The sequence below is a fragment of the Fodinicola acaciae genome (assembly GCF_010993745.1).
In the GTDB taxonomy this organism is placed as follows: Bacteria; Actinomycetota; Actinomycetes; order Mycobacteriales; family HKI-0501; genus Fodinicola; species Fodinicola acaciae.
On sequence record NZ_WOTN01000002.1, the window covers coordinates 1 to 57336 of the forward strand.

Annotated in this window: 53 protein-coding genes (1 of these 53 only partly in view); 30 read left to right on the forward strand and 23 right to left on the reverse strand. The window is 68.8% G+C overall.

The annotated features are described in order from the left end of the window. Positions 1-291: 291 nt before the first annotated feature. The 4 genes from GNX95_RS15210 to GNX95_RS15225 form a co-directional block, all read right to left on the reverse strand. A complete protein-coding gene (locus GNX95_RS15210) occupies positions 292-717 on the reverse strand; it encodes a hypothetical protein (RefSeq protein ID WP_163508085.1) in 426 nt (141 codons plus the stop codon). A 4-nt stretch (positions 718-721) separates the two neighbouring features. Next, the gene (locus GNX95_RS15215) at positions 722-1291 is read right to left on the reverse strand and encodes a hypothetical protein (protein WP_163508086.1); all 570 of its coding nucleotides are present in this window, start codon (positions 1289-1291) and stop codon (positions 722-724) included. 2008 nt (positions 1292-3299) lie between these two features. Further along, the gene (locus tag GNX95_RS15220) at positions 3300-3848 is read right to left on the reverse strand and encodes a sigma-70 family RNA polymerase sigma factor (protein WP_163508087.1); all 549 of its coding nucleotides are present in this window, start codon (positions 3846-3848) and stop codon (positions 3300-3302) included. A 480-nt stretch (positions 3849-4328) separates the two neighbouring features. Further along, positions 4329-5978: a recombinase family protein gene (locus tag GNX95_RS15225; protein ID WP_163508088.1), complete on the reverse strand. Its 1650-nt coding sequence runs from the start codon at positions 5976-5978 to the stop codon at positions 4329-4331. Positions 5979-6009: 31 nt separating this feature from the next. Between GNX95_RS15225 and GNX95_RS15230 the strand changes: the two genes are divergently transcribed. From GNX95_RS15230 to GNX95_RS15240, 3 genes are all read left to right on the forward strand, one after another. Next, positions 6010-6150 (forward strand): DUF4244 domain-containing protein, encoded by a 141-nt coding sequence (locus tag GNX95_RS15230; protein ID WP_163508089.1) that lies wholly within the window; start codon positions 6010-6012, stop codon positions 6148-6150. A gap of 62 nt (positions 6151-6212) precedes the next feature. Beyond that, a complete protein-coding gene (locus tag GNX95_RS15235; RefSeq protein WP_281356953.1) occupies positions 6213-6524 on the forward strand; it encodes a TadE family type IV pilus minor pilin in 312 nt (103 codons plus the stop codon). Between the two features lie 47 nt (positions 6525-6571). Beyond that, entirely contained in the window at positions 6572-6934 is a 363-nt protein-coding gene (locus GNX95_RS15240) for an Rv3654c family TadE-like protein (RefSeq protein ID WP_246281650.1), read from the forward strand. 56 nt (positions 6935-6990) lie between these two features. Here GNX95_RS15240 and GNX95_RS15245 read toward each other — a convergent pair whose 3' ends face one another. After that, positions 6991-9306, reverse strand: coding sequence for a DEAD/DEAH box helicase (locus GNX95_RS15245; RefSeq protein WP_222853680.1), 2316 nt, complete (start codon positions 9304-9306; stop codon positions 6991-6993). 308 nt (positions 9307-9614) lie between these two features. Here GNX95_RS15245 and GNX95_RS15250 point away from each other — a divergent pair, with 308 nt between their 5' ends. The 7 genes from GNX95_RS15250 (at position 9615) to GNX95_RS15280 (ending at position 18702) form a co-directional block, all read left to right on the forward strand. Next, a complete protein-coding gene (locus GNX95_RS15250; RefSeq protein WP_163508092.1) occupies positions 9615-9953 on the forward strand; it encodes an anti-sigma factor antagonist in 339 nt (112 codons plus the stop codon). Between the two features lie 3 nt (positions 9954-9956). Further along, positions 9957-10421 carry an ATP-binding protein gene (locus GNX95_RS15255; protein ID WP_163508093.1) on the forward strand — a complete coding sequence of 155 codons (465 nt, stop codon included), beginning with the start codon at positions 9957-9959 and terminating at the stop codon, positions 10419-10421. A gap of 314 nt (positions 10422-10735) precedes the next feature. Then, positions 10736-12799 carry a molybdopterin oxidoreductase family protein gene (locus tag GNX95_RS15260; protein WP_163508094.1) on the forward strand — a complete coding sequence of 688 codons (2064 nt, stop codon included), beginning with the start codon at positions 10736-10738 and terminating at the stop codon, positions 12797-12799. Next, a complete protein-coding gene (locus tag GNX95_RS15265) occupies positions 12796-14190 on the forward strand; it encodes an FAD-dependent oxidoreductase (protein ID WP_222853681.1) in 1395 nt (464 codons plus the stop codon). The genes GNX95_RS15260 and GNX95_RS15265 overlap by 4 nt, the downstream gene beginning before the upstream one ends. Before the next feature lie 187 nt (positions 14191-14377). Then, positions 14378-15583: a pyroglutamyl-peptidase I gene (locus GNX95_RS15270; protein ID WP_163508095.1), complete on the forward strand. Its 1206-nt coding sequence runs from the start codon at positions 14378-14380 to the stop codon at positions 15581-15583. A 217-nt stretch (positions 15584-15800) separates the two neighbouring features. After that, the gene (locus tag GNX95_RS15275; protein WP_163508096.1) at positions 15801-18161 is read left to right on the forward strand and encodes a sodium-translocating pyrophosphatase; all 2361 of its coding nucleotides are present in this window, start codon (positions 15801-15803) and stop codon (positions 18159-18161) included. Between the two features lie 124 nt (positions 18162-18285). Next, complete coding sequence (locus GNX95_RS15280; protein ID WP_163508097.1) at positions 18286-18702, forward strand: hypothetical protein; 417 nt, start codon at positions 18286-18288, stop codon at positions 18700-18702. Here the strand turns inward: GNX95_RS15280 and GNX95_RS15285 are convergent. The 3 genes from GNX95_RS15285 to GNX95_RS15295 all read right to left on the reverse strand — a co-directional run bounded on the left by GNX95_RS15285 (position 18696) and on the right by GNX95_RS15295 (position 22090). Beyond that, positions 18696-19667: an acetylxylan esterase gene (locus GNX95_RS15285; protein WP_163508098.1), complete on the reverse strand. Its 972-nt coding sequence runs from the start codon at positions 19665-19667 to the stop codon at positions 18696-18698. The two genes, GNX95_RS15280 and GNX95_RS15285, sit on opposite strands and share 7 nt — an antisense overlap. An 89-nt stretch (positions 19668-19756) precedes the next feature. Then, on the reverse strand, positions 19757-20290 hold the full coding sequence (locus GNX95_RS15290) for a peptidase inhibitor family I36 protein (RefSeq protein ID WP_163508099.1): 534 nt from the start codon (positions 20288-20290) through the stop codon (positions 19757-19759). Positions 20291-20386: 96 nt separating this feature from the next. Beyond that, entirely contained in the window at positions 20387-22090 is a 1704-nt protein-coding gene (locus GNX95_RS15295) for a PHA/PHB synthase family protein (protein WP_163508100.1), read from the reverse strand. 137 nt (positions 22091-22227) lie between these two features. Between GNX95_RS15295 and GNX95_RS15300 the strand changes: the two genes are divergently transcribed. The 4 genes from GNX95_RS15300 to GNX95_RS15315 all read left to right on the forward strand — a co-directional run bounded on the left by GNX95_RS15300 (position 22228) and on the right by GNX95_RS15315 (position 30221). Continuing rightward, positions 22228-23028 carry an eCIS core domain-containing protein gene (locus GNX95_RS15300; RefSeq protein ID WP_163508101.1) on the forward strand — a complete coding sequence of 267 codons (801 nt, stop codon included), beginning with the start codon at positions 22228-22230 and terminating at the stop codon, positions 23026-23028. A 365-nt stretch (positions 23029-23393) separates the two neighbouring features. Beyond that, entirely contained in the window at positions 23394-26216 is a 2823-nt protein-coding gene (gene topA, locus GNX95_RS15305; RefSeq protein ID WP_163508102.1) for a type I DNA topoisomerase, read from the forward strand. 520 nt (positions 26217-26736) lie between these two features. After that, complete coding sequence (gene tmk, locus GNX95_RS15310; protein WP_222853682.1) at positions 26737-29022, forward strand: dTMP kinase; 2286 nt, start codon at positions 26737-26739, stop codon at positions 29020-29022. Then, complete coding sequence (locus tag GNX95_RS15315; RefSeq protein ID WP_163508103.1) at positions 29019-30221, forward strand: DNA polymerase III subunit delta'; 1203 nt, start codon at positions 29019-29021, stop codon at positions 30219-30221. Before tmk ends, GNX95_RS15315 begins: the two co-directional genes overlap by 4 nt. A 563-nt stretch (positions 30222-30784) precedes the next feature. On the opposite strand, the gene GNX95_RS15320 is transcribed toward GNX95_RS15315, so the two are convergent. Then, positions 30785-32197 (reverse strand): hypothetical protein, encoded by a 1413-nt coding sequence (locus GNX95_RS15320; protein ID WP_163508104.1) that lies wholly within the window; start codon positions 32195-32197, stop codon positions 30785-30787. A 127-nt stretch (positions 32198-32324) separates the two neighbouring features. On the opposite strand from GNX95_RS15320, the gene GNX95_RS15325 reads away from it, so the two are divergent. Continuing rightward, the gene (locus GNX95_RS15325; RefSeq protein ID WP_222853683.1) at positions 32325-33149 is read left to right on the forward strand and encodes a PSP1 domain-containing protein; all 825 of its coding nucleotides are present in this window, start codon (positions 32325-32327) and stop codon (positions 33147-33149) included. Here GNX95_RS15325 and GNX95_RS15330 read toward each other — a convergent pair. From GNX95_RS15330 to GNX95_RS15345, 4 genes are all read right to left on the reverse strand, one after another. Further along, entirely contained in the window at positions 33146-33586 is a 441-nt protein-coding gene (locus GNX95_RS15330; RefSeq protein WP_163508106.1) for a VOC family protein, read from the reverse strand. The two genes, GNX95_RS15325 and GNX95_RS15330, sit on opposite strands and share 4 nt — an antisense overlap. A gap of 54 nt (positions 33587-33640) precedes the next feature. Beyond that, the gene (locus GNX95_RS15335) at positions 33641-34084 is read right to left on the reverse strand and encodes a DUF1737 domain-containing protein (RefSeq protein ID WP_246281651.1); all 444 of its coding nucleotides are present in this window, start codon (positions 34082-34084) and stop codon (positions 33641-33643) included. A 77-nt stretch (positions 34085-34161) separates the two neighbouring features. Beyond that, positions 34162-34821 carry a response regulator gene (locus tag GNX95_RS15340; RefSeq protein WP_163508108.1) on the reverse strand — a complete coding sequence of 220 codons (660 nt, stop codon included), beginning with the start codon at positions 34819-34821 and terminating at the stop codon, positions 34162-34164. Next, positions 34818-35960 (reverse strand): sensor histidine kinase, encoded by a 1143-nt coding sequence (locus tag GNX95_RS15345; RefSeq protein WP_163508109.1) that lies wholly within the window; start codon positions 35958-35960, stop codon positions 34818-34820. The genes GNX95_RS15340 and GNX95_RS15345 overlap by 4 nt, the downstream gene beginning before the upstream one ends. A gap of 136 nt (positions 35961-36096) precedes the next feature. On the opposite strand from GNX95_RS15345, the gene GNX95_RS15350 reads away from it, so the two are divergent. From GNX95_RS15350 to GNX95_RS15360, 3 genes are read left to right on the forward strand one after another with little or no spacing between them, the layout of a single operon-like run. Next, a complete protein-coding gene (locus GNX95_RS15350) occupies positions 36097-36768 on the forward strand; it encodes a YqeB family protein (RefSeq protein ID WP_163508110.1) in 672 nt (223 codons plus the stop codon). Positions 36769-36825: 57 nt separating this feature from the next. Further along, positions 36826-37770 (forward strand): ATP-binding cassette domain-containing protein, encoded by a 945-nt coding sequence (locus GNX95_RS15355; protein ID WP_163508111.1) that lies wholly within the window; start codon positions 36826-36828, stop codon positions 37768-37770. After that, the gene (locus GNX95_RS15360) at positions 37767-38516 is read left to right on the forward strand and encodes an ABC transporter permease (protein ID WP_163508112.1); all 750 of its coding nucleotides are present in this window, start codon (positions 37767-37769) and stop codon (positions 38514-38516) included. The genes GNX95_RS15355 and GNX95_RS15360 overlap by 4 nt, the downstream gene beginning before the upstream one ends. On the opposite strand, the gene GNX95_RS15365 is transcribed toward GNX95_RS15360, so the two are convergent. After that, a complete protein-coding gene (locus GNX95_RS15365) occupies positions 38500-41652 on the reverse strand; it encodes an ATP-binding protein (protein ID WP_222853684.1) in 3153 nt (1050 codons plus the stop codon). The genes GNX95_RS15360 and GNX95_RS15365 overlap by 17 nt on opposite strands. 132 nt (positions 41653-41784) lie before the next feature. Here GNX95_RS15365 and GNX95_RS15370 point away from each other — a divergent pair, with 132 nt between their 5' ends. Then, on the forward strand, positions 41785-42960 hold the full coding sequence (locus GNX95_RS15370) for a cytochrome P450 (protein ID WP_425483898.1): 1176 nt from the start codon (positions 41785-41787) through the stop codon (positions 42958-42960). A gap of 4 nt (positions 42961-42964) precedes the next feature. On the opposite strand, the gene GNX95_RS15375 is transcribed toward GNX95_RS15370, so the two are convergent. Together GNX95_RS15375 and GNX95_RS15380 are read right to left on the reverse strand one after the other, a co-directional pair. Beyond that, positions 42965-43303, reverse strand: coding sequence for a hypothetical protein (locus GNX95_RS15375; protein ID WP_163508114.1), 339 nt, complete (start codon positions 43301-43303; stop codon positions 42965-42967). Between the two features lie 29 nt (positions 43304-43332). Beyond that, entirely contained in the window at positions 43333-43980 is a 648-nt protein-coding gene (locus GNX95_RS15380) for a class I SAM-dependent methyltransferase (protein ID WP_163508115.1), read from the reverse strand. Positions 43981-44016: 36 nt separating this feature from the next. Between GNX95_RS15380 and GNX95_RS15385 the strand changes: the two genes are divergently transcribed. After that, positions 44017-44448 carry a MerR family transcriptional regulator gene (locus GNX95_RS15385; RefSeq protein ID WP_163508116.1) on the forward strand — a complete coding sequence of 144 codons (432 nt, stop codon included), beginning with the start codon at positions 44017-44019 and terminating at the stop codon, positions 44446-44448. A 1-nt stretch (position 44449) separates the two neighbouring features. Here the strand turns inward: GNX95_RS15385 and GNX95_RS15390 are convergent, their stop codons facing one another. Then, complete coding sequence (locus tag GNX95_RS15390) at positions 44450-45079, reverse strand: LysE family translocator (protein WP_163508117.1); 630 nt, start codon at positions 45077-45079, stop codon at positions 44450-44452. A gap of 103 nt (positions 45080-45182) precedes the next feature. Here GNX95_RS15390 and GNX95_RS15395 point away from each other — a divergent pair, with 103 nt between their 5' ends. Further along, positions 45183-46043 carry a LysR family transcriptional regulator gene (locus tag GNX95_RS15395; protein ID WP_163508118.1) on the forward strand — a complete coding sequence of 287 codons (861 nt, stop codon included), beginning with the start codon at positions 45183-45185 and terminating at the stop codon, positions 46041-46043. On the opposite strand, the gene GNX95_RS15400 is transcribed toward GNX95_RS15395, so the two are convergent. Further along, a complete protein-coding gene (locus tag GNX95_RS15400; RefSeq protein WP_163508119.1) occupies positions 46027-48003 on the reverse strand; it encodes an alpha/beta hydrolase in 1977 nt (658 codons plus the stop codon). The genes GNX95_RS15395 and GNX95_RS15400 overlap by 17 nt on opposite strands. 59 nt (positions 48004-48062) lie before the next feature. Between GNX95_RS15400 and GNX95_RS15405 the strand changes: the two genes are divergently transcribed. The 4 genes from GNX95_RS15405 to GNX95_RS15420 all read left to right on the forward strand — a co-directional run bounded on the left by GNX95_RS15405 (position 48063) and on the right by GNX95_RS15420 (position 50197). Next, positions 48063-48356: a PadR family transcriptional regulator gene (locus GNX95_RS15405; protein WP_222853685.1), complete on the forward strand. Its 294-nt coding sequence runs from the start codon at positions 48063-48065 to the stop codon at positions 48354-48356. Then, positions 48353-49072: a hypothetical protein gene (locus tag GNX95_RS15410; RefSeq protein WP_163508121.1), complete on the forward strand. Its 720-nt coding sequence runs from the start codon at positions 48353-48355 to the stop codon at positions 49070-49072. Before GNX95_RS15405 ends, GNX95_RS15410 begins: the two co-directional genes overlap by 4 nt. A gap of 82 nt (positions 49073-49154) precedes the next feature. Beyond that, positions 49155-49775, forward strand: coding sequence for a pentapeptide repeat-containing protein (locus GNX95_RS15415; RefSeq protein WP_163508122.1), 621 nt, complete (start codon positions 49155-49157; stop codon positions 49773-49775). Positions 49776-49813: 38 nt separating this feature from the next. Further along, positions 49814-50197 (forward strand): VOC family protein, encoded by a 384-nt coding sequence (locus GNX95_RS15420; RefSeq protein ID WP_222853686.1) that lies wholly within the window; start codon positions 49814-49816, stop codon positions 50195-50197. 9 nt (positions 50198-50206) lie between these two features. On the opposite strand, the gene GNX95_RS15425 is transcribed toward GNX95_RS15420, so the two are convergent. Together GNX95_RS15425 and GNX95_RS15430 are read right to left on the reverse strand one after the other, a co-directional pair. Continuing rightward, positions 50207-51001: an arginase family protein gene (locus tag GNX95_RS15425; protein ID WP_163508123.1), complete on the reverse strand. Its 795-nt coding sequence runs from the start codon at positions 50999-51001 to the stop codon at positions 50207-50209. Continuing rightward, positions 50994-51701 carry a GntR family transcriptional regulator gene (locus tag GNX95_RS15430; protein ID WP_163508124.1) on the reverse strand — a complete coding sequence of 236 codons (708 nt, stop codon included), beginning with the start codon at positions 51699-51701 and terminating at the stop codon, positions 50994-50996. The genes GNX95_RS15425 and GNX95_RS15430 overlap by 8 nt, the downstream gene beginning before the upstream one ends. A 129-nt stretch (positions 51702-51830) precedes the next feature. Between GNX95_RS15430 and GNX95_RS15435 the strand changes: the two genes are divergently transcribed. From GNX95_RS15435 to GNX95_RS15450, 4 genes are all read left to right on the forward strand, one after another. Next, positions 51831-52382, forward strand: coding sequence for an RNA polymerase sigma factor (locus GNX95_RS15435; protein ID WP_163508125.1), 552 nt, complete (start codon positions 51831-51833; stop codon positions 52380-52382). Further along, on the forward strand, positions 52375-53172 hold the full coding sequence (locus tag GNX95_RS15440; protein ID WP_163508126.1) for a hypothetical protein: 798 nt from the start codon (positions 52375-52377) through the stop codon (positions 53170-53172). Before GNX95_RS15435 ends, GNX95_RS15440 begins: the two co-directional genes overlap by 8 nt. Before the next feature lie 28 nt (positions 53173-53200). Continuing rightward, positions 53201-53668 (forward strand): hypothetical protein, encoded by a 468-nt coding sequence (locus GNX95_RS15445; protein WP_163508127.1) that lies wholly within the window; start codon positions 53201-53203, stop codon positions 53666-53668. A gap of 115 nt (positions 53669-53783) precedes the next feature. Next, positions 53784-54701 (forward strand): CPBP family intramembrane glutamic endopeptidase, encoded by a 918-nt coding sequence (locus tag GNX95_RS15450; protein WP_222853687.1) that lies wholly within the window; start codon positions 53784-53786, stop codon positions 54699-54701. Here GNX95_RS15450 and GNX95_RS15455 read toward each other — a convergent pair. From GNX95_RS15455 to GNX95_RS15465, 3 genes are read right to left on the reverse strand one after another with little or no spacing between them, the layout of a single operon-like run. Then, positions 54668-55876, reverse strand: a complete 1209-nt coding sequence (locus GNX95_RS15455; protein WP_163508129.1) for an alpha/beta hydrolase family protein — start codon at positions 55874-55876, stop codon at positions 54668-54670. The two genes, GNX95_RS15450 and GNX95_RS15455, sit on opposite strands and share 34 nt — an antisense overlap. Continuing rightward, the gene (locus tag GNX95_RS15460) at positions 55873-56667 is read right to left on the reverse strand and encodes a Rossmann-fold NAD(P)-binding domain-containing protein (RefSeq protein ID WP_163508130.1); all 795 of its coding nucleotides are present in this window, start codon (positions 56665-56667) and stop codon (positions 55873-55875) included. Before GNX95_RS15460 ends, GNX95_RS15455 begins: the two co-directional genes overlap by 4 nt. Then, positions 56660-57076 (reverse strand): nuclear transport factor 2 family protein, encoded by a 417-nt coding sequence (locus GNX95_RS15465; RefSeq protein WP_163508131.1) that lies wholly within the window; start codon positions 57074-57076, stop codon positions 56660-56662. The genes GNX95_RS15460 and GNX95_RS15465 overlap by 8 nt, the downstream gene beginning before the upstream one ends. A gap of 91 nt (positions 57077-57167) precedes the next feature. Here GNX95_RS15465 and GNX95_RS15470 point away from each other — a divergent pair, with 91 nt between their 5' ends. Then, positions 57168-57336 carry the start of a TetR/AcrR family transcriptional regulator gene (locus tag GNX95_RS15470; RefSeq protein WP_163508132.1) on the forward strand. Its footprint extends 428 nt past the window's final position, so 169 of the gene's 597 nt are visible here — the first part of the coding sequence; the start codon lies at positions 57168-57170; its stop codon lies beyond the right edge, outside the window.

Below are 57336 nucleotides of genomic sequence, written 5' to 3' on the forward strand. Positions count from 1 at the left end.
CCCCGCCCCAGGGGAAAAAAAGGGGGGGGGGGGGGGGGGGGGGGGGGGGGTATCTCGTTGCGGGTTTGGTCATCGTGTCACTCGCTGGCAGTAATCTTGGACCCGCTGGAAAGTACCTCGCGCATGCCCTACCTGGACTGTATTATGATCTTGCCTGACCGGCTGGTCAAGAATATTGACGCATGACAACCAGGCATAATGGTTCTTGTGCTGAAAGCGATTGTGCTTTCAATTGCTGTGCCAGTGAGATAGGTAGAACGGCGCAACAGGGCTAAGGCTCGGACCGTTCTCTTACTGATCGCCCACCAGGGCCGTCTGGATTGCGCTGGTTATGCCGGACAGGTCGCCATCCTGCGTTGCCTGTACCTCGTACGCCGCTTGCTGTGCGGCCGCCCGCGGATCGATGCCAAGCGCATCGGCCACCGCCGTCAGCATGCGTGCTTCCTTGAACAGTCGGGACTCGGCTGCTTCGTCGCCGGCATCCTGCGCTGCGAAGTAGCGCTCATCGGCGGCATCGGCAGCCGCCTGGATCGATTGCCGCAACGTCTCGTCGCCGGTCTGGCCGGTCCGCAGCGTGGCCAACGCCTGATCGAGCCCCTCAACCCGCACTGGTACCTGCGACAGGCCGTACTCGACAACCGCCAGCGCCACCCGTCGCTGCGTAGCGGCGTCAGCCTGGTTAATGCGCGCCGACAGATCCGGCAGAACGGTGGTCAAGCCGTCAACCACGACGGGGTCCCCCTTGGTTTGGTCGGTGATTCGGTTGGGTGCCTGGTGGCGGCGACAGACCTGACCGTTGGGTTGGTGTCGCCGGCGTACCGGGCAGCGGATTCTTGAATGGTGTGGTCGGGTTGATGTCTCGGTCGATCATGGTATCCCGGCACGGATCACACATCGGCCGGCCCGCGCCGACCGACTCGACCGTCATACCAACCGCTTCGCCGTAGTCGGCGATCCGCACCTCGGCGTGTTCTTTGCCGCGCTGCTGGGCCGGCGTCTCGTCGTCCTTGAGCTCGGCCAACACTTCCTTGCGGATATAGCCGTTCGGCTCGGACGAGCTGATGACCTTGTGTCGGTTGCCGTGCTCGTCGACGACGACACCAGCGCCCATGGTGATCCGGCCGCGGCGATCTTCCGGCAATGCCGCTTGCAGCTCGGCCGACCGATACTCTGACCACTCGGCGGCCAGCTCGGCTTCTGTCGCCTCGTTCCACATGGCCCGCGGTTTGAACGGTGTCTCGGTCGCCCACTTCTCGTAGTGTTCGGGCTTCGCGGCCGGACCGATCGCCAAGCGCTGAGCCCAGCTCGGTGGCTGCTTCGCTGGCGTGGCAGCCGGCGCCTGGCGCTTAGCGCGTGCCAGCTGCTCCTTCGAGCGCGCCAGCATCGCGGCCAGCCGCTGCTCGTCCCCGTTCATGGTCAGTCATCTTGCCTGTGGATAACCGCTGACGGCAACCGTCCGACTACGGCAAGATGGATCGCGGCGTCGAGGTCACGTCGCAGCCGAGCCGGCCATGCCTGCGGGGAAATGGGGCTGAGGTACTGCCACGAAGGCCAACGCCATCCTGATGGTTCGCGGCAATGGCGCCGTCATCACAGGCTTGATGTTAGAAAGCGTTGGAATTTCTGTGCGAAGAAAGATGCCGCGATTAACATCCTACGGCCGTGTCGCGTGTTTGAGCTCGCACTGTGGAATGTCAAGCATTCGTTGAAAAAGCATAGATAATATGCGGGCCGCGCACTCGACAGTCCGACGCGCCCAGTATGCTGGTGGAACGGAAACGGGTCGACAGCTGTCACTGCCGACCCGAATGCCGTACGTTCCAAGAACATGCATGCAAGCTCTGGAACCCGCAACTGAACCATACAGAGTTTGCACGGCTTGCACAATATGGAGCCGGCCTGCGTGTTCTCCTTCGTTCCCCACGTCGTAAGGAGAAACATTCGTGAACACCCTCGCTCTGCCGGGCCAGACTTCAACGGAAGTGCTGGTGATTCTGGTCGTCATCGTCTGCCTGTTGGGCTGGCGTCGGCTGAGTATTGAGTGCACTCGGCGGCGGTTGCGTATCAGCTGCAGCCGGCGGTAACGCAGACAAAGGCTGACCCCGGTCGCAGCACGCGACCGGGGTCGGAAACAGAAGAGTGACGCCAGCAGGATAGGCGTCACGAATGTGGAATGGCGACCTAAGCTGAAGTCTACGGAGACGAAGACCGTCGCTGTGAGCCATACGGGCGTTGTCGCGGCGGTCCAACTGATATGCGACCACGTCGATTGACGCCAATCGGAAATGAGGCATCCCGACCATCAGTGCGTCGTGAGTATGGCGTGAAAGCCGTTAGACCGCCTAGTGGTGCAATCCGAACCGGTGATGACGGCAACGGCGACGTACTTCGCAGAATATTGGGCCCCGACGTCATTCGTCGTCGTTCAAACACGCTGTCAGCGTGCCGTGCGGGATCTAATCGACGGACACCGTCCTTGACTACCTCAAGTTCTTGCTTGAGCAAAGCGCTTGATTGTCGCAACGCGACTATTTCGCTCGCAAGCTCGCAGTTCATGGCCGTCATTACGTCGGCACGCTCCTCGGCAATGGCCGCATCGAACCGTGATTCGGCAAAACGCGCCTCGAAACCGTGCCATAGCCACTGGCGTAGCTGCCGTGTCGAGAGCGCAGGCCACCAGCGGCGGCGCTGTGACAGGGGCACAGAACGAGATCGTGCCGGCCGCTGCGCCAACCAACGCTCCAACTTTAGTCGAATCATAATGCTGACAGCCAGGCCAGCGCCTATTCCAACACCGTAGGTAAGAATCCAACCAAGCTGCGAGGTTGGATGACTCGATAGGATGACGATCGGCAAGACAGCAGCGAGAATATGTAGGGCACTCGCCACCTGTCGTATTCGCCGTTGCAACGGTCCGGGTGGCTGGAGTAGGTGCCGAAGTCCTAAGGCGGGCAACGCCGGGAAGGACGCTTCTTTATCCTCGTCACGGACGTACAGCCGTCGCCGCGCTTCGTCGTCGCCCGTTAGGCGGGTCAACTCGCTCGTCGTTTCGCCGGCCAGAATAGATCGCGTGACGTCGTCTTGGTCGCTTCGGCCGCTGGCGTGTGCCACGGTAGCCGCTTGGAGCGCCGCCTCCTGCTTCAGGCGTAGTAACCCTTGCTGAATCTCGCCTTCCGAGTGCAAAGACGTGAGAAACTGGTCGTCCAGCGCTTGCATCCAGTCTTCAATCTCGTCGTCACCATCTTCATCGTCGACATCGTCGGGCATCTGCTCACCCCAGCGCCCATGTCCGCTCATTGTCACCCTCCGGTTTCCCCCAACTGAACTGGACTTGCTTCCTGCGACCGGAGGAGGTCGCAGGCCCCCTTCTTTATCGTTTTCCTGGCATAGCGAACGTTCGAGCGGATCGTCACGGCCGGCTTGTTGATTACTCCAGAAATGACCTTGTAAGGAAACTTTTCCAGCCTCCAGACGTACGCCTGACGCTGAGCAAACGGCAACGCGCGAATTGTCCGCACATGGTGGTGCACCTTGGCATCAAACAACTCCAGCTCTGCATCCGACAGCTGCGACGAGATCTCCCACTCGTGCAGGTCTTCGAGCGTGCAGCCGACGCGGCTCGTTAGGAATTCGCGTTGAGTGACACTGAAGGCCGTCAATTTGTGATTGAACTCGTTCCAACCGATGTGGACCGCCCGCAAACCCTTCTCTGCCGCAGCGACAGCCTCAGGCTTGATGCCGCCGAGATAGATCACAAACCGAACAAGGCGCGGCATGCACGCCAGGTAGAAGTCGTCGAATTCAACGCAGGCCTCATCCAGTGGCCCCCGGTTCTGGCTCGCGACCATTTCACTTCTTTCTAGGTTTCGTCTGCCATGGCAGCCTGGGTGGGCGGTTACATACCCAGACGATCCAATCCAGAGCCCGACCGTCGTTCCTGTTCGGTATCCCCCCGCGTATCCGACTGTCGACGGCCGCCCTCTGAATGGATCAGCCCGATGGTCCGAATGCAAGCGAAGGACGCGTGCATCTTCACACCGAACGAGGCGGACTCTAGCTGTTAGGCAGTTCCTGACGAAAAGCGAGGTCGTAGGTGCAAAGCGTGCAATGGGGTGTGTGGCGCTTCCTGGTGTCTGCAACGTTGCATGGTTAGGCATCGCAATCGTTCGGCCACCGATTCTTAAATTTGCCAGAGCGGCAGGCGTGAGTCGCAACGCGACTGTCGATCCTAATTACCGTTAAGTAGTAGCGCGGCGATGCCGTATTACCGGAAAACGACCGCTCGTCTTGTTAAGCGGCGTCGAGTCGCGTGGCAGCACCTGGCGCGCCTATCGGAGCCAGACGATCTCGACCAAGCTTGGGTCGAAGCGCCAGCCGTCGCTGTCCGGCCAAAGCTGGGCGCCGGGTCGACCGGGATGGATGATCACCTTGTCGACGACGAGCTTGATAACGCTCGCTCGCCATTCCAGGCTGGCCGAGGACCAGACGGTCGGCAGACCACCATCGAACGGGATGGCGAGACGACGTACCTCGTCGGCAAGGAGGCGTTGCTCGTCAGCTTCGGCGACGATGATCTGGTCCTTGATCGACCGCAACATGACCTGGTAGTCAGCCTTGTCGTGCTCGCCGGCGGCATACTCAGCTGCCAACTCCTGCCGGCGTAGGCGCAGATGTGCGAGGTGCCGTACCACGTCAGCCATCTCCTCATCGCTGCCGGGCGGTGCCAAGGCTTCGGCGATGTGTGGAGAACTGAAGCGTTGCAATACCTGCTCGGTCACATAGGCTTCGACGGCATCGGCGATGCGAAACACTGAGCAACAGCCAATGCGGCTGCCGTCGCCATCCCATTTCTTGCAGGCGTAGCGACGCTCGTATCGCTTCTGGCCAGCTTTGTTTGTGTGCGTCTTTCCTTGTCCGTACATTTGGCCACCACACGGCTGGCCGACCCGCTCGGTATCCCGCCAGGTACCACCACAGTAGACCGTGCCGCTGAGCAGGTAGGTCCGGCGCCGGATGTGGCCACTGTTCGACCAGTACTTGTCGCGACCGTTGAACACCGCGACCATGGCGCGGTGCTCGGCGACCGTAAATATGCCTGGCCATTTGGCGCGGTGGCGCTCGTTGTAGTGAATCCGCGTACCGCCAGATGGGTCATTGCGAAGGCATGGGCAGTCTGCGGGATGACCGGTGCGATCGAAGATTATGTAGCTTTCGTTCAGCAGCGTACGTTTGAACTTGCCGACATCCCAGCGGCCGTCGCAGATTGACTCTTTGCCGCGGTATTTGGTTTTCTGGCCGGCCAGTGTTGTCTGGAGGCCGCGCTCGTTCCAATCTCTGACGATGGTGAATTGGCTGTCGCCGGCCAGTGTGCGGCGCTTGCCCTCCTGTAAGATGGCGACTTCCGCATCAACCTGCTGGTATGGATCGCGTACCTCTTTGCCGGTGGCTGGATCGTTGCCAATGACCTTGCCGTAGCCGTAGGTGCGACGGCCGCCCTTGGCCTTTCCTTCCCGCGCATCTTCCAGTTTCTTGCGTTTGACACGCTCCTGGATGTCTTCAGCCTCACCGGTGTCATTGACGGCGAGGCTGCGATACATGCGCCGTCCGGCTGCGGTCGTCAGGTCGCAGAATGGAGAAGCAACGTAGTGCGGGCTAATGCCGCTAATTCGAGCTTGGGTAATGACGCGCTCGGCTACTGTGTTATCGCGAGTAATGCGGCCGGTGGTGTAGGCCAGTGGAACTTCAAACTTTCCGGCTGCCCAGTCAGCCATAAAGTCTTCAAATTCGCGACGATCGGCATTGGCAATGGTGCTCGCGCTGACGTCGTTTTCGATGTAGACCTTGTAGATCTTGGTTCCGAGTCGGTTGGAAAGGTGGCGACAATCATCTTCTTGACGGCCAACGCCAAAAGCGCGGCCCTCGCGGTCGTCACTGATCCGAACCAGAATTCCCGCTAGTTTGTCCTGAACATCCCACATTACTGTACGTATCCTTACGTAACCTATTGTAATGGATGCACAGGAATTTGACGAGTACGCGGTCGGCACCATCGCGGCGGTGGCGTTCGCCGGGATCCTGCTGAAGGTGGTGACCAGTCCAGGCGTGCAGTCGGCTCTGCAGGCGATCATCAGCAAGGCCCTGCACACCTGAGAGCCGCCGTCCGGAGGGCCTGCCGATGGTGGTCGCGCGATCGTGGCCACGCCACCGCGGAGCTGGCTGTCGGTCTGCCGGTGCTGGTCGTGCTGCTCGCCGCCGCGTTGCTGGCGGTGTCGGCGGTGACGACCCAGCTCCGGTGCTTCGACGCGGCACGTGAGGCGGCTCGCGCGGCCGCCCGTGGCGAGCGCAACCCCGCCGCGTACGGCCGGCGGCTCGCTCCGAGCGGCGCGACCGTGCGGTTGACCTCGTCCGGAGACCTCATCAGAGTGGAGGTGACCGCACGCGTCCGACCACTCGGCCAGCTGCCGGGTCCGGTCGTCGTCGGATCCGCGAGCGCAGCGCGTGAGCCCGGTGTGGCGGCGCCATGAGCACCCGTCGCGGAGGTGAGAGTGCGGTCCGGTCTTCACCTCCTTCGGTGACCCGCTCGTCACCTCCGCGGCGGGGCGAGGAAGGCGGCGCGTCGGTGTGGCTGCTCGCGGTCGGGCTGGTGCTCGTCCTGCTGGCCGCCGGCATGGCGACCGCCGGAGCGGCCAGCGTCACCCGACACCGCGCTGAGGCGGCCGCCGACTTCGCCGCACTGGCAGGGGCGGCGCAGGTCCTCAGCGGCGCGGCCGCCGCGTGCGCTCGCGCCACCACGGTCGCGACGGCCAACGGGGCGAAGCTGACCGTCTGCCGGCTGGACTACTACGACGTGATCGTCACCGTACGCGTCGCCATGCCTGGCCCCTTCGCGCGCTTTGGCGCCGCCACCGCGACCTCACGCGCCGGCCCGGCCTGACCACCACGAGATCGACGTTTTAGCGCTATCTGCCGTGCAGGTGACCGCCCAAAACGTCACCCTCGCGGTGGGTCGAGGTGGGTGAGCAGGAGGCCGAGGACGGCGATCGCGCCGACCTTGTCCAGCGGCTCGTTGCCGTTGCCGCACTTCGGCGACTGTACGCACGACGGGCAGCCGACATCGCAGCCGCACGCCATGATCGCCTCGCGGGTCGCCAGCAACCACTGCGCCGCCGCGGTGTAGCCACGCTCGGCGAAACCGACGCCACCGGCATAGCCGTCGTAGACGAAGACGGTCGGCAGCCCCGTGTCCGGATGCGCGGCGGTCGACAGGCCGCCGATGTCCCACCGGTCGCAGCTGGCCACCAGCGGCAGCAGGCCGATCGCGGCGTGCTCGGCGGCATGCAGCGTGCCGGGGATGTCGCGGTCGCGCAGACCGAGGTCGGCCAGCGCCGCCGGGTCGACCGTGTAATAGACCGCGACGGTGCGCAGCTGCCGCTCCGGCAGGTCGAGGGGCGCCTCCCCGATCACCTCGCCGCCAGGCAGCCGGCGGCGCAGATACGACACGACCTGGCTGGTTACGTCCACTACCGCGAGCCCGAGCGTGACCGGCCCCAGCGACCGGGACACCAGTTCCTCGACGATCGCCACGTCGGTGACCTCACGCGCCTGGGTTGTCCACTCCGGATCCTCGGCGTGCACCAGCGCGGTCGCCGTCTCCAGGTCGAGCTCGTCGACGACGTACACCTCGCCGCGGTGGATGTAGACCGCGCCGTTGTGCACGGTGCTGTGCGAGGCGCCGGCGTCGACGGTGCCGAGCAGCCGGCCGGTGCCGTTTTCGACCACCACGACCGGCTCGCCGCCGGTGCCGCGGATGTCGGCGTCCGGACGCTGGCGCGAGGTCCAGTACCAGCCGGTGGGCCGGGTCCGCAGCGCGCCGGCCTTCACCAACGCGTCGAGCACGTGGCGTGCCGGCTCGCCGCCGAACAGCTCCACGTCGGCCTCGGTGAGCGGCAACTCGGCCGCGGCGCAACACAGCTGGGGACCCAGCACATACGGATTGGTGGGGTCGAGCACGGTCGCCTCGACCGGCCGGCCGAAGATCGCCTCCGGATGGTGGACGAGATACGTGTCGAGCGGGTCGTCGCGTGCGACCAGGACCGCGAGCGCGTCGCGGCCGGCCCGGCCGGCTCGGCCGGCCTGCTGCCACAGCGAGGCGAGCCGGCCCGGATAGCCGGCGAGCACGACCGCGTCGAGCCCGGTCACGTCGACGCCGAGCTCCAGGGCGTTGGTCGCGGCGACGCCAAGCAGCTCGCCGGACCGCAACCCCTTCTCGATCGCTCGCCGCTCGTCGGACAGGTAGCCGGCGCGATAGGCGGCGACCGTGCGCGCCAGCTCCGGCGCGACCTCGGCGAGCGACCGCTGCGCCGACATGGCGACGAGCTCGGCCGATCGCCGTGAGCGTACGAATGCCAGCGTCCGCGAGCCGGCGACCACCAGGTCGGTGAGCAGGTCGGCGACCTCGGCGGTCGCCTGCCGGCGCACCGGCGCGCCGTTTTCGCCGTCCTTGGCGCCGAGCGGCGGCTCCCACAACGCGAACGTGGTCGACCCGCGCGGCGACGCGTCGTCGGTCACGGCGACGGCGGGCACGCCGGTCAGCCGCTGCGCGGACACCGCCGGCTCGGAGACGGTGGCCGAGGCCAGGATGAACACCGGCTCACTGCCATAACGCGCGCACACGCGGCGCAGCCGGCGCAGCACGGCGGCCACGTGTGAGCCGAAGACGCCACGATACGAGTGGCACTCGTCCACGACGACGTAGGTCAGCCGGCGCAGGAACGACGACCAGCGGCTGTGCATCGGCAGCATGTTGCGATGCACCATGTCCGGGTTGCTGAACACGAACCGCGAATGCTGCCGCACCCAGTCGCGCTCGTCGTTGGGCGTGTCGCCGTCGAAGTTGGCGGCTCGTACGCCAGGCAGGTCGAGCGCGGTGACGGTCCGCAGCTGGTCGACGGCCAGCGCCTTGGTCGGCGTCAGGTAGAGCGCGGTCGCGCGGTTGTCGGCCAGCAGCTTCGTCAGCACCGGCAGCTGGTAGGCCAGCGACTTCCCGGACGCGGTGCCGGTGGAGATCACCACCGACTCGCCGTCCCAGGCACTCTGCGCGGCGGCGATCTGGTGCTGCCACGGCCGGTCGACGCCGGCGCATACGAACGCGTCGACCAGCTGGCCGGGAGCCCAGGCCGGCCAGTCGACCTGGCGGCCCTCGCGCGGCGCCAGCTGCTCGACGTGGGTCACCGGATCCGTCGCGTGCCGGCGGCCCCGCAGTCCGGCCAGCAGGGTGGCCGGGTCGAGCGATCGGATGACGGTCACGACGACGAGACTGCCACGTGCGTCTGACGTTTCCGCGCCGCGACCACCCAGTGGAAGAGGCGCGGTTTGCGGGCCATGATCGGCAAATTCCGGCAATGTGCGGGTTTACCAGTGCGATCGCCGGAAATCAGGCATGATCAACTTTGTCGGAGGCCACGGCGATGCCGTCTGTTACGCGATACGCATCGCCCCGGAGGGCCCCGCCATGGTTGGATTCTGCCGTTCGGTCGGTACGCGTCGGCGGGGCGGCGGAGCCGGTACGGCACAATTCGGTACCGGACGCAGGTGCCTGGCGGGGAGGTTGCGAGGTGGAGTTGAAGCTAGCCACCCGGACGGAGGGTGCGCGCACCATCGTCGAGGTCGGCGGGGAGATCGACGTCTACACGGCCCCGCGGCTGCGGGAGAAGCTGATCGAGCTGGTCGGCGCCGGCAACACGCACATCGTGGTGGACATGGAGCGGGTCGAGTTCCTCGACTCGACCGGTCTCGGTGTGCTGGCCGGCGCGCTCAAGCGGGTCAGTGCGCAGAACGGCTCGTTGCGACTGGTGTGTACGCAGGACCGGATCCTGAAGATCTTCCGGATCACCGGCCTGGAAAAGGTGTTTCCGATCTTCGCCACGGTGACCGAAGCGGTGGCCGCCGACTAGCCGATGGCAACTGTTCGCCTGGAGATCTCACCGACCCCTGCGCACGTACGGACCGCTCGGCTCGTCGCCGTGGCGGTCGCTCGGCGCAGCGGGCTGGAGGAGCCGGTCCTGGACGAGATCCGGCTGGCCGTCGGTGAGGCGTGTTCGCGGGCGGTCGGCCTGCACCAGCAACACGGCAACACCGACCCCGTCGTACTCGACCTGCAGGACGCGCCGGCCTTCACGGTCGTGGTGACCGACAGCGCCGGCACCGAGCTGCGCCCGGACGACCTCGGTTTGGCCGAAGGCGCGGCGGCTCCTGACCCGGTGCGGATCGCGCGCGACGAGGCCAACGGCGCCGAGCTCTCCGAGGAGGCGATCGCCGCCGGCGTCGGACTCGCGCTGATCGCCGGCCTGGTCGACGACCTGCAGGTCGAGGCCAACCACGACGGCCCCGGCACCAGCGTACGGATGACCTGGCCGCTCTGAAACACCTGCTACGGCGCGAAACTGTCACACCCACCCCGTTGAATTGCCCCCACCCAAACGGGCGGGGGGTGGGTTGAGAGGTTTTTACACGACGTTGCAACTTTTTCCGCGCGAACCCACCCCCCGCCCGATCTGGGTGGGGGCCCAGATTGGCAGGTGGGTACGACAGTTTCGGCCTGTAGCGGGTAAATGGGGCGGCTCGCGGTGTGACAGCGGCCGTGTGAGGCGGAATTCTCACCGTTGAAACCGGCCGTTACACGCCGGCAAGAATCCGCTGCTGGAATCGGAGCCTCCGACCGGCGCAGGAGGTGCCGATGCCCGCGCACACCGGCACGCACTGTCCCTACTGCGCGCTTCAGTGCGCCATCACCGTCGACACGTCCGGCGCCGAGCCCGTGGTCGAGCCGCGCGAGTTTCCGACCAACCGCGGCGGCCTGTGCCGGAAAGGCTGGACCTCGGCGGCGCTGCTGAGCAGCCGGGCCGACCGCTTGACGCAGCCTCTGATGCGCGACGGCGGCCAGCTGAGGCCGGTCAGCTGGGAGACCGCGCTCGGCCGGGTCGCGGATGAGCTGACGAGCCTGCGACACGTGTACGGTCCGGACGCCGTCGCGGTCTTCGGCGGCGGCGGCCTCACCAACGAGAAGGCGTACGCGCTCGGCAAGTTCGCGCGCGTCGCGCTCGGCACCTCGCAGATCGACTACAACGGCCGCTTCTGCATGTCCTCTGCCGCCGCGGCTGGCACGCGCGCGTTCGGCCTGGACAGAGGCCTGCCGTTCCCGGTCACCGACCTGGACGACGCCGAGGTGGTGCTGCTGGCCGGCGCGAACGTGGCCGAGACGATGCCGCCGTTCGTCGGCCATCTCCGCCGCGCCGTCCAGATCGTCGTCGATCCACGCCGTACGGCCACCGCCGAGCAGGCGATCGCGACCGGCGGCCTGCATCTGCCGGCGGCACCTGGCACCGACCTCGTCCTCGCGCTCGCCATGTTCCACGCGGCCGTCACCGACGGCTGGCTGGACAAGTCCTATGTGGACAGTCGGACCACCGGTTTCGATGAGACCTGGCGGCTGGCGTCGACCTGGTGGCCGGAGCGAGCCGAGCGTGTCACCGGCGTGGCCGCCGCCGACATCCGTACGGCCGTCTCGCTCCTTGCCTCCGCGGAGCGCGCGTATGTGCTCACCGCGCGCGGTGTGGAGCAACACGCGCACGGCACGGACACCGCACAGGCGTGGATCAACCTGGCGCTCGCGCTCGGACTGCCGGGCCGTCCCGGCTCCGGCTACGGCACGATCACCGGACAGGGAAACGGTCAGGGCGGCCGCGAACACGGCCAGAAAGCCGACCAGCTCCCCGGCGGCCGCAAGCTGGACGACCCGGCGGCTCGCGCGCACGTCGCCGGCGTCTGGGGTGTCGATCCGGACAGCCTGCCGCGACCCGGCCGTTCGGCGTACGAACTGCTGGACGCGCTCGGCGAGCCGGATGGTCCGCGGGCATTGCTCGTCTTCGGGTCGAACATCGCGGTCAGTGCGCCAAATCTCAACAATATCCGGGAAAAGCTGAGCAGGCTGTCGTTTCTGGCGGTCGCGGACGTGGTGTTGTCGGAGACAGCGGCGATGGCTGATGTCGTGTTTCCGGTCGCGCAGTTCGCCGAAGAAGAAGGCACGCTGACAAACCTCGAAGGCCGCGTTCTACGCCGAAAACAAGCGATGAAACCACCGCCTGGCGTACGTACGGATCTGCAGCTGCTGGCCAGCCTGGCGAGCCATCTCGGTCAGCCGAAGCACCGTTTCCCCACCGATCCGCGTACGGTCTTCGAGGAACTGCGCGCGGCATCGGCCGGCGGTTTGGCGGATTATTCCGGCATCACCTACGAGCGGCTGGAAAACGAGGCGCTGCACTGGCCGTGTCCGGCGACCGACCATCCCGGTACGCCGCGGCCTTTCCTGGACCGTTTCGCACATCCGGACGGACTGGCCAGGTTCGTCACGGTGGAATCGGCTGCTCCGGCCGAAAATCTCGACGCCGCGTATCCGCTGTACGCGACGACGGGCCGCCTGCTCGAGCACTACCAGTCCGGTGCGCAGACGCGACGCGTCGGCGAGCTGATGGAAGTCACCAACGAGCAGCGCGTCGACATACATCCCGACACGGCGGAGCGCGCCGGCCTCACCGACGGCGGTTACGCCGACGTCGTGTCGCGGCGCGGTCGTACGCGCGCACGCGTGCGGTGTGTGTCGTCGATGCGGCTTGACACGGTCTTCCTGCCGTTTCACTTCGCGGCCGAGCAGTCCGCGAACCTCGTGACCAACGCGGCGCTCGACCCGGTGAGCCGGATGCCGGAGTTCAAGGTGGCCGCCGTCCGGTTGGAGCCGGTGTGAGACATGTGCTGATCGCCGGCTACGGCATGGTCGGAGCGCGGCTGGCCGAGGAGATCCGGCGGCGCGACCCGCGCGGCAGGCAGGTGCGGCTGACGGTCGTCGGCGACGAGCCGGCGTACAACCGGATCCTGCTCCCCAGTGTCGTCGCCGGTCAGCTGGACGAGGAGCAGCTGCTGACGCACGACCGGGGATGGGCCTTCCGGCACCGGACAGACCTGCGGCTCGGTCTACGTGTGGACACCGTCGATCCGCTGGCGCGCAAGGCCTGGCTCAGCGACGGCCAGGTGCTCGCGTACGACGACCTGGTGATCGCCACCGGCAGCACCGCAAGAAAGCTGCCGGGGCTCGACGGCGGTTTCCGTACGCTGGCCGACTGCCGGCGGCTGCGCGACCGCGACGGCTCGGTGGCGGTGCTCGGTGGCGGCGTGCTGGGCGTCGAGGTCGCCGTGGCGCTCGCCGAGCGAGGTCAGGATGTGACGCTCGTCCATCCCGGCGACGTCCTTATGGATCGCCAACTCGACGCCACCGCCGGCGCCATCGTCGCGGACGTCGTCAGCCGGCTTGGTGTGGGCGTACGGCTGGGCCAGCGCGCCAACGGATGGACGGATCGTGGCCTGCGGCTGGAGGACGGCGAGGTCGTCGCCGCCGACTCGTTGGTGGTCACCGCCGGAGCGATCGCGGAGACGGGGTTGGCGCGGTCGGTCGGGGCGGACGTGGACGCCGGCGTGTTGGTCGACGACCGGCTGGCGACATCGGTGCCCGGGGTTCACGCGATCGGCGACTGTGCGCAGCACACCGGAGCGGTCAGCGGCTTCGTCCAGCCCGGCTGGGAACAGGCCGAGGTGCTCGCCGACCTGCTGACCGGCGCCGATCTCGGAGCGCGCTATCTGGGTACGCCGGCCGTCGCGCGGCTGAAGGCGCGTGGCCTGGACCTGGTGTCGGTCGGCTCGCTGGACGGCGACGAGGAGCTGGCCTTCAGCGACCCGCGCCGTGGCCGCTACGCGCGGGTCGCGCTGGATGGCGACCGAGTGGCCGGCGCGGTCGTGCTCGGCCTGCCGGATGCCGGCGCGGCTGTGACGCAGCATTTCGTACGCGGCATCCCGGCGCCGTCGGACCGCCTTGGCCTGCTGCTCGGGCGCGCGCTGCCCCCGGAGAGCGCGGCGCACGGCGGCCCGTCGCGGCTGCCGGCCGAGGCGGAGATCTGCCGCTGCAACCGGGTCACCAAGCGGCAGCTCGTACACGCCTGGCAGGCCGGCTCGCGGTCGGTGCGACAACTCGCCGGCGCCACCCGCGCCACCACCGGCTGCGGCACGTGTACGGACGCCGTGGACGGCATCTGCTCGTGGCTGGCCGCCGCCGACTCGCCGGATGGCGCCGAGCTCGCCGGCTGACCTCGACCAAGATCAACTTTTCTACTTATACAAGTTTCCACACGGACCCACCCCCCACCCGTTGTTGGGTGGGGGCCATATTTACCAGTAGGTACGACAGTTTCACGCCGTAGCAGGTATTGCGGCGGCCCAATCGGGACAACCGGGGCTCTGGTGGCGGATCGGTCGTGCTGGCGATACTGGCACGATGCGGATCCGGATCGCGGTCCTCAGTGCCGCGCTGTTCGTCAGTGTCGCGGCGGCGCCGGTGCACGCGGCGGCCGTCGGTGCGGGCCCAGGCACGGTGGAAGAGCAGCGGCTCGACAAAGCCGTGCCGCAGGAGATCCTGAAGCTCAGCGGCTTCGACACGGCGACGAGTGCGTTCGCGCGAGCGCTCCACGCGAGTCGCTCGTACGCGCAGGCGGCGGCCGTCACCGAGCTGCACGGCCGGCTGCTCTGGCGACGTGCGGTCGACCGCGCTCACGGCCACGGTCCGGCCGGTGCGATCAGCCGCGACGACGACCGGCCGCTCTACTGGGCCCGGCTCGCGATGAGCCGCGAGCTGCGCGGCTGGCCGGACGCCGGCCAGCGCGCCAAGCTCATCGAGCGGCTGGAGACCGCCTCGCGAGGCCAAGACGACATCCGGTTTCCCGGTCACACCAAGCGCATCCTGATCACCGGCTTCGACCCGTTCACGCTTGACAGGGACATCCGGATCAGCAATCCGTCCGGCGCCATCGCGCTCGCGCTGGACGGCACGCTGGTGCGCACCTCGCACGGCCTCGCGCGCGTCGAGGCGGCCGTCTTCCCGGTGCGCTGGCAGGACTTCGCCGACGGCGAGGTGGAGCGTACGTTGCGCGCGCAGCTGCCGAAGGTGGACATGTTCACCACGATCAGCCAGGGCCGCGTCGGCCGGATCGACGTGGAGCGTACGAACGGCGCCTGGCGCGGCGGCTTCCCCGACAACGACAACGCCTCGAGCGCCGGGACCATCCCGGTCACCGACCCGGCGACCCAGCCGCAGTGGACCGTGACGACCTTGCCGTACGCGCGGATCGTGGCGGCGAAGACCGGCCGCTTCCCGGTCTACGACCACACCGAGGTGACCGAGATCCCGGCCGGTGGCACGACGCCGGTCGTACGGCCCGACGGCCCCACTCCCGGATCGACCGCGCGCGCCGGCGGTGGCGGCGACTACCTGTCCAACGAGATCGCCTATCGGGTGACCCTGCTCCGCGAGCGCCTCGGCCTGCACGACCGGCTGCCAGGCGGTCACGTACACACGCCGGTGCTGCAGTTCGGCGCCGGCAACACCGACCCGGCGACCGGCCAGGTCACCGATCCGCAGTTCGTCCAGAACCGGTTGGACATCATCGCGCAGGTCAGGGCGATCCTGATCGTCGCGGCAAGCTGAATCGATTCGCCGCGACCCATTGACAAGTCCGCAGGTCGTGGCCGTAGTTCTACGGAGTGACGAACACCCCCGGCACTGACCCCAGGTGCTTGCGAGTGGGACGTTTCGCCTAGACTCCGCGAGTCTGCGTGCCTTCACCAAAGAGGGTGGCGCTTTCTCGCGTCTGCTCCGGCGGCGGCCGGTCGGCGCGTCCAGGAATGTTCGTACAGGAGGACGCATGCCCGGGAATGAGACCTACCTCGCCGAAGCGGCGAAGGTGGACCTCACCGGCCCCAACGTGACCTACGTGGTCATCGTGGCCGTCATCGCACTGATAGCGCTCGCCGCTTCGTTCGCACTGGTGCGAGTGGTGCTCGCCGCACCGCAGGGGACACCGAAGATGCAGACGATCGCTGCCGGTGTCCAGGAAGGAGCCTCGGCGTTCCTCAACCGCCAGTTCAGGACGCTCGCCATCTTCGGCGTGCTCGCGCTGGTGCTGCTGTCGCTGTTGCCGGCCGACACCGTCGGCATCCGGATCGGCCGTTCGGTCTTCTTCCTGGTCGGCGCGGTGTTCTCCGGCATCATCGCGTACGCCGGCATGGGGATGGCCACTCGCGCCAACCTGCGGGTCGCGGCGGCCGCGCGGGACGGCGCCAAGGGCTCCGCGACCGCGATGGGGATCGCCTTCAAGACCGGCGGCGTGGTCGGCTTCATGACCGTCGGCCTCGGCCTGCTGGGCGCCAGCCTGGTGGTCTTCATCTTCCAGGGTGAGGCCCCGAAGGTGCTGGAGGGCTTCGGCTTCGGCGCCGCCCTGCTGGCCATGTTCATCCGTGTCGGTGGCGGCATCTTCACCAAGGCCGCGGACGTCGGCGCCGACCTGGTCGGCAAGGTCGAGCAGGGGATCCCGGAGGACGACCCGCGTAACGCCGCGACCATCGCCGACAACGTCGGCGACAACGTCGGCGACTGCGCCGGCATGGCCGCCGACCTGTTCGAGTCGTACGCGGTCACCCTGGTCGCCGCGCTGATCCTCGGTGGCGCCGCGTTCGGCTCCGCGGGCCTGGTCTTCCCGCTGATCGTGCCGGGCATCGGTGTCATCACCGCCATCCTCGGCGTGCTGATCACCCGGCTGCGGCCGAGCGACAAGAGCGGCATGACCGCGATCAACCGCGCGTTCTTCATCTCGGCCGCGGTCTCCGCGGTGCTCTGCGCGATCGCCGTCTTCCTCTACCTGCCGAGCAAGGTCTCCGCGCTGCCCGGCATCGCGGCCGAGGTGGCCAGCCAGTCCGGCAACCTCAACCCGCAGGTCATCGCGCTCGGCGCGGTGCTGATCGGCATCGTGCTGGCGGTCGTCATCCAGCAGCTCACCGGCTATTTCACCGAGGTCGGCGGCAAGCCGGTCACCGAGGTCGGCAAGACCTCGCTGACCGGTCCGGCCACCGTGGTGCTGTCCGGCTTCACGCTGGGCCTGGAGTCGGCCGTCTACACCGCCGTCATCATCGGCATCGCGGTCTTCGGGGCGTTCATCCTCGGCGGCGGCTCGATCATCCTCGGCCTGTTCGCCATCTCGCTGGCCGGCTGCGGCCTGCTGACCACCGTCGGCGTCATCGTCGCGATGGACACCTTCGGCCCGATCTCGGACAACGCGCAGGGCATCGCCGAGATGTCCGGTGACATCGACGAGGCCGGCGCGCGCGTGCTGACCGACCTGGACGCGGTCGGCAACACCACCAAGGCCATCACCAAGGGCATCGCGATCGCGACCGCCGTGCTGGCCGCCACGGCGCTGTTCGGCGCCTTCAGCGACGAGGTCAAGGCGGCCGTGCCGGCCGGGGCACTCAACGGCCTGGACGAGGCCGCCAAGTACGCGTACGAAGGCGTGCTGAACGTCGCCAACCCGGCCAACCTGATCGGCCTGATCATCGGTGCCGCGGTGGTGTTCCTGTTCTCCGGCCTGGCGATCAACGCGGTCACCCGCGCGGCCGGCGCCATCGTGTTCGAGGTGCGGCGGCAGTTCAAGGAGATCCCCGGCATCATGGAGGGGACGACCCGGCCGGAGTACGGCAAGGTGGTCGACATCTGCACCAAGGACTCGCTGCGTGAGCTGGCCACTCCCGGCCTGCTCGCGGTGATGGCGCCGATCGCGGTCGGCTTCGGCCTCGGCGTCGGCGCTCTCGGCGCGTATCTGGCCGGCGCCATCGCCACCGGCGTGCTGATGGCGATCCTGCTGGCCAACTCCGGCGGTGCCTGGGACAACGCGAAGAAGATGGTCGAGGACGGCGAGTTCGGCGGCAAGGGGACCGACGCGCATGCCGCGACCGTCATCGGCGACACCGTCGGCGACCCGTTCAAGGACACCGCGGGCCCGTCGATCAACCCGCTGATCAAGGTGATGAACCTGGTCTCGCTGCTGATCGCGCCGGCGATCGTGTACTTCTCGCTCGGTGCCGGCGACAACCCGGCGGTGCGCTACAGCATCGCCGCGGTGGCGGTGATCGTCATCATCGCGGCCGTGTGGGTCAGCAAGCGGCGCGCCACCTCGGTCGGCGGCGACACGCCGTCCAACTCCGAGAAGGCGACCGCTGGCAACGCGGCCTAGGTTGGTCTCGATGCGGGGCCGGCGACCTTCGTGGTTGCTGGCCCCGCTTCTTTGTCTGGCGCTTGCCGCCTGCGGCAGCGGAAAAGTGCCGCCGGAACAGTGGGCCGCCAGGGTGTGCCTTGCGGTGAAACCGTGGTCGACGTCGATCAACTCGGCGGTCACCGCGGCACAGCAGAAGATCACCTCCGGGTCGAGTCCGGTGCAGATCAAGGCCGACCTGCTGACGCTCTACGGCGGAGCCCGCGACGCGTCGACGAAGGCGCTCGGCCAGGTGCAGGCGGCCGGCATTCCGGACGCCGACAACGGTGAGGACGTCGCGAAACAGTTCACCGCGGCGCTGACGACCGCACGTAACGCTTTCGCGCACGCCGCGACGCGTACGGCCGCACTGTCCACATCGGACAAGGGCGCGTTCTATTCAGCGGTCGTCACGATCGGCCAGCAGCTGACCCAGGAAAACAGCCAGAACTCGGCCGGGTTCTCCAACGTTTCCTCGACACAGCTGCAAAAAGCGTTCGACACCGTGCCGGAATGTCAGTGACCGGCTAGATCCCGCGCGGCGAGCCAGTCGATCTGCTCGAGGATCTGGTGGTCGCCGCCGCCTTCGTGCTCGTTCCATTCCCAGACGCGGATGTCCCGCTCGCCGGCATAATGGTTGTACGCCGCGAAAACCGTCGACGGCGGACAGACCGGATCGCGCAGCGCGACCGAGAAAAGTGCCGGCGGCAGGGATTTCCGGGCGAGGACGGCACCGTCGAAATAGGACAGTGCGGTGAAGGCGTCCTCGGCCAGCAGGCGATGTGTCTTGCACCAGCGTACGAGCTCCGGATAGGGGCCTTCGACGGCGAGATCCACGGCACGCCGGAAATGGCACAGGAACGGCACGTCCGACAATACGGCGTCGACACCGTCGGCGAGTGCCCCGGCGGCCAGCGCCAGTCCGCCGCCCTGGCTGCCGCCAAAGGTGATGACCTTGTCGACGACCGGATGCGTCTTCGCCGCCTCGACCGCGCGTACGGCATCGGCGTAGACGCGGCGATAGTAGTAGTTGTCGCGATCCGGCAGGCCGAGCGTGAGAAATCCCGGCACGTGCGGCGTGGCGACCGGCTCGTCCGGCGTGATGCCGACCGACCAGGAGCTGCCTTGGCCGCGCGTGTCCATGACGAAATGCGCATAGCCAAATGAGGCCCAGGTGAGCGCCTGATGCGGCAACCCGCGGCCGCCGCCATAGCCGACGTACTGCACGATGCACGGCAGCTTTTCGTTGTGATGCTTGGGAAGTATGAACCAGCCGGCGACACGCTGGCCGCCGTAGCCGGCGAACCGCACGTCGTACACCTCGACCGTCCGCAACGCCGTCTCGACCTTCTCGAAGGTCGCGTCGAGCGGATGTCGCCGGGTCTGCTCCAGCGTGTCCGACCAGAACTCGGTCAGGTCACTGGGGACGTGCAGGTCAGGTCGGTAGTCGCGCAGCTCGTCGAGCGGACGGTCGATCGCAGCGGTCATGTCGATCACTCTGCCATTGGCCGCCGCGCTTGCTCACGGCAGAGCCGGCCGGCCCGAGCGACGATGGTCGGGCCGGCCGGCGAACGGTGTCAGCAGGCTGTTGAGGTGCTGTAGATCAGCAGCGAGCTCAGCTTGTCGTTGTCCGCCGCGCCGACGACGGCGACCTTCGCGCCGGCACCCATGCAGCGGGACGTGCCGCCTTTGTTGTCGTCGTAGTACCAGCGCGCGTCCAGGCCGCGGCGGTTGTACCAGGAGGACATCTGGTCGTTGAAGCCGTACGTGTACATGTTGCGATAGCCGATGGTGTTGAACTGCAGCATCCGCTTGTTGTGGTCGTACGGTCCGGTGTTGTAGTTGTCCGTCTCGTAAAGGCAGACATAGCCGGGATCGCAGGCGGACAGGCCGTAGACCGCCGGCGAGAGGATCACCGAGCCGTTGTCCCAGACGACCCGCTGGCCGTCGACCTTCCAGCCGGGAGCGAGCGTCGCTGGATTGATGCCGTGTGCGGCGAGGAATGACTCGCCGGCCGGGGCGGCGGCAGCCGCCGGTGTGGCCGTCGTGCTCAGCGCCGCGGTCAGCGCGAGCGCTCCGGCCAGCGCGGCCGCGAGGTGTCGCATCCGCATGGTTCCTCCCTCGAATTCACCGGCGCCTCCGCGGCGCCGGCCCGCAGACACGATGGCCGGCGGCGCTATGCGGTGACTAACCTCGCGCTAACCGGCTCAGCGCTGCCAGGCGTAGCGGCCCGGTGCGTCGGCGAGTACGCGGTGGTTGTGGTTGCCGACGGTCGGTGGCCGGCGGAGTTTTCCGGAGCGTGCGCTCAGCCAGTTTGTCCAGTCAGGCCACCAACTGCCGGGTGTCTCCTGCGCGCCGGCAAACCACTGGTCCGGCGGTGTCGCGTACGGCCCGTCGCCGGACAGGAAGCTGTCGCAGGCGAGCAGGCTGCGTACGCGGCCACCGGAGGCGAGGACGAAGCGGGTCGGTCCAGGCAGCAGGCGCAGGCTGGCATAAGCCGACCGCCACGGTGCCAGCTGGTCCGCCTGACCGGCGACGACGTACGCGGCGGCGCGGATCGACGACGGCGTGACCGCGCGGCCGGCCAGCGCCAGCGTGCCGTCGGCAAACCTGTTGTTCAGATAGAAAGTCCGCAGATACGAGGCCAGTGCGGCGGCCGGCACGCGTACGGTGTCGCCGTTCCAGGTCATCACGTCCGAGGCCGGCGGTTCGCGGCCGAGCATCCAGTCGTTGACCAGGAAACGCCACCGCAGCGGGTCGGCGCGTACGGCGTCGAAGAAGGCCGCGATGGTGGCGCCCGGCACGAGCGCGCGCTCGGGCAGCCGGTCCAGCCGCTCCAGCGCCTCCTCGACCGCCAGGCCGACCGGCCCGGGCTCGGAAAAGTCCAGCAACGACCCCAAAAGCGTCAGCGACGAGACACCGGAGTCGGCGGCGACCGCGGCCAGAGTGCCACCCATGCCAAAGCCGGTCACGTTGACCAGCGGCGAGCCGGTGATGTCACGTATCGCCGCCAACGCCGGCCGGATGCTCTCGGTGAGATAGTCGTCGAGCGTGATCGAACCGATCGACTCGTCCGGATTTCGATAGCTGATCGCGAAACTCGTGTGTCCACTGTGGACGGTCCAGTCGACCAGGCTGCGGCCGGGCGCCAGGTCGAGAAGGTAGTACTTGTTGATCCACGGCGGCACGAAGAGCATCGGCGTCGCGTACGTTTTCGGGGTCCGCGGCTCGTACTGGATGAGCTCGCACAGCCGGTCGCGGAAGACCACGCCGCCCTTGGTCGTCGCCAGGTCCTGGCCGAGGGTGTACGCGCCGTGGTTGACCTGCAGCGGCCGGCCGGCGTTGGACACCAGGTCGCGGACCAGGTTGCGGCCACCGCGTACGACGCTGGCGCCGCCGGTGTCGAAGGCCTCCTTCACCGCGGTCGGGTTGCTGGCGGGAAAATTCGACGGCGCGATCGCGTGTGCGATCTGCTCGACCGCCAGCGTCGCCTTGGCGCGGCTGTCGTCGTCGAGCTCGGCTTCCAGCACGAGCTGGCGCAGGTGCCGCACGAACGCGGCATGTTGTTGAGCCCAGTGGAAATACCAGGCGTTGTGCAGCCAGGCCGGATCGGTGAACCGCGGATCGGTGCGGTCGAACTCGATCTCGTCGTCGATTTCCAACCCGGCGCCACGCAATGCCGCGATCAGCGTCAGCCGTACGCTGTCGGCCGCGGTTTCGGTGGCGATCCGGTTGAACAGCCCGGGATCGCGGCCGAGCGCGCGAGCCAGCTCGGCCAGCCCTTCGCGCAGGCCGGCCGGGTCGATCCGGCTGGACAGCTCGCTGGCGGCCACCGCGTCGGCGGCGAGCACCGGCAGCGACACCACCGTGCGTACGGCGACGTCGACCACGCTGCGCAGGCTGAATGCCACGATCGGCACTCTAACGAATGATCCTTGTTGCCCTATCGGGCAACATGCGCTGCCCTCGCCATGACTGCACGGACCCTTGTCGCTGTGCCGGCCGGCCGGCACCATCGAAACGAGGACTCTATCCGCAGGGAGCGGCGATGCGCGGGCACGGCACCGAGAACGACCTGGAACAGACCTTCCGGCCCAAAGGCGACCGGATCGAGCGCGACGAACCGGCTGGGGAACTGGCTGAGAGCCCGGCACTGATGGGGAAGGCCGCGGCGGCCGGACGCACCGACGTCCTCGGCGCCGCCGGCATGCTCGGCCTGCAGCGCGCGGTCGGCAACGCGGCCGCCGGCACGCTGATGGAGGAGGAGCGCTCCCCCGTACACGACGTGGTGAACTCCGGCGGCGGCTCGGCGCTGGACGACGACACGCGCGCCGACATGGAGTCGCGGATTGGCGCCGACTTCGGCGACGTGCGCGTGCACACCGACAGCGCGGCGCACGAGTCCGCGCAGTCGGTCAACGCGCACGCGTACACGGTCGGCAACAACATCGTCTTCCAGCGCGACAAGTACGACCCGAGCTCGGACGCCGGCAAGCACATGCTGGCGCACGAGCTGACCCACGTCGTGCAGCAGCGCAGCGGGCCGGTGGACGGCACCGACGCCGGCGGCGGCATCCAGGTCAGCGACCCGTCGGACCGGTTCGAGCGCGACGCGGTGGCCAACGCCGACCGCGTCATGTCGGCGCCGGCACCGGTGCAGACGGCCGCGGCCGGTGGCGCAGGCGCCGCCGTGCAGCGGTGCGGCGACGGCTCGGATCACGACCACGGCGCCGAGGTGCAGACGTACGTCCAGCGCGACGAGGCTCCGGCGGAGGAGACCGAGGAGGACCCCACCGCGCAGACTTTCGTCCAGCGCGAGGGCGAGGAGGAAGAGGAAGCCGCCGAGTAGCTCGTTCCGGATGGCCGCAGGGCCTCCCTACGTGCGCCACGCGCACGCGGGGAGGCCCTGCGGCAATTTTGCCGGGGTGATCTGAGCGCGACCGCGTCGGTTCGTACAGTGGTCCTACGCGGGGAAGAAATTTTTCCGGCCGCCGGGCCTTCCGGCGCCGGCTCGTACGCGCGGCGAATCCGCCGGTCAACGGGCCTGTCGCCGGCCTCGGTGTGGGCCTGGCCACGTGGCCGAGGAACAAGCCGGCCGCGCGGTTACGTTTGCTTTTTGGGTACGTGGGGGTTCACACTCCCCGCCGAACGCATCATGCGTTCACAGACGGTGAGACGACGTTGCAAGTGACGACGCAAGTAATAAGGAGAGCCGTGCCAGCCGACAGGACGAGCCCGCCGCGCAAGACCGCTGCCCGCGGTCGTGGCAGGACCGGCGGGACCCGCCTGGTCATCGTCGAGTCGCCGGCGAAGGCCAAGACGATCGCCGGCTATCTGGGCTCCGACTACATCGTCGAAGCCAGCATCGGTCACATCCGTGACCTGCCGCGCAACGCCGCCGACGTACCGGCGAAGTACAAGGGTGAGGCGTGGGCCCGGCTCGGCGTGGACGTGGACAACGGCTTCGAGCCGCTGTACGTGGTCAGCCCCGACCGCAAGCAACAGGTGGCCAAGCTGCGCGACGCGCTGAAGAGCGCCTCCGAGGTCTATCTGGCAACGGATGAGGACCGCGAGGGTGAGGCGATCGCCTGGCATCTCGCGGAGACCCTGAAGCCGAACGTGCCGGTGCGCCGGATGGTGTTCCACGAGATCACCCGGTCGGCCATCGAGCAGGCCGCGGCCAACCCGCGCGAGCTGGACATCAACCTGGTCGACGCGCAGGAGACCCGGCGGATCCTGGACCGGCTGTACGGCTATGAGGTCTCGCCGGTGCTGTGGAAGAAGGTCATGCCGAAGCTCTCGGCCGGCCGCGTGCAGTCCGTCGCGACCCGGATCGTGGTCGAGCGCGAGAAGGCCCGGATGGCCTTCAAGGCCGCGTCGTACGCCGACGTCGAGGGCACCTTCACCGTCACCGAGCCCGCCAAAGCCGACGATCCAAGATCCTTCAACGCGACCCTGATCGCCCTGGACGGTGACCGGATCGCGACCGGGAAGGACTTCGACCCGGCCACCGGGAAGGTCGCCTCCGGCGTCATCCACCTCGACGAGTCCGGCGCCGCCGGGCTCGCGGCACGTCTGGACGGCGTGCCGTTCGCGGTCAGCCGGGTCGAGGAGAAGCCGTACCGCCGCCGGCCGTACGCGCCGTTCATGACCTCCACGCTGCAGCAGGAGGCCGGCCGCAAGCTGCGCTGGTCGGCCGCGCAGGTGATGCGGGTCGCGCAGCGGCTCTACGAGAACGGCTACATCACCTACATGCGTACCGACTCGACCAACCTGTCGGAGACCGCGATCAACGCGGCCCGCCAGCAGGTGCGCGAGCTCTACGGCGACCGGTACGTACCGGCCGAGCCGCGCCGCTATGCGAAGAAGGTCAAGAACGCGCAGGAGGCGCACGAGGCGATCCGGCCGTCCGGCGACGCCTTCCAGACGCCCGGCGCGCTGGCCGGCCGGCTGGAGCGCGACGAGTTCCTGCTTTACGAGCTGATCTGGAAGCGGACGATCGCCAGCCAGATGACCGACGCGGTCGGCCGCAGCGTGTCCGTACGGCTGTCCGGCACGTCCACCTCCGGCGAGGTCGCCGACTTCTCCGCCTCCGGCAAGACGATCACCGACCCCGGCTTTCTCCGCGCGTACGTCGAGTCGCTGGACGAAGGCGCCGGCGACGAGTCCGACGACGCCGAGCGGCGGCTGCCGACGCTGGCCAAGGGTGACCGGCTGGACGCCAGCAACCTGGCCGCGCGCGGTCACACCACGCAACCGCCGGCCCGCTACACCGAGGCCAGCCTGGTGAAGGCGATGGAGGAGCTGGGCATCGGCCGGCCGTCCACGTACGCGTCGATCATGCAGACGATCCAGGACCGCGGCTATGTGTGGAAGAAGGGGTCGGCGCTGATCCCGTCCTTCGTCGCGTTCGCGGTGAACCAGCTGCTGGAGCAGCACTTCGCGCGGTTGGTCGACTATGGCTTCACCGCCTCGGTCGAGGAGGACCTGGACCGGATCGCCGCCGGTGACCGGCAGCGTGTCGACTGGCTGACCAGGTTTTACTTCGGTGCGGCCGACGGTGTCGAAGGCGGCATCGCGCGCGCCGGTGGCCTGCGCAAGATGGTCGCGGAGAACCTCGGCGACATCGACGCGCGCGGCGTCAACTCGATCCCGCTGTTCAAGGACGACCAGGACCGCGACGTGGTCGTACGGGTCGGTCGTTACGGACCGTACATCCAGGCCGGCGGTGACGACGGCGACCGCGTGTCGCTGCCGGAGGACATCATCCCGGACGAGCTGACCCCGGAGCGGGTCGCCGAGCTGCTGTCCGCGCCGAGTGACGGCCGGACGTTGGGGACCGATCCGGACACCGGTCACGAGCTGATCGTGAAGGCCGGCCGCTATGGACCGTACGTGACCGAGGTGCTGCCGGAAGGCGACGAGTCCAAGCCGCGCACCGGCAGCCTGTTCGCCACCATGTCGCCGGACTCGGTGACCCTCGATGACGCGCTGAAGCTGCTGTCGCTGCCGCGGATGCTCGGCTTCACCGAAGGCGGCGAGGAGGTCACCGCGCAGAACGGCCGCTATGGCCCGTACATCAAGGCCGGCAAGGAGTCGCGTTCGCTCGGCTCGGAGCCGGAGCTGTTCACCATCGACCTTCCTGGCGCCTTGGCGCTGCTGGCGCAGCCGAAGACCCGCGGCCGCGCGGCCGCGAAGCCGCCGCTGCGTGAGCTCGGCGAGGACCCGGTCAGCGGCAAGCCGATGGTGATCAAGGAGGGCCGCTTTGGCCCGTACGTGACCGACGGCGAGACCAACGCGAGCCTGCGCAAGGGTGACGACATCGCCACCATCTCCGACGAACGTGCCGCCGAACTACTCGCCGACCGCCGCGCCCGCGGCCCGGTGAAGAAGACCGCCCGCAAGACCGCCGCCAAGAAGGCCCCGGCCAAGACCGCGGCGGCCAAGAGCACGGCGAAGAAAACCGTCACCAAGGCCGCGAAGAAAGCCCCAGCCAAGAAGACCGCCGCCAAGAAGGCGACTCGGCCCAAGAACTAAGCATCCCTTCCCACCCAGCCACCCACCCCCAAACTGTCACACCCCCCTGCCAATCTGGGCCCCCACCCAGATCGGGTGGGGGGTGGGTTCGCGTTGGAAACTTACCTAAGTTAAAAGTTGATCTTGGCCTACGCCTCAATAGGCTCGCTGGTTACTTTGATCACTTCAGTCACAACTGTCACATGACGCCATGCACGTAAGGCTCCCTTGCTTGCACTGGATGCACGCAAGGGGGCCTTGCGTGCGTTCGCTAGATCGACAAAAGCCGCATTTAGCGCTCCAATGCGCTGCAGCGCGAAGACTATGCGGCGACCAAGATCAACTTCGAACTTGGCTAACGAAACCTCTCAACCCACCCCCCACCCGATTTGGGTGGGGGTCAACATAAGCGCAGGGGTACGACAGTTTTGGGGTGTAGCGGGTAAATCGAAGCGTGCAAAGGGAATATTTCATCCCATAACCATCGATTCATGGTACGCATACGGGCGCCAGGGGTAGGTGATGCGCCGATAATCGGTGAGTGGCCGCCGGAGCGTCGGAGGTGGCCGCTACGCTCGGAGCGGCGGATGCCGACCGGAACCGCCGCATTCCGTGTAGGTCCCCGACGATCAGGGAGGCCGCCATCAGCAGCCCCGAGACCAACCAGGGCCACTCGACCAGGCAGGACGCCGCCGCACTGGTCGCGGCGTTAAGGATCCGGCCGGCGCGCCGGCTGTGGCTCGCCATCGGGCTGTCCAGCCTCGGTGACTGGCTGGGCCTGCTCGCCATCAGCCTGTTCGTCTTCGGCCACCTGACCGGCACGCTCGCACAGGGCGCCGGGTTCGCCGGAGTGCTGGTGATGAAGCTGCTGCCGGCGCTGGTCCTGCTGCCGGTGGCCGGCGCGCTCGCCGGCAAGCTCGACCGGCGGATCACGCTGGCGGCCTGCGATCTGGCCAGGTTCGTGCTGTTGGTCAGCATCCCGCTGGTCGGCCTGGCCGGTCCCGGACCGGCCGTCGGCTGGGCCGTGGTGGCCACCTTCCTGATCGAGACGCTGCGGCTGATCCGGGCCGCCGCACAGGAGGCCGCGCTGGCCGACCTGGCGCCGGGCGAGGCGTCCGGTCAGCTCGTCCAGGTCATCGGGTACGGCGTCGCGCCGGTGCTGGCCGGCCTGCTGCTCGGGGCAGTCGAGCGGGGCGTACGCGGCCTGGTCCACGAGCGCACCGCCGGCCTGCTCGTCCAGCCGGTCGACATCGCGCTCTACCTGACCGCCGCGCTCTTCCTGTCGGTCGCGATCGTCAGCTACCTGTCGCCGGAGACCGCCGGCCGCGGCGCGACGCCAAACCGCCGCGGCTGGGCCGGCTCGCTGGTGGACGGCTGGCAGTTCCTGCACCACAACGCGTCGCTGCGCGGACTCGTGCTCGGCGTGTGTGGCGCGCTGGCCGCCGGCGCCGTGGTGCTCGGCGTCAGCGTCTTGTACGTCGCCAGCCTGAGCGCCGGCAACGCCGCATACGCGCTGGAGTTCGCCGCGCTGTTCCTCGGCCTGGGGCTCGGCGTCGGCACCGGCGCGCGGCTGATCGGCAAGCTGTCCCGGCGGCGCTGGTTCGGCATGAGCCTGGTGTTCGCCGCCGCCATGGTCGCGCTGCTCGGCCTGGCGCCACATCTGTCGATCGCGGTCATCCTGACCGTCGCGGCCGGCTACGGCTCCGGCATGGCGCTGCTGTCCGGCCTCACGCTGCTGGCCAGCGAGACCCGCGACTGGGTACGCGCTCGCGTGTTCGCCTTCACCCAGGCCGCCGGCCGACTGGTCCTGCTGGTGGTCGTGCTGCTCAGCGCGCTGCTGGCCGGCCTCGGCGGCACGCACGTGCTCAACGTCGGCGTCCTCCAGCCGACCATCAGCGGCGCCCGTGTGCTGCTGCTGGTCGCCGGCATCGCCGGTGTGATCGCCGGCGTGATCGCGTTCCGCCGGATGGACGACCGCCGCGGCGTACCGGTCTTCGCCGACCTGCTCAGCTCGATGGGGGGCCGACCGCTCGGCGTACCCGACGCGCCGATCACCAGCGGCCTGTTCGTCTCCTTCGAAGGCGGCGAGGGTGCCGGCAAGTCCACCCAGGCGGTCAAGCTGGCCGCCTGGCTGCGGATGTCCGGCCGGCAGTGCGTGGTGACCCGCGAGCCAGGCGCCACTCCGGCCGGTGCGCGGATGCGCGGCATCCTGCTCGACCCGCGCGGCGACAAGCTGTCCAGCCGCGCCGAGGCGCTGCTGTACGCCGCCGACCGCGCCGAGCACGTGTCGACGGTGATCCGGCCGGCGCTGGCGCAGGGTGCGGTCGTCATCACCGACCGATACGTCGACTCCTCGCTGGCCTATCAGGGCACCGGCCGGGAGCTGCCGGTCGAGGAGATCCGGTGGCTGTCCGGCTGGGCCACCGGCGAGCTGCGGCCGCATCTGACCGTGCTGCTCGACGTCGATCCGCGGCTCGGTCTGGAGCGCGCTCGCGCGCGCGGGGCCATCGACCGGCTGGAAGGCGAAGAGCTGGTCTTCCACGACCGCGTACGGGACAGCTTCCGCGCGCTCGCCGCCGCCGACCCCGAGCGCTACCTGATCGTCGACGCCAGCGCGAGCGAGGAGGACATCGCCGCGCAGATTCGCGTACGGGTCGCGCAGCTGATGCCGGACGCGCCGGACCCGATGGTCGCGCAGCCGTGGGACGTGGAGGCGACCCGCACACTGGACCCCGACCTCGACTCGATGCTCGCGGTCGCCGAGACGCAGGACCTGCGCAGTCTGCAGACCGGCGTGGATGACGCCACCCAGCGGCTGGACCGATGACCACGGCAGTCCAGGAAGACGTCTTCAGCTCGCTCGTCGGTCAGCCGGATGCCAGCGCCACGCTGCGCCGCGCGACCGTGGCCGCCGCCAGGCTGGTCTCCGGCGAGCCGGTGCCGCCTGGCGAGATGACGCACGCCTGGCTGTTCACTGGCCCGCCGGGGTCGGGCCGGTCGGTGGCCGCGAAGGCCTTCGCGGCGGCGTTGCAGTGCGAGCGCGGCTTCGGCTGCGGCGAGTGTGGCGGCTGCCGGACGACCCTGCACGGCACACACGCCGACGTGCGTACGGTCGAGCCGGAAGGCCTGTCGATCGGCGTGACCGAGGTGCGCAGCCTGGTCGTACAGGCCGCCGGAGCCCCCAACGGGGGCCGCTGGCAGGTCGTCCTGATCGCCGACGCCGACCGGCTCACCGAGTCGGCCTCCAACGCGCTGCTGAAGGCCGTCGAGGAGCCGCCGGACCGCACGGTCTTCCTGCTCTGCGCACCGTCCGCGCATCCGGACGACGTGGCGATCACCATCCGCTCCCGGTGCCGGCTGGTGCCGCTGCGTACGCCGTCGGCCGAGTCGGTCGCCGAGGTCCTGCTGCGCTCCGGCGTCGACTCCGCCACCGCCGCCTGGGCCGCCGCCGCATCGCAAGGCCACGTCGGCCGCGCGCGCTGGCTTGCGCGCGACAGCAACGCGCGCGACCGCCGCAAAGAGGTGCTGGACGTGCCGCGGTCGCTGACCAACCTCGGGGCCTGCTTCACCGCCGCCGAGAAGTTCATCGCCGCCGCCGAGGCCGAGGCCGACGCGTCGCTGGAAGGCGTCGCCGACAAGGAGACCGCCGATCTCAAGCAGGCGCTCGGCGCAGGTGGTACGGGCAAGGGCGCGGCGACCGCGGCTCGTGGCAGCGCCGGCGCGCTGAAGGAGCTGGAGCGCCGGCAGAAGTCGCGCGCCACCAGGTCACGCCGCGACACCTTGGACCGTGCGCTGGTCGATCTGGCCGCCTTCTATCGGGACGTGCTGATCAGCCGGCTCGGCGCCGAGGTGCCGCGCGTACACCCCGACATCGCCGACCTGACCACGCGGGCGGCAGCCGCCTGGACACCGGAGTCGGTGCTGCGCCGGCTCAACGCCGTGCTGGCCTGCCGCGAGGCGATCGAGCTCAACGTCAAGCCCCGCATCGCCGTCGAGGACATGATGATCGCCCTCTGGCAGGGCTGACCTTCTGGTCACCTGGCCACCATGCGTGCGTCCAGCTTGAGTTTCCATCCGGTGGTTGGAGGCCAGGTGCGCTGTTGAGGCGGCGTGGGTCGCTAGATCGATTGCTTGATGTGAACTGGTTAGGTTGTCGGTGGTTTCTGGTTGGTGCGGTTTGGTGGGTGGTTGAGTTTTTCTGTTTGGTGCGTTGGGTGGGTGGTGGCGCCTTCGCGGCGGGCGACCTCAAGGGGAGGGCGCGGGGTTTGGTTGGTGGTGGGGTTGGGGTGCCGCGGTGCGGTTGGGTTTGTGGGTGGACATCGGTGTGGCTAGGGAGCCCTTCGTGTGGCGGGTGCGGCTTGCGGTGGCGAAATGTCAGGTTTGATGTCTTGTTAGGCAAGTATTGCAGCCGTGGAGCGCCTCAACTGAGTCGTCGGCCACAGTCGTCACCTTGGTAACAGTGTCGATGCGAGCAAGGCGTCCTTGCGTGCGCTGGACGCACGCAAGGACGCCTTGCCACCATCACCCAAACCGGCAAGGCCGGCATTTAGCGTTACAGCGCAGCGGCGGCGAGATAGGCCCCGACCGAATCAGCGGCGGGCGGCGATCACCATGGCGAAGCGGCCGAGCAGCAGCAGGCCGCCGGCGGCGAGCAGGATGACGGTCAGCTGTACGCCGGTGACCGGCAGCGTGCCACCGGAGGACGGGTTGGAGATCGGCTGCGCCGGCGGCTTGGCGGCGGTGTGGCAGATCACGCCGCCCTTGGGGGCCTCGGCGTGCGCGTACAGGTCGCCGAGCGACAGCGACACCAGCGGCGTCACGCCGTCCAGCGACAGCAGGTCGAGGCGCAGCATGCTCAGCCGCGCGCTGGCCACCTTGGTGCTCTCGACCCGGTCGGACAGCTCGCCGATGGTGATCTTGGCCAGGTAGGCATTGCTGATGTCCGGCAACGGGTTGGTCTGGTCGGACGGTGTGATGTCGCTACGCAGCTTGCCGGCCGGCTGCAGCAGGCCCGGCAGGCCGACGCCCTTCAGGCCCGGCAGGCCAGCCAGGCCGGCCATACCGATCTCGATGGTCTGGCCGGGCGCCGACACCGTCTGCGACTTGCCGTCCGGTCCGGTGACGGTCAGGCCCGGCGCCGAGTACGTGACGCTGGAGCTGTCGGCGCCGGACGCGGTCGCGGTCAGCTTGGCCGGCGAGGTCAGCCGCAGGCTGGTCTGCGCCGGCGTACCAGCGAAGAGCACCAGGTCGGCCAGGCCGAGGGTGGACTGCGAGGTGACGCCGAGGCCCTTCTGGCCGGCCACCTTCACCAGGCCGCCGCGCGAGTCGGTGTATGCCACGGCCGGCGCGTCGGCGGCGGTGAAGCTCTTGTTGCCGACGGCGTCGGACAGCACCGGGACGCCGTTGCCCAGCGGCAGCTTGGCACCCGGCAGCAGCTGCGAGAGCGGGTTGCCGACCGGCACGGGCAGCGAGCCGCCGCTCAGCGACAGGACCTTGAGGTTGAGCAGGTTGGTCTGCGCGGCGCCGATGATCGCCGCCGAGCCGGGACAGCCGGCCCACCTGGCCTGCGCGGCCAGCTTGCCGACCTGGCCGGACAGCAGCGGGTTGTCCGGGATGGTGACGATGTCGGAGGTGGCCGGCTTGGCGTTGTCCGGCGGCGCCAGCTGGCTGACCGCGTTTTTCGGGATCTGGTCGGCCGGCCCGCCGACCAGGAAGGCGGACTGCGCGTTGACCTTGTAGACCGCGTCGGAACGGATCGTGGTGGCCGATCGGTCGAAGGCGAACGCGGTCGACGGCAGGCCGTTGAAGGACGGGCTGCCCGGCACCGCCACGGTCAGCGACCCCATCGCCGCGGTGCTGTCGGACCGGAACAGCTCGCTCGGCAGCGGGTTCTGGCCGCTCGGCGGGTTGGCCGCGGCCGGAGCCGCCGTCACAGGCACGGTGAGCAATCCCACTGCCGCGGCGGTGACCAGAGCGGCCAGCCGAGAACGTTTGTGCTGCACAAGTGCCTCCTGCGGCGTTGCAAGCCCCCCTGGGCCACCGAGCCGACCAGCGATCCGTATCTACCCAACGACGAATCGTCATCTTAGTGACGGGGGTTACGCTTCAGTAGTGGGGATGCTTTGTGCAGTGACATTCAACCGGTATGGCCGGCTTTATTACTTTCAGCCTGGGAAATTCTCACCGGCGGTGGGTGACCAGGTGCTCGTACCGACCGATGACGGCACCGAGGTCGCGCAGTGTGTCTGGGCTCCGCAGTGGGTCTCGGAGGACACCGACGGTTTCCCGGAGATCGCCGGCGTGGCCGGTCCGGAGGACCTGAGTCGCGACCACGACCAGCGGCGGCTGAAAGCGCGTGCCCGGGTGGCCGCCAAGCGGCTGATCCGCGAGCACGAGCTGCCGATGAAGGTGGTCGGTGTCGACCACGCGCCGGACGACAACCGCACGACGATCTACTTCACCGCGGCGCACCGGGTCGACTTCCGTGCTCTCGTACGGGACCTCGGCGCCACCCTGAAGGCGCGGGTCGAGCTGCGGCAGCTGTCGGCGCGTGACTCGGCGCGGCTGCAGGGTGGCATCGGCTCGTGCGGGCGTGACCTGTGCTGTTCGACGTTCCTGGTGGACTTCGAGCCGGTCAGCATCCGGATGGCCAAGGACCAGGACCTGCCGCTCAACCCGATGCGGATCTCCGGCGCGTGCGGGCGGCTGATGTGCTGCCTGAAGTACGAGCACCCGCTCTACGCCGACTTCAAGTCCAAGGCACCTGCGGTCGGCGAGACGGTCGAGACCGAGCAGGGTCGTGGCCGGGTGGTCGGCCACGACGTGCCGCGCGAGTCGGTGGTCGTGCGCATGGAGGCCGACGGTTCGCGCTGTGCCTGCCCGCTGGCCAGCGTCTGCGGCTCTCGCCAGGCGTACGAGTCCTCGCCCGCCGCGCAGGGACCGGTCGGTGGCTAGCTGACCCGCTCGGCCAGCTCGACGATGATGCCGGCCGGTCCACGCAGATAGCACAGCCAGAAGCTGTTCTCGTAGTTCACCAGCTCGCCGACCAGCTCGGCGCCGTGCTTCCTGAGCCGGTCGATCACGTCCTGGATGTCCTGCACCTCGAACAGCACGTGGCGCAGGCCGGACACGTTCGCCGGCGCCGCCGCGTCTCCGTCGGGCGCCGCCGGCGCGTGGTATTTGATCAGCTCGAGCGCCGCGTGGCCGTCCGGCGTACGGACCATCGCGACGTCCGACCGCACTCCGTCGAGGCCGACGATACGGTCGACCGCGCTGCTGTCCGCCAGCGACGACTCGCCTTCCAGCTTGAGGCCGAGCTCGGTGAAGAACGCGACAGCGGCAGGCAGGTCGTCGACGACGATGCCGAGGTGTTCGAAACGAGGGAAACTCATGGCCCCAGCCTGCCTGGCGGGCAGGTGAAGGTCGTCACCAGAACTGATGATTTCCTAGGATTCGGCGGCATGCCGCGGTGGTGCCATCGGCTCGGGCTCGTCGTCCGGCTGGTCGATCGGCGGCAGCGGAGGCCGGCGGGGTTGCGGCCGCCGGCGTGTCCCGGCCGGCTCGGTCGAGTCGTCGATGACCGGCAGCTCGGCCGTCGGATACGTGTCGTCCTTGACCTGCGGCTCCGGTGCGGCCGGCGGCGCCTTGTCGAAGGACGGTGGGTCCGACGGGTCGGCGATCGGCGCCGCGCTGGACGCCGACGGCCGGAAGGACGCGGCCGCGTACGGTGGCAGGACCACCGCCTGGGCGACGATCGTCCGCGTGCCGTCGTGCGTGATCGACGGACTGCCGTGCAGCTCGTAGCCCTCGTCCAGGGCCATCGACACCCGGCGGCAGAACTCGGCGTCGTCCGGGCCGGTGAGCACCCGGTAGCGCAGTCGTTCCGACACAGTCGCCATGGTCCGCCTCTCGCCGCGGTCAGTCTCTCCAGCGTATGAGGTCAGCCGCGATCGTGCGCAGCAGGCTCCTACACGAGATCGGCGTCGTGTACGAGCAGCGCGATCTGTACGCGGTTGTTGAGATCCAGCTTGGTGAGGATCCGCGAGACGTGTGCTTTCACCGTGGGGACGCTGAGATAGAGCGCGGCGCCGATCTCGGCGTTGGATTTTCCTTCGCCGACAGCGACCGCGATCTGCCGCTCGCGCTCGCTGAGTGCGTCGAGTCGCCGCAGCGCTCGGTCGCGGCGGGTGTCGGTGTCGGAGGCGGCGACACGCGACATCAGCCGGCGGGTCACCGCCGGCGAGAGCACCGGCATGCCGCTGGCGACCCGGCGGATCGCCTCGACGATGTCGGCCGGCGGAGTGTCCTTCAGTACGAAGCCGGAGGCGCCGGCCCGCAGTGCACGCAGGACGTGCTCGTCGGCGTCGAAGGTGGTCAGCACGATCACCTCCGGCGCGTCCGGTCGGCCGCGGAGCGCCTCGGTCGCGGCCAGGCCGTCCATCGCCGGCATCCGGATGTCCATCAGCACCACGTCCGGCCGGTGCTCCGTGACCAGCGCCGGCACTTGCGTGCCGTCGCCGGCCTCGCCGACCACGGCCAGGTCAGCCGCGCCGCTGAGCATCATCGTCAGGCCAGCGCGCAGCAGCGGGTCGTCGTCGACGATCAGCACCCGGATGGCCTCGGTCATGACGGCCACGGTAGCCAGCCCGCCAGCCGGAAGCCGCCGTCCGGTGTGCGGTCGTGCTCCAGCCGGCCGCCGGCCAGCGCGACCCGCTCGGCCAGGCCGGCCAGGCCGTGACCGGAGCCGGGTCGCCCGGTCGTACGGTCCGCCGCGCCGTTGCGCACCTCGACCGACAGCCCGTCGCCGGGCGTACGTTCGACGGTCACCGTCACCTCGGCGCCCGGAGCGTGCTGGCGCGCGTTGGTGAGGGCCTCGCGGACGATCCGGTATGCCGTGCGGCCGGCACGCTCCGGCACCTCACCCTCGCCACGTTCGACCAGCTCGACGCGCATGCCGCCGCGCGCGGACTCGGCGATCAGCGCCGGCAGGTCGGCGTACGTCGGCTGGGGCAGCTCGCTGGTCGGCGCGCGCAGGACGCCGATCACCTCGCGCAGATCCTGCATCGCCTGGTGGGTGCTCTCGCGGATCACCGCGGCGGCTCGCGCGACCTGCTCCGGCGGCGCGTCCGGATGAAACTCCAGCGCCCCGGCGTGCACGCTCAGCAGCGACAGCCGGTGGCCGAGTAGGTCGTGCATCTCGCGCGCGATCTCCTCGCGTACGAGGTGCTGCGCCTGTTCCGTACGCAGCTTCGCCTCGGCTTCCGCGCGCTCGGCACGGTCGCGCAGCGACATGATCAGCTGCCGGCGGTGCCGGACGAACAGCCCCCAGCCGACGACGCCGACGCTGGTCGCCACCGCGAACGCCACGACCCACGCCACCACGTCGGCCGGCAGCACCGACGAGGCCCGCACCGGCACGTAGACCGACACCGCGAGGACCCGCAGCGCACAGACGACTGCCGTGGTCTTCACCGGCCGATGGATCGCCACGGTCAGCAGCGCCACCAGCTGTGCGCCCGCGGACAGGTCGACGACGGTCGACACCGGGATCATCGCCACGGCAACTGCCACCGGCCAGCGCCGGCGAAACGCGACGGCCAGCACCGAGGCGACGATGGCGACGCCGACACCGATCGTCAGCGGACCGGCCTTCTTGCCCGGGTCGGCCAGCGCGAGCAGATAGAACCAGGCCGCATAGCCGACCGCCGCGCCGAACAGCGCGAGGTCGGCGGCCCAGTCCCGGCCGGAGCGCCGCACCTGCGTCATGCCGCGAAACGTACCAACCCGGATGCCGGTTTTGCGGCCGGATATGCCGAAGTCACCGCAGGCCGATACTTTCGGCTCGAGGCCGCAGACCGCGGTCCGATGCGCTCGATATGACGGTTTTCCTAGCGTCGAAGGCATGTCGCATTTCGCACCGATCACGGTGGCGCCGCCGGTGTGGCAGCGCGCGCTGGTGTGGCTCGGACTGCCGGCGGCCGGCGCCGGCCTCGGCTGGCTGGTGCACCTGGTCGCCGGCTGGGTCGCGTCGCTGCCGTCGATCCCGTTCCAGGGTCCGTTCAAGATCGTGGCGGCGCTGCCCCGGCCGTACGGCCTGATCGGTGTGCTGGCGGTCGGCGTCGCGGCTGGTCTGGTGCTGGCTTTCCTCGCACATCTGGACGAGCTGGCGGTCACCGTCGACGCCGCCGGAGTACGGCTGGCGCGCGGTGACATCGTCGACGACTTCGACCGCGGATCGGTGGCGGCGGCCTTCTCCGACAAGAGCGAGCTCGTCTTGCTGCGCTCGGACGGAAAGGAGCTGGCCAGAGAGAAACACGACCTCAAACCTGGACGGCTCGCCGGCGCGTTCGGCGCGTTCGGCATCCGCTGGCTCGACCACGATCCGTACGAGGAGACCTACCGGCGCTGGGTCGACGGGACGCCTGGCCTGTCGACCGCCGCCAACGCCCTGCTGAAGGCCCGTGCGGAGGCGCTGAAGAACGGCGACCAGGACGACCTGCGCGAGCTGCGGCGCGAGCTGGCGCGGCTCAACGTGGTCGTACGCGACCGGAACAAGAAGCAGTTCTGGCGCTGACAGCCGGTGTCAGGCCGGCGGCAGGCCGGTGTCAGCCCGGCCGGTGACAGTGTCGCCATGACGAACGTGGCGATCACGGCCTCCGGACTGCGGAAGGCCTATCAGGACAAGGTCGTGCTGGACGGCATCGATCTCAACGTGTCCGCGGGGACGGTCTTCTCGCTGCTCGGTCCCAACGGAGCCGGCAAGACGACCACGGTCAACGTGCTGACCACGCTGGTGAGGCCGGACGGCGGGACCGTACGCGTCGCCGGGCACGACCTCGCGTCCGAGACGAAGGCCGTACGCGCGGCGATCGGTGTCACCGGGCAGTTCGCGTCGGTGGACGACCTGTTGACCGGCGAGGAAAACCTGCGGCTGATGGCCGATCTGCAGCACCTCGGTGGCCGCGAAGGCAGACGCGTCGTCGAGCAGCTGCTGGACCGCTTCGACCTGACCGACGCAGCGCGCAAGATGGCGGCGACGTACTCCGGCGGCATGCGGCGCAAGCTCGACCTCGCGATGACGCTGGTCGGCCGGCCGCGGATCGTCTTCCTGGACGAGCCGACCACCGGCCTGGATCCGCGTAGCCGGCGGACGATGTGGGACATCGTGCGTGAGCTGGTGGCCGATGGCATGACGATCTTCCTCACCACGCAGTATCTGGAGGAGGCCGACCAGTTGGCCGATCGGATCGCGGTGCTCGACCAGGGACGGCTGGTCGCCGAAGGCACGCCGGAGCAGCTCAAGCGGCGGATCCCCGGCAGCCACGTGCGGCTGCGGTTCGCCGAGAGCGCGCGGCTGGACGCGGCCGTACGCGTGCTGACCGATGCGACGCCGGACCGGGAAAACCTGGTGCTCCGGGTGCCGAGCGACGCCGACGTGAAGTCGTTGCGGGCGGTGCTGGACCGGCTCGACGAGTACGCCATCGAGGTCGCCGAGTTTTCCGTACACACACCGGACCTGGACGACGTTTTCCTTTCCCTGACTGGACATTCGAGCACGAAGGCAGTGGCGAAATGACTTCTCTCACCGATTCGGCGATCATGTTGCGGCGCAATTTCCGGCACACCATGCGCAGCCCGGTCGTGCTGTTCAACGCGATCCTGTTTCCGATCGTGATGATGTTCATGTTCGTGTACGTGCTCGGCGGCGGCTTCAGCGTCGGCGGCGACTACGTCGACTACGCGACGCCGGGCATGGTCATGCTGGCCATCTGTTACGGCATGGGCGCGACGGCGACCGCGGTGAACTCCGACATGACAAAGGGGATCATCAACCGGTTCCGGGTCATGGACGTGTCGCGTGGCGCGGTGCTGACCGGCCATGTCGTCGCGACGGTGCTGCGTACGGTCATCGGCATGGCGGCCATCGTCGGAGTCGCTTTCCTGATGGGTTTCCGTCCGTCGGCGAGCTTCGGGCAATGGCTTGCGGTGTGCGGCATTCTCGTGCTCGCCGTGGTCGCGGTCACCTGGCTGACCATCGCCTGCGGCCTGGCCGCGAAAACCCCGGAGTCGGCCGGATTCGCCGCCGTACCGCTGATCATGCTGCCGTTTTTCAGCAGCGCGATCATCCCGGCGGAGAAAATGGGGCCGGTCGTCCGGGAATTCGCCGAATACCAGCCGTTCACGCCGATCATTGAGACCGTACGCGGACTTTTCCACGGCACACCGCCAATCGGCTCCACGATTGCCGCGATCGCCTGGTGCGTGGGAATCGGCCTCGTCGGTTACGTGTGGGCGATGTGGAAGTTCAACCGGCGAGTGTGACCGCGGCCAGCTCGCGCCAGTTTTCCGGCGACTCCCGCGCCACCTCGGTGAATGTCGCGTCACCGAGGTGGCGCCGCGCTGTCCGCTCGATCCGTGCCGCATCTGGTTGCGAGTGGTCCGGCAGGCCGCGTACGGCCGTGCTCGCCGCGAGCAGCCGCGCCGCTTGCTCGTAGTTTTCCTGGCGCAGCGCCAAATCCGCGATGCCGGTGAGCACGGCCGAGAGCAGCGGGGCGATCGGCAGCTCGGACACCGCCGCCAAGGCCGCGGCGTGATGGTCGCGTGCGTCGTCCAGGTTTTCCGCGAGATAGCCGAGCAACGTGTGCGTCACGGCGCGTACGTTGGCGCGCTCGGCGTCCTTGCCGAGCATCTCCGTCGCAGCCCGCAGATGCTGGCGTGCCTGCTCGGCGTCGCCACTCCAGCGCGCGATGCCGGCTTTCGCCAGCGCCAGCTCGGCCAAGGCCTCCGGCCACGCGACCCGTTCGGCGACGCGCTGTGCCTCCGCCATCGCGGCGGCGCTGGACTCCTCGTCACCGGACAACCAGTGCAGCTCGGCCTGCCGTGACCGCATGCGTACGACATCCTCGATGGCACCGACCTCGACGACGATCGCGATCGCCTGCTCATAGCGCGCACACGCACCGGCGAAGTCACCGCGCGTGGCTATGCAGTCGGCCAGCTCGGTGAACGCGAACGCGATCCCCCACCGGTCGCCGATCTCGCGAAACTCGGCGAGCGACCGCTCCAGGTTGCCGGCCGCGTCGTTCTCGGTGTCGCCGGTCATGATCTGCGCCTTGCCCAGCTGCAGCCGCCCCAGCGCGCGGACCCACGGGTCTTCGTCGGTGAGCAGCGGCTCGAACACCGCCTCGCCGCCCTCCGGTGTCTCCACCATCCGATGCAGCCAGGCGATGAACCCGAGCGCCGGATGGAGCCGCTGGTCGACGCGCCGGCCGACGTCGTACGCCCGGCGGATCCAGTCCGCGCCGGAAAACTGGTCGCTGCGGCCCGAGGTCACCAGCATGACGACGTACCCATAGACCAGCGCCTTGACCTCGTCGCCAACCTCGCCGGGCAGCGCGACGGCCGCCATGATCAGCTCGTTGCCTTCGGCCTTGTGACCGCCGAGCCACCAGTACCAGCCGGCCGCAGCGGCCAGCCGCATCGCACCATCGGCGTCGCCGCCGGCGATCGCGCCACGCATCGCGGCGCCGATGTTGTCGTGCTCGGCCTCCAGCACGGCGAGCCAGTCCAGCTGCTCGGCGCGCCGCAGGTGCGGCTCGGCGGTGTTGGCCAGCTCGGTGACGTACGCGAGGTGCGCGCGGCGAGCCGACTCCGACTCGCCGGCCTCGGCCAGCCGCTGCTGCGCGTACTCCTTGATCGTGCCGAGCATCCGATAGCGCGGCGCGCTGTCGCCGTAGGTGACCACCAGTGACTTCTCGGCCAGCGCGGTCAGCAGTTCGAGCACGTCGCCGGTGGCACAGACGCGTTCCGCCGCTTCCAGGCTCGCGCCACCGGCGAAGACCGACAGCCGGCGCAGCACCACGCGCTCGGCGTCGGTGAGCAGTTCCCAGCTCCAGTCGATCACCGCGCGCAGCGTCCGGTGGCGCGGCAATGCCGTACGGCTGCCGCCGGTGAGCAGCCGGAACCGGTCGTCCAGCCGGTTGGCGAGCTGGTCGAGCGAGATCGTCCGCAGCCGGGCCGCGGCCAGCTCGATGGCCAGCGGCATGCCGTCCAGCGCCTGGCAGATCCGCGCCATGGTCGCCAGCGTGCCGGCATCGGTGGCGAGGTCGCCGCGTACGGCGGTGGCCCGGTCGCGCAGCAGCCGTACGGCCGGCGCGGCCTCGATCTCGCTCGGATCGGCCCGCTCGGACGGCAGGACCAGCGGCGCGACCTGCCACAATGCCTCGCCGGTGATGCCGAGCGGCTCGCGGCTGGTCGCGAGGATCCGCAGCCGCTGGCACTCGCCGAGCACGCGGTGCGCGAACGTCGCCGCCGACTCGATCACGTGCTCGCAGTTGTCCAGGACCAGCACCATCGTGCGTTCGCGGGCGGCGGCGATGAAGCGGTCGACCGGCTCCGCGTCCGTCACGTCACCAAGCAGGGCGTCTCGCAGCCTGAGCGCGTCGAGCGCCGCCTGCGCCACGTCACCGTCGGCGCCGATGGCGGCCAGCTCGACCAGCCAGGCCCCGTCCGGCAGGTCGCCGAGCAGCGTACGCGCGGTCTCGGTGGCCAGCCGCGTCTTTCCGGAGCCGCCCGGACCGATCAGCGTGGTGAGCCGGTGGCCGGCGACCAGCTCGCGTACGGCCGCAAGATCGGCGTCCTTGCCGACGAAGCTGGTCAGCTCGGCGCGCAGGTTGGTCTTCGGTACGCCGTCCGGCCGACCCAGCTCGCCGCGCAACAGGGCGACGTGCAGCGCGGACAGCTCCTGCGACGGGTCGACGCCGAGGTCGTCGGCCAGTTTTTCCCGCGTACGCTCGTAAACCTGCAGTGCCTCGGCGTCGCGGCCGGTCGCGACGAGCGCACGCATCAACGCGGCGACCAGCCGCTCGCGGGCCGGATGCGCGGCGACCACATCGGTCAGCTCGGTGACCAGCCGCGCGCTGTTGCCGAGACCGATCTCTGCGTCGAACCGGTCCTCCATCGCGGTCAGCCGGAGGCTTTCCAGCCGCGTCACGGCCGCGTCGAAGGCCTCGCTTTCGGTCAGGCCGACGTCCTGCATGGCCGCGCCGCGCCACAACGCGAGGGCATCGCGCAGCCGTTGCAGCCGCAATGGATCGGCGCCGTCGCGTGCCTGGCTGACCAGGCGCTCGAACCGTACGGCGTCGACCGCGTCCGGCTCGACGGCCAGCCGATAGCCGTTTGGCTGGCCGTCGACCACGCCGTCCGGCAATGCCTTGCGCAGCCGGGACACCAGGCGCTGCAGGGCGTTGGCCGCGTCGGCCGGCGGCTGCTCACCCCAGATCCAGTCGACCAGCGTGGTCTTCGAGACGACGTGTCCCGGATCGAGCGCGAGCGCGACGAGCAGGCCGCGCAGCCGCGCGCCAGGCACGTCGGCGAGGACGCCGTCGTCCGTACGAACCTCGAACGAACCAAGCATCCGGATCTGCACGTGGCCGATTTTGCCACGCGCGACCCGCATCGCTCTTTGACCGGAAATGCCGGTGTCCGAGCCGTGTCAGGCCTGTGTCAGCGCGCTCGGCGAGGGTGACCGCGACGAACCGCCACGAGAGGAAAAACGATGAGTCAGGTCTCCGTCCCGCACGGTCTCCCGATGGACCGCGACGTCAGTCCCTTCGATCCGCCCCGCCAGGTCAGTCTGCTGCGCGAGGGCCGGCCGGTCAGCCCGATGATCTTCCCGGACGGCCACCAGGGTTGGCTCGTCACCGGCTACGACGCGGTGCGCCAGGTGATGGCCGACACCCGCTTCAGCTCGCGCCAGGACCTCGGTGTCATGCACGTGCCGTACGAGATCCCCGGCATGCCGGTGGCGACCGAGCCGTCGCCGCCGATGCCGGGCGTGTTCATCGCGATGGACCCGCCGGACCACAGCCGGCTGCGCAAGCGGCTCACCGGCGCGTTCACCGTCAAACGGATGAAGACGCTGGAGGAGCAGATCCTGGCGATCACCGAGCGCCAGCTCGACCACCTGGCCGGCCTGACCCCGCCGGTCGACCTGGTCAGGGAGTTCGCGCTGCCGGTGCCGTCGCTGGTGATCTGCGAGCTGCTCGGCGTGCCGTACGCGGACCGGGACACCTTCCAGGCCAACTCCGCGCAGTTTCTGGTCAGGGACCAGTCGCTGGAGAAGAAGATGGCCGCGCTCGGCGCGCTGATGACGTATCTGACCGAGCTGGTCACCCGCAAGCGCGCGGAGCCGGAGGAGGACATCCTGTCCGACCTGGCCGGCCATGACGACCTCAGCGTCGAGGAGTTGACCGGCGCCGCCTTCCTGCTGTTGCTGGCCGGTCACGAGACCACCGCCAACATGCTGGGGCTGGGCACCTTCGCGCTGCTGGAACATCCTGACCAGCTGTCCGAGCTGCGCGCCGACCCGGAGCTGATCCCCGGTGCGGTCGAGGAGCTGCTGCGCTATCTGGCCATCGCGGACATCTTCTATCGGTACGCGACCGAGGACATCGAGGTCGGTGGCGAGGTCATCCAGAAAGGGTCGACCGTCGTCGTCTCGCTGTTGGCCGCCAACCACGACTCCCAGCGCTTCCCGGATGCCGACAAGCTCGACATTCATCGCCAGGCGCGCGGCCACATGTCCTTCGGCCACGGCGTACACCAGTGCCTCGGCCAGCAGCTGGCGCGGATCGAGATGCGCGCCGGTTTCGCCGGGCTGCTGCGCCGGTTTCCCTCGCTCCGGCTGGCCGTCCCGGCGGCCGAGGTGAAGCTGCGTACGGACATGAACATCTACGGCGTACACGAGCTGCCGGTCGCCTGGTAGCGCGTCAGCCCTGGTTGATGACGTGCAGCAGGCCGACGATCGCGGCGGTGACGGCCATCCCGGCGACCGTCGCCAGCGAGCCGATCGCGATCGCTGACCGCAGCCGAGCCGCCAGGGCCGCGGTCAGCACCAGCGCGACGATCAGGCTGGCGACGACGATCGGCAGCCCGAGGAAGATCACGGTCATGACGGCCGCGATCGGACCCCAACCGCCCCGCTGTGCGGGATCGGTGACCTGAGCGACGGCCCAGGCCACCACCCCGCCGGCGGCGAGCAGGTGGACCGAAACCGGCACGACCGAGGCGCGAAGGGCGGTTTTCGCCATGTCAGCCGGAAAATCCATCTGGTCCTCGCTGTCTCGATGGCGCGAGTTTAGCGCTCCAGCGCGCCGATGACGCAGGCCACCGGTGGATCGAGGTCGAGCATTTCGGTCCGTTGGTGCTGGAAACCGGCATCCGTCAGCTGTCTGGTCAGCTCGTCGACGGCCGCGGCCGAGGTCGCCGCGGTGGCGCCTTGACAGCGCGGTTGCGACACGATGGCGATACGTCCGCCAGGACGCAACAGTCGCGAGATCTCACGGAGCCGGTCGACCGGGTCGGGCCACATGCCGAGGGTGTTGACCGCGAGCGCGATGTCGAACGGCTCGTCGTCGATGGACAGTTTTTGGACCGAGGCCTGGATGAAACGTGCGCGGCCAGCGCGTACGGCCGCCTTGTTGCGTCGGCCGGCCTGGCCGATCATCACCGGCGACTGGTCGACGCCGACCACATAGCTCGCCTTGGCCGCGAGCGCGGCGATCGCCACACCGGGACCGCAGCCAAACTCGATCACGCGGTCGGTCGGCTGAACGTCCAGGAGACGTACGGCCCAGTGGTTGCGCGCCACGTTCGACGGCCGCCGGCCCATGATCCAGCCGGCGAGATGGCCGCCGGCTCCGGTCGGCCGGTGAAACTGCGCCACGCCGCCGTGCAGACCCCACCACAGGATGAAACGGTCGAGCGCTTTCTGTCCGATGCTCATCCGGCGAGCGAATCACTTCAAGTACGCTTGAAGTCAATGACCGCCATCCAGGGCTCGCTGTCGATCGGCGAGCTGTCCGCGCGCACCGGCGTGCCGACCAGCACGTTGCGCTATTACGACGAGCTTGGCCTGGTGCGTCCGGCCGCTCGCGATGCCGGACGGCGCCGTTACGCCGAGTCGGCCGTCCGCGATGTCGGCCTGATCCTGTGTTTTCGCGAGATCGGCTTCTCGCTTGCCGAGATCGAGAGTTTCGTTGCCGGCGAACGGGAAAGCCGGCAGGAGCTGATCGACCGGAAACTGGCTGAGCTGGCCGAGCGGCAGCACCGCATCGAGGTGGCGCGGTCGGCGCTCGAGCACGGTCGGCGGTGTCCGGCCAGCGAGCCGATGGCCTGTACGCGGTTCTGGTCGATCATCGAAGACCGGCTGAGCGGTCTTTCGCTGGAAGAAAGCCACGAACGAGCACACTGACTCAGGCCGCGGCGCTGACCACCAGGAGCGCGGCCAGCAGGCCGTAGACCGCGCCGGCCAGCCGGTTCAGCCAGCGGTTCGCCGCGGCGTGCCGGCGCAGAAACCGTCCGACGTGGCCGGCGCTGCCGCCGACGGTCAGGTCGACAGCGAGGCCGAGCGCCAGCATCGTCAGGCCGAGCAGGAACAGCTGCAGCGGCAGCCGGCCGAGGCTCGGGTCGACGAACTGCGGCAGGAACGCGACATAGAACAGCATGATCTTCGGATTGGTCAGGTTGTTGATCAGGCCGCGCAGATAGACGGTGCCAAACGGGTCGCGCGCCGGTGCGCCGGAGGCGTCGACGAGCGGTGTGGCCGCGCGGAACGACCGTACGGCCAGCCACAACAGGTAGGCCGCGCCGGCCAGCCGCAGCACCTGCATCGCCGCTGGTATGGCCTGCAGCGCGGCCGCGAGGCCGACCGAGACGGCCGCGGTGTGCACCAACATCCCCGACGCGGTGCCGCAGGCGGCGGCTCGTCCGGCGCGGATGCCGCCGGCCATCCCCTGCGCGACGATGAACAGCATTCCGGGGCCCGGCGTGAGCTGCAGGATCACGGCCGCGAGCAGGAACGTGGCGAAGAGCTGCGCGTTCATGGGTCTTCCTTCTGCCGGAGAGGTCTGTGCGAATCAGCATGAGGCAGAAGCGATATGACGTCTAATGCCAAACTTGGCGATGATCTATTGATATTGTGAATCCATGCTGAACCTCGTCCATCTCAGCGTCCTGGCGGCGGTCGCTCGGCACGGATCGGTGACCGAGGCGGCCAAGGAGCTGCACTATTCGCAGCCGTCGGTGAGCCATCACCTGTCCCGGCTGGAGGCGGCCACCGGCGTCAAGCTCGTGCAGCGGGTCAGCCGCGGCATCCGGTTGACGCCGGAGGGGCAGCTGCTGGCCAACCGCGCGATCGAGATCCTCGGACGGGTCGAGGCGGCCAGCAACGAGCTGGCGGCGCAGGCCGGCCTGCAGTCCGGGCGCGTACGCCTGGCGGCCAACGCGTCCGCGCTCAGCACCATCGTGCCGAAGGCCGCGGCCACGCTGGCCGCCGCGCATCCAGGTCTTGAGCTGAGCCTCTACGACCGTCATCCGGTCGAGTCGCTGGAGATGCTGCGACGCGGCGAGCTCGATATCGCGCTGATCTTCCGGCACGCGGACGCCGCCGTCCAAGACGAGGGCTTCCGCCTCGTCGACGTCGGCGGCGACTCGATCTATCTGATCAGCCAGCAGCCGGACGACAGCCTCGCCAACCACCGGCATTCGGCCTGGATCGGCGGTTGCGAACGCTGTCGCGAGGAGCTGGCCGCCGTGTGCGCGGAGGAGGGCTTCACGCCGCGCATCGGCTCGTACAGCGATGACATGGTCGTCGTGCAGGCTCTGGTCGCCGCCGGAGCCGGCGTCGCGACGCTGCCTGGCCTGGCGCTGCGGGCACATCGCCGGCCGGACATCCACGCGACCGAGCTGACCGGCTTCCGGCGCCGGATCTACGCCGCCACGTACGGTGATCCGCCTGATCCGCCTGCCGTCGCGGCCGTGTTGGCGGCGCTCACCGAGGCGACGTGACCGGCTGGTGCAGCGTACGCACCCGCGGGTCGGCGGCCGGCGGAAACGCGCTGCCGTGCGACACGTGGTCGGCGAAGGCGACGACATACCGGTTGGTGATGACCAGGCCCTGGTCGCCGTCGATCGGTCCGAGCGGGATCAACGTGTTGAGCGGCGGCGCGAGGTAATAGGCCGCATAGTCGGTGAAATTGAAGTGTTGCGTGCCGCCGATGCTGAAACACCACGCATGTGGACTGGCTGTCAGCATTGTCTGCGCGACCTGGCGTTCTCGCTGTTCTTCGGTGTCAGACGACGAACAGGTGCCGGTGGTGCAGGAGTTGTCGCTGCCGACGATCATGACCGGCGCGCGTACGCCGTCGCGTGCGACCGATCCGAACTGCGTGCCGTCGAGGTCGATGGCGCCGCCACAATGCGCGTCCAGATGGCATTCCTGCAACGCCGAGGCGCCGCCGAAGGAGTGTCCAATGTAGAGCGTACGGCTGGCGTCGACGTGACCGGCGAACCGCGCGGCGGCTTTCCCGGCGGCGAATTTTCCGTCCGCGGCCCACACATTGACGACGCGTGTGCCGTTGGGCTCGGACGGATCGTCGGGGTTGCCGGCCGCTGTGGAGCCGAGTACGCGGCCGTGCACGACGGTGACGTTGGCGCTGTAGGTCGGTGTGACGCCGGCGACGACGTATCCGTGACTGGCCAGGTTTTCCGCGATGGTGGCGAACATCGGCGCCGACAGACCCATCCCTGGTTCGAGCACCACCAGCGGAAACCGGCCGCTCGCGATTGCTGCGCGGTCGATGGAATGTCCTTGCATGGCAAGGAAACTGCCTTCGAGAAAGCCGAACGGCGGCGGAAAGTGCATCGCCGACCACAATCCTGGTGCGTACGGTCCCGGCGCCGCGTGTGCACGCGTCGGATACCAGGTCCACACGGACAGATCGCGGTGTGCGGCCGGGCCGAGCGGATCCGGCCGGGACTGGTCGGTCCAGTCGAACATCATCCGGCCGACCGCGTACGTGCCGGTCGGCGCCGGCAGCCGAATCGGTTGTGTGGCCGCGATTTCCACCACCGCCAGATATCCGACCAGCAGCAGCGGCACCGCCAGGACGATCCGCCAGACGCGGCCGAGCTTGATGCGTCGTACGACCTCGACAACGCCCGCGCACACGATCGCCGACACGATCGCCATGACCGCCAGGACGCCGAGGCTGGTCACCGGTCCGTCGTGGCCAGTGACGACCCAGATGCTGTCACGCAGGGCGATCGCCGCCTGGATCCCAAGCAGCGCCCCGACAACTGCCGCCGGCAGCCGGAGCTCAGACGCCGCGACTCGCATGACGGAGTTGGCGATCAGGCAGAAGGCGAACAGTCCGGCGGCGTACGCGACGACGAAGAACGCCACCATCAGCGGTTGCGTCCAGCCTTCGCCGATCGCCAACGCGCCGATGACGACGATGCTGCCGGCCAGGCTCAGCAAAGTCGTGGCGAGAAGCAGGTTTGCTCGTACGAACCGGGGAAAAACCGGGATGTCGTCCAACCAGTCGCCAGGCTCGTCTTCGGTGCCGCGCAATGCGACGGCGATGAGCACCAGGCTCACGATCGTGGCGACGGCCAGCGCCAGCAGCATCCAGACCTGGCCGACCGTACGCGGGCCCCACCGGTCGTGATCGGCCTTCACGGCGACGGCGATCGCGTCCGTGCCGACCGTGATCGCCACCAACACGGTCATCAGCTGCGTGGCACGCAGCAGTTGGAAGGTGCGCCTTGGCCCTCTCCACCTCCTGATGAGGATCAGGATCACCAATGTTGGCACCAAAAAGACCGTGTAGGAGGCGACCGTGACGTACGGGTCGTCCTGCCACGGACTTTGCGCGCGGACCTCGCGCACCTGGGTCGTCAGGAAAGCGAAAACGGTGAAGGCGACCCCGGTCACGAGCGGGATCCACAAAGCCAGACGTGTTCTCACGATCGGTGATAGTACACGCCGCGTACTACTTGGCGCGTAGTAGACTCCGGCGTGTGCAGATGAACGACGCTCAGATCCTGGTGCTGTGCGCACTCGCGGACGGTCCGTTGCACGGATACGCGATCAACACGGCCATCGAGGCGATCGCCGGCAAGCGGCTCGGTCCCGGCAGCCTCTACGGCGCGCTGACCCGGCTGGAGGCCAAGGGCCTGGTGGAGGCGCTGGACGGCACCGGCCGCCAGCATCCGGTCAAGCTCACCGCCGCCGGCCGCGAGGTGCTCGAGGCCGAGCTGCGCGCGATGGCCAAGATCGCCGCCGTCGGGCTGCGCAACCTGCGCGTCGAGCCGGCGTGAACGTCACCAAGGCGCTGGTCTGGCTCTATCCGCGGCCGATGCGCGAGCGATGGGACATCCAGGCCGACTGGCGGCAGCTGCCGGACCTGCTGCGCGGCATCGCCGACAGCTGGCTGCATCCGGCTTTCTGGCCGGCGACGACACCGGCGCAACGGCGTCGCCGCGCCACCGCCGCCGCGGCGACCATGATGTTCCTGGCCTGGCTGGCCGGCCATGCCGTACTCGAACAGGACCCGCTGCTGCCGGCCACGCTGACGCACGCGTGGCAGCTGAGCGCCATCGAGGTGGTCGCGCTGGTCGGCCTGGCCACCATCGCGCCGCTGCCTCGGCTCACGGTCGCGACCATCCGCCGCGCGGCCGCTCGCCTTGTTCCACCTGCCGGCCTCGCGGCGGTGGTGGTCGTCGTCGCGAACTCGCCGCACGTGCCGCCGGGTCCCGTACGAGGGCTCGTCCTCATCGGTTGGTGGTTCGCGCTGCTCGTCGGCGGCCTGCAGGTGTGCCGGCTGGTCGCGGACGTCGACGGCCGTACGCCGGGACCGCTGCGGCTGCGCCTCGGCCTCTGGGCCGTGCTGGTCGCCGCCGGCGCCACCGCCGCCGCGATTCTCGGTTTCGCGGTCACCCTTCGCGATCCGTACGCCGGCGTCGTCGGAGCCGGCATCGCCGCGGTGGCGCTGGTCGTCCTGACGACCGCTCGGGACGTACGCGAGTTGGCGTAGCGGTGTCAGGCTCGTGTCAGCGCCGTGTTCGAGCGCCGCGCGATCGTCTCCTCAGCACACCAACCGACTGAGGAGAGAAAAGATGAACGCGACCCGCTTCGACGCCAACGACCTGGCCGGCACGGACTTCGCCGGTGTCACCGTACGGAACGGCAGCTTCGCCGCGAGCATGCTGCGCGGCTCGGACTTCTCGCACGCCGACCTCACCGGCAGCTCGTTTCGCAGCAGTGACCTGGCGGACGCGAGCTTCGACGGCGCCGACCTGACTGACGCGGTGCTGACCAAGCTGGAGCTGGCGCGCGCGAGCTTCCGCGGATCGACCCTGGTGCGCACCGATTTCACCGCGTCCGGCCTGGTCGAGGCACAGTTCGCCGACGCGACGCTGACCGACGTGGTCTTTCGCAAGACCGACCTGCGGCACACCGTCTTCGCCGGCTGCACCTTCGTCGGCGTGGACTTCTCGTACGCGGATCTGAGTGGCCACAACCTCGACGGCGTGAGCTTCAGTGGCGTGAAGTTCGACCATGCGGGGCTCAAAGGCGTCAGCTTCCGCGGCGCGATCCTGCGCGACGTGTCGTTCCGTACGTGGAGCAACCGGCAGTTTCGTACGGTGGACTTCGCCGGAGCATGGATGGACAAGCTGACCTACGCCGGTCTCAAGAACCTCGGCGCGGACCTGTCCAAGGTGTCGATGCTGGGATAGGTGACGACAGGATCGCGACCGTGGTGCAGGCTGCTGGCATGAAATCGCGAACCGGTGACATGTGGTGGGGGACGGCGATCGAGGCGCCGGACCCCGGCGGCCTGGCCAGGTTCTACGCCGAGCTGCTTGGCTGGCACGTCGGACACGAGGAGCCGGGAACGGCCATCGTCGCCGCCTCGCCGCGGGGGCCGTACTTCGTGTTCCAGCAGGCGGAGGGTTATCGAGCACCGGCCTGGCCGCCGGTCGCCGGCGAGCAGCGGCCGATGATGCACTTCGACTTCCAGGTCGGCGACCTGGACTCCGCCACCGCCGAGGCGGTCGCTTTAGGTGCCACGGTGGCGGAGTCACAGCCGCAGGAGAACGTCCGGGTGATGCTCGACCCCGCCGGCCATCCCTTCTGCCTGTGCTTCGACCAGGGATGACTGGACGGGTCAGCGGCTGGCGGGTTCGGGCCAGGCCAGGTCGGCGCCGAGTGCCTTGACCAGCCGAGCGATCGCCTCGCGCGTGGCCTGATCGCCGACGCGATCCGGCAACCAGGCGCAGGCGATGCCGGCGCCGACCACGTCGGCGGCGGCGCAGACGGCGGCCAGGCATTCCTCGATCTGAGCGAGGGACGGTCCGGGGCCTGCTGGAAAGCGCAGGTCGGACAGTTGCGAGCTGTCGACGACGTCGATGTCCAGGTGCAGGTAGACCGGCGTACGGCCGTCCAGAGCGGCGGTGATCGCGGCCGGGTCGGCGGTGACGCGGTGGACCTGGCTGGCGGCCAGCGCGTCGCGTTCGGCCGGGTCGAGGTCTCTGGCGTCGGCGAGCACGACGTTGGTCTCGGCCACTGGCCGCAGCTTGAGCGCGTCGCCGAACAGCTCCGGTGTCCGGCCGGTCAGCATCGACAGCGCCATGCCGCCGACGTAGCCGCTGGTCGAGATGGCTGGCGTGTTGAAGTCGCCGTGCGCGTCCAGCCACACCACGGCCAGGTCGCGATGACGGCGTTGTAGTCCGGCGACCGACGCGCGCGCGGTGGGACAGTCACCGGAGAGCACCAGCGGTCTGGCGGTCCGGCTCACCGCGTCGGCCACCGCCTGGTGCAGCACGTTCATCCGCACGGGGACCGGGCCGGCCGGAAGGTCTGGCCAGGTCATCTCGGTCGCACCGGCGGGGACCGGAAAGGCGGGGATGTGCTCGTCGAGGTGCCACGGTGCGGTGATCAGGTCCCAGCTGTGGTCAGCCATCAGGTGTCTCCTTGTCTTCGAGTTCCTTGCGCCTGGCGAGCAGGTCGAGCAGCCGCCGCAGCTCGGCGGCACCGGCTCGCAGATGCGCGGTGAGTTCCGCTCTGGCCTGCTCCGGGCTGCCGCGCAGCGCGTCCAGGAGCTGGCGGTGGTCGTCCGCCGTACGGCCGAGCTCACGGTGAGAGCGCTCGGACAGCGCCAGAGCCAGACGCTGCTCCTGCTGGAGCTGTCCGTGGAAGCGGCGCAGCCTGGGGCTGCCGGTGGCTGCGACCAAGGTGGCGTGGAAGAGCCGGTCAGCGTCTAGTACGGCTTTGGTGTCGCCATCGTCGAAGGCGCGTTCTATCTGGTCGACCAGGTCGGCGAGGCTGGCGTAGATCGCCGGGTCGCGGTGCTCGGTGAGAGCGTCGACCGCGGCCAACTCCACGGCGGCGCGCGCCGCGTAGATGTCGGCGACGTCCGGTCCGGTGACGTCCGCGACCACGATGCCGCGGTTCATCTGATAGCGGACCAGGCCTTCGCTTTCCAGGATCCGCGCGGCCTCGCGCAGCGTACTGCGGGAGATGCCGAGCTCGGCGGCGAGCGCGACCTCACGCAGCGGCATGCCTGGCAGCAGCCGGCCGGACAGGATCGCCTGCCGTACGACCTCGGTGGCCTGCTCGGTCGTGCTCTGTCGCTGGATGTTCGCGCCCAAGCCCGTGATCACCGCTTCAGATTGCCATATTGTCCGGCAATCCGGCAAGACGCCGTATGGGAAAGCGATCGGTCGTTGTGGCGAAGAGCCGGTGTCAGGTGATGATCCGCAGGGAGGTTTCCCGATGAGGAAGAGACAGTTATGACGGCTGATGCCGACGTGCGCTCGGCGAGCGCCGTCGGGTTCGGCGACTTCACCGCCGTCTTCGACCGGTACTTCGGGGATGTCTATCGGTATGTGGCGGCGCGGCTGGGACCGCAGGTGGCCGAGGACGTGGCGGCCGAGACGTTCCTGGTCGCCTACCGGCGACGTGGCCGGTTCGACGCCGCGCGTGGCCAGGTCCGACCGTGGTTGTACGGCATCGCGACCAACCTGGTCGCTCGCCACCGCCGCGCGGAGGCACGGCATTTTCGCGCGTTGGCGCGCGCCGGCGTCGAGCCGCCGGCCGGAAGTTGCGAGGACGAGGTCGTCACCGCGGTCGCGGCGCGGCGGATGCGGCCCGCGTTGGCGCGCGCCCTTGCCACGCTGACCGCCGGCGAACGGGACGTGCTCCTGCTGGTCGCCCTCGGCCAGCTCAGCCACGAGGACATCGCCACCGCGCTCGGTGTCGCACCGGGCACGGTCGGCTCACGACTGAACCGCGCACGCGGAAAACTGCGCCGCATTCTCGACCGGGAGGCATTTCATGGATGACAGCCAGATCGCCACGCTGCTGGCGCAGCCGGAGCCGTCCGCGGAGGTCGTCGGTCGCGGTCGCCGCAAGCTCGTCGCCGCGATGTCGCCGGCGTCTCGCCGCCACCGGCACTGGGTCCCGATCGGTACGGCGGTGACCGGTGCGGCGGTCGCCGTCGTGATCGGCATCGCCACCCTCGGCGCCGACACGACCGCCGCCAGCGCGAGACAGGTCCTGGTCGAAGCGGCCAACACCGCCGGCAAGGTGCCGCAGCACAGGGCGACGTACTGGCACCGCAGGAACGAGGTCAGGCATGGTTCGTACGTCACCAGCGCCGACGAGATCTGGTGGACCACGACAGGCACGTGCTGGATACGCCAGGAAATGTCCAAGCCGGTGACGGCGTGTGGCCGTGACTCGGCGAGCTGGTCGGTGCTTCCCGGCCTCAGGATCGGCGACATCGCTAGGTTGCCGACCGAGCCGGATGCGCTCCGCGACCGGATGGTCGCCGCCGACAACGGCAGTGACGGCCAGCTGGTGTTGACGTTGACCGAGCTGGTCTGCGGGTTTCCGGCACCTGCCGGCGTACGCGCGGCAGGCTTTCGTGCGCTGGCCGAGATGCGCGATGTGAGGCAGCTGCCGGACAACGGCGGCCGCAAACGCATCGCGGTGAGTGCCGGAGCCGATCCGCTGGTCATCTCGATCAACCCGGTCACCTCGGACGTGGTCCTGTCCTACGACTTCACCGACAGCTACGGATCCGGAACAGCGATCATGAGCGGTGAATGGACCGATACGCTGCCGCATTAGATCGGAAACCAGGGAGGACAGGCAGCGGATGAGGCACGTCAAGGTGGCGGCGACCGGGACCGGCAACTTCCTCGATCCGGACGCATATCTGGATCTGTTGCCGGGATTGGTCGACGCTCTTCCGCCGGGCGCGCGCGCATTCGCTGCCGACCCAGATCATTACGATTTCTCCGGCCAGCGATGCGTCAAGGATCTCAAGCCCGACACGCTGGAGCACGGGGAAACCGCTGGCGAACGTTGGTTGCGACTCGGTTTCCGGCACAACTGCTGGAAACACGAAGAAGATCTGACCATCCGCTATGTCGGCGTCGACAACTTCAGCCTCGACCCGACCGGTGAGTCCGACTGGACCAGCTTCGGCGCCGTCACGCTGGACGAGATACTGCCGCACCCGCACGGATGCAGCCATGAGATCGGCTTCCTCGACGGAGCGCTCACGGTCGTCAGCGCCGATCTGATCGCGACCTGGACCGAGGCGGAGTGCCCCGACAAGTAGTCTGCCCGTACGCCTCGGCCCGCGGGGGATGTCTTCGGACAGGTATGCCTGGCACTACCTGGTTTTGGGGGCTGGTCGTCATGACCGCGTGACCATCGCACGGTTTGCTTGTGCGGTGCGAAAACTGGTCCGCGGACATCCGCTGCTCTGCTATTTCGTCCTGACCAACGCGTTGAGCTGGCTGGCCTGGGCTCCGTACGTTCTGTCGTTGAACGGCATGGGCCTGCTGCCCTTCCGGTTTCCCGAGCTGCTCGGGGACGGACAGCTCCTCGGCCTGGTGCCTGGCGCGTACCTCGGTCCCATCTGCGCCGCATTCGTGGTGACGGTCCTCGCCGACGGCAGGACGGGTCTGCGGGTGTGGGCGCGCCGGCTGGTACGGTGGCGCGTCGGCTGGCCCTGGTATGCGGCGATCCTGGTCGGCGTACCGGCCGTGTTGCTGCTTGCCACTCTCCCGCTGCCCGGCGCGTTGAGCGCTATACGGTTTCCGAGCCTCGACGTGCTCGCCTTCTATCTTCCGTTCCTCGCACTGCAGATGATCACCACCGGCGTCGCCGAGGAACCCGGCTGGCGCGACTTCGCGCAGCCGCGGCTGCAGAACCGGTACGGTCCGCTGGCCGGCACGCTCATCCTCGGGCCGTTGTGGGCCGGCTGGCATCTGCCGCTTTTCCTGACCGAATGGGGAGGATGGCCGCACGTCAGCGTGCTGTACGTGGCCGAGTTCCTCGTCACCGGCACCCTCCTCAGCATCTCGATGACCTGGGTGTTCAACCGGACCAACGAAAGCCTGCCGCTGGTCATGTTGCTGCACGCGAGCATCAACACGTTTCTGTCCGGAATCTGGCCGTCGATGTTCGCCGGGCTCGACCGCATCGGCGACGGAACGTTGCACGCACTGCTCATTGCGTCCGCGGCAGCGGCGGTCGTACTCCTCATCGCCACCCGCGGCCGGCTCGGTTATCGGCCGCGCGGTGCTGAGGAGTTGCCGAGCGAACGACAACGTCAGGAGGCAAGGGTGGCCTCAAGCCAGTCGTAGATCCGGCCGGCCGCCAGCCGTTGCGCGCCGACGTGGCAGTGCGCGTCGGCGCCTTCCTCGGCGGTGAACGACATCATGGTTTTCGGGCCGGTGAGGTGCTCGTACAGGAGTTCCGGCTGCCCCTTTGTTTTTTCGTCACCGGCGAAGAAAAGATCGTCGGCGGCCGCGCATACCAGCGCGGGGCAGCTGATCCGCTCGGCCACGCCGTCGCGTAGGTGATAGTCGAGATACTTCGCCACGAACTCGCGGTCGCTGCCGGCGCCGACGACGTAACGACCGTGATCCATGGCCCAGCGGATCGTCGGGTTTTGGCTGCGGGCGCGGGTGAAAATCGCGTCGAGATCGGGATCGGAATCGGCGCGCGTACGCCGGAGGAGCTCCTCGCGGCTGAATGGCAGCATCGAGGTGATCGCTGCCGCCGCGTCGTACACGCCGTCCACGGCGATCACCGCGGCCAGCCGCGGCTCGTACGCCGCCGCGCGTGGCGCGAGCATGCCGCCGAGGCTCAGGCCGAGGAGCGCGATGCGGTCCGGGTCGACGCCGGGCTGAGCGACGGCGAAGTCGAGCACCGGCCCGACGACGTTCTCCCAGTCCGGGCGAAAGACCAGTCCGCCGCGGTGGATCGCGGACGGCTGGCCCGGACCGTCGAAGGTGAGAGCGTGACAGCCGCGTTCGGCTGCCGCGGCGGCGCCGAAGAAATGCATCTCCTCGGCCGCACCGTCGAAACCGTTGTGCATGACCAGCAGCGGCTTGGACTCCGTCCCCGGTGCGCGATAGAAGTAGCCGCGTAAAACCGTGTCCTCATAGGGGATCTCCACCGGCTGGACGGATTCGTCAGTCGCGGAGCGAAAACACTCGACGCTGCGGTCGTAGGCGTTGGCGATTCGGGGGTCGGCCGGGTTGCCGTGCAGGAAGAACTCGGCGCAGCGATAGTAGGTCGAGGCACGCATGTTCAGCTCGCGTGCGGTGACCGGTCTGGACCGCCGGGCTTCGGCGGCCAGCCGGTCGGCGGTCGCCAGCCAGGCGTCGTGCCAGCTGTCGTAGTCGCCGGCGGTGATCCGGCTCGCGGTCGTGACCACCTCGCCGAAGTCGGCACCGCCATAGGCGGCGTGACCGAAAACTCGCAGCGTCTCGAACCAGAACTGCGCGTCGTCCTCGAACAACAGCGGTTTCATCGCAACTCCTCTGCCACGAAGGAACGGAAATCTCGCGGCGGCCGGCCGGTCACCTGTTCGATCGTCGACGTGACGTAGTCCTCGTGACCGGCCTGGATGCGGGTGTCGAGAGCGGCCAGCATCTGCGCGTACGCGGGCGGCAGCTCGGCGGTCAACAGGTCGACAAGCTCGGCCACGCCGACCGGCCGGTGACGCACCGGACGGCCGGTCGCCGCAGCGATGATGGCCGCCGCGTCCGCGTAGCTCAGGGTTTCCGGGCCAGTCAGCACATATTCGGTGTTGGGCGGCTCATCGCTGGTCAACGCGCGTACGGCGACCGCCGCGATGTCGCGGGCGTCGACAAAGCCCAGCCGGCCATCGCCGGTGGCCGTCACGATCTCCCCGGCCCGTACCCCACGCGCCACCGGATGGTCGCCGGTGAAGTTCTGCATGAACCAGGACGGCCGCAGTACTGCCCACTCCGGCACCTTTTCCTTGACCAGACCCGGAACCCCGGCAAGGTCGGGCACCGCCGACGAACCGAGTACGACGACCCTGCGCAGATCGCCGGCGGACAGGAAATCCGCAGCCAGCGTGGCCGCGTCCAACTCGGCCGGCGGAGCGATCAGGTAGACCGTGTCGACACCGCGCAACGCCGCGGCGTACGTCGACCGGTCCGACCACGCGAAGCGCACGTGGCCATCGCGCGGACGCCGGCTGGCCAGGCGTGGCCGTACGCCTCGGTCGCGCAGGCCCGCGGCGACCCGGCGACCGGTGGTGCCGGTCGCGCCAACGACCAGGATGTCAGCCATTGCTGGCAAAACCCGTGCCACCGAGCGCCTCGGCCGCCGCAACCGGATTCCAGTAGTCGCGGTAGAGCCGGATCTCCCCGTCCCGCACGGTGACCACCGCGACGTAGCGCAACTGGTAGGGCCGTCGCGTACGCACCGCCACGCCGTCCACCGCGAACTCGGCGACGACGACATCGGGATCCGTAGTCTCGTGCAGGGTTTTCTCCGTGACAGCCCGGATGTCGACGTGGTCCGGATAGTCGCGCAGGTAGTCGCGTACCGCCTCGCGGCCGGTCAACCGAGCCGGATAACCGGCCGGCGTGAACGGAAACTCCAGCACGCCGTCCGACGCCCACAGTCCGGCGAATCCTGCCATGTCTTTGGCCAGCAACAACTCCAGAGCCTTCTCGACGATGTCCCGAGCCTGCATCAGCGTCACCTCTACGTTTGAACGATACGGTAGCGTCCCGACGCAGCGTACGTCGGACGGGACCGTCTCGTCCAGCCGTTAGACTGGCCGCATGACACGACGCACACCATCCGGCGCGGCGGTCCTGCAGCCCGCGATCACCGCCGCCATCGCCGATGCGGTGACCGACGAACTGGTCGAGAAAGGGCTGGCCAGGCTGTCGATGGAAGGCGTCGCGGCGCGGGCCGGCGTTGGCAAGAGCGCGCTCTATCGGCGCTGGC

Coding starts and splice junctions, on each gene's coding strand:
- GNX95_RS15220 (WP_163508087.1), bottom strand. CDS start 3,848: ATGGTCGCGAGCCAGAACCGGGGGCCACTGGATGAGGCCTGCGTTGAA.
- GNX95_RS15225 (WP_163508088.1), bottom strand. CDS start 5,978: ATGTGGGATGTTCAGGACAAACTAGCGGGAATTCTGGTTCGGATCAGT.
- GNX95_RS15230 (WP_163508089.1), top strand. CDS start 6,010: ATGGATGCACAGGAATTTGACGAGTACGCGGTCGGCACCATCGCGGCG.
- GNX95_RS15255 (WP_163508093.1), top strand. CDS start 9,957: ATGGCAACTGTTCGCCTGGAGATCTCACCGACCCCTGCGCACGTACGG.
- GNX95_RS15260 (WP_163508094.1), top strand. CDS start 10,736: ATGCCCGCGCACACCGGCACGCACTGTCCCTACTGCGCGCTTCAGTGC.
- GNX95_RS15270 (WP_163508095.1), top strand. CDS start 14,378: ATGCGGATCCGGATCGCGGTCCTCAGTGCCGCGCTGTTCGTCAGTGTC.
- GNX95_RS15275 (WP_163508096.1), top strand. CDS start 15,801: ATGCCCGGGAATGAGACCTACCTCGCCGAAGCGGCGAAGGTGGACCTC.
- GNX95_RS15285 (WP_163508098.1), bottom strand. CDS start 19,667: ATGACCGCTGCGATCGACCGTCCGCTCGACGAGCTGCGCGACTACCGA.
- GNX95_RS15290 (WP_163508099.1), bottom strand. CDS start 20,290: ATGCGGATGCGACACCTCGCGGCCGCGCTGGCCGGAGCGCTCGCGCTG.
- GNX95_RS15300 (WP_163508101.1), top strand. CDS start 22,228: ATGCGCGGGCACGGCACCGAGAACGACCTGGAACAGACCTTCCGGCCC.
- GNX95_RS15315 (WP_163508103.1), top strand. CDS start 29,019: ATGACCACGGCAGTCCAGGAAGACGTCTTCAGCTCGCTCGTCGGTCAG.
- GNX95_RS15330 (WP_163508106.1), bottom strand. CDS start 33,586: ATGAGTTTCCCTCGTTTCGAACACCTCGGCATCGTCGTCGACGACCTG.
- GNX95_RS15340 (WP_163508108.1), bottom strand. CDS start 34,821: ATGACCGAGGCCATCCGGGTGCTGATCGTCGACGACGACCCGCTGCTG.
- GNX95_RS15345 (WP_163508109.1), bottom strand. CDS start 35,960: ATGACGCAGGTGCGGCGCTCCGGCCGGGACTGGGCCGCCGACCTCGCG.
- GNX95_RS15350 (WP_163508110.1), top strand. CDS start 36,097: ATGTCGCATTTCGCACCGATCACGGTGGCGCCGCCGGTGTGGCAGCGC.
- GNX95_RS15355 (WP_163508111.1), top strand. CDS start 36,826: ATGACGAACGTGGCGATCACGGCCTCCGGACTGCGGAAGGCCTATCAG.
- GNX95_RS15360 (WP_163508112.1), top strand. CDS start 37,767: ATGACTTCTCTCACCGATTCGGCGATCATGTTGCGGCGCAATTTCCGG.
- GNX95_RS15365 (WP_222853684.1), bottom strand. CDS start 41,652: ATGCGGGTCGCGCGTGGCAAAATCGGCCACGTGCAGATCCGGATGCTT.
- GNX95_RS15370 (WP_425483898.1), top strand. CDS start 41,785: ATGGACCGCGACGTCAGTCCCTTCGATCCGCCCCGCCAGGTCAGTCTG.
- GNX95_RS15375 (WP_163508114.1), bottom strand. CDS start 43,303: ATGGATTTTCCGGCTGACATGGCGAAAACCGCCCTTCGCGCCTCGGTC.
- GNX95_RS15380 (WP_163508115.1), bottom strand. CDS start 43,980: ATGAGCATCGGACAGAAAGCGCTCGACCGTTTCATCCTGTGGTGGGGT.
- GNX95_RS15385 (WP_163508116.1), top strand. CDS start 44,017: ATGACCGCCATCCAGGGCTCGCTGTCGATCGGCGAGCTGTCCGCGCGC.
- GNX95_RS15390 (WP_163508117.1), bottom strand. CDS start 45,079: ATGAACGCGCAGCTCTTCGCCACGTTCCTGCTCGCGGCCGTGATCCTG.
- GNX95_RS15395 (WP_163508118.1), top strand. CDS start 45,183: ATGCTGAACCTCGTCCATCTCAGCGTCCTGGCGGCGGTCGCTCGGCAC.
- GNX95_RS15405 (WP_222853685.1), top strand. CDS start 48,063: ATGAACGACGCTCAGATCCTGGTGCTGTGCGCACTCGCGGACGGTCCG.
- GNX95_RS15415 (WP_163508122.1), top strand. CDS start 49,155: ATGAACGCGACCCGCTTCGACGCCAACGACCTGGCCGGCACGGACTTC.
- GNX95_RS15420 (WP_222853686.1), top strand. CDS start 49,814: ATGAAATCGCGAACCGGTGACATGTGGTGGGGGACGGCGATCGAGGCG.
- GNX95_RS15425 (WP_163508123.1), bottom strand. CDS start 51,001: ATGGCTGACCACAGCTGGGACCTGATCACCGCACCGTGGCACCTCGAC.
- GNX95_RS15435 (WP_163508125.1), top strand. CDS start 51,831: ATGACGGCTGATGCCGACGTGCGCTCGGCGAGCGCCGTCGGGTTCGGC.
- GNX95_RS15440 (WP_163508126.1), top strand. CDS start 52,375: ATGGATGACAGCCAGATCGCCACGCTGCTGGCGCAGCCGGAGCCGTCC.
- GNX95_RS15445 (WP_163508127.1), top strand. CDS start 53,201: ATGAGGCACGTCAAGGTGGCGGCGACCGGGACCGGCAACTTCCTCGAT.
- GNX95_RS15455 (WP_163508129.1), bottom strand. CDS start 55,876: ATGAAACCGCTGTTGTTCGAGGACGACGCGCAGTTCTGGTTCGAGACG.
- GNX95_RS15460 (WP_163508130.1), bottom strand. CDS start 56,667: ATGGCTGACATCCTGGTCGTTGGCGCGACCGGCACCACCGGTCGCCGG.
- GNX95_RS15465 (WP_163508131.1), bottom strand. CDS start 57,076: ATGCAGGCTCGGGACATCGTCGAGAAGGCTCTGGAGTTGTTGCTGGCC.